Raw genomic sequence first — 56,729 nt, 5'->3', positions numbered from 1 at the left:
CGCGGCGCTGGCGGCGGTGCAGTCCTCCCGCACGCAGTACCAGCTGCTGGCGTCCCAGACGCAGGCCCTCGTCGACCAGGTCAACGCGGGCCTGGGCAACCTCGACACCGCGGTGGCCTCGCTGGGCTCGGCCCAGCGGGTGCAGACGCGCGCGGCCGTCGCCGCCGCGCAGGCCACGGTCGACGCCCTCACCGTCACGGCGCCCATCTCCGGGCGGGTCTCGCTCGGTGCCTCCGGTGGTGGCGGTGGCTCGTCCCTGCCCGCGGGGGCCGAGCAGCTGCTGGCCGGCAGCGGTCTGTCGTTGCCGTCGGGCGCCGGTGGGGGCGGGGACACCTCCGCCGCCGGGGCGCCCGTCCTGACCCAGGGGGCGGCGGTGTCGCAGGGGTCGACCCTCGTGACGGTCATCGACGCCTCCACGCTGAGCCTGACGGCCGACGTCGACGAGACCGACGTCCTGCAGGTGACTCCCGGGGTGAAGGCCGACGTCGCGGTGGACGCCGTCGACGGCGCGCAGTACCGCGGCACCGTCACCAGCGTCGACCCCACGGCCAAGAGCGGGAGCGGCGGGTCGGTGACCTACACGGTGCGGCTCAGCTACGACGGCGGCACCGGCCCGGACGGCGCGCCGGCGGCCACGCCGCTGCCGGGGATGAGCGCGACGGTGTCCCTCGTCGTGCAGAGCGTGACCGGGGTGGTCGAGGTCCCCGCCTCGGCGATCCTGCGCGCGGGGTCCCCGCACGGGTCCAAGGAGTCCGACAGCGTCTGGGTCGTCAGCGGTGGCAAGGCCGAGCGGCGCGACGTGACGGTCGGCGTGCGCGGTGACGCCGACGTGGAGATCACCGAGGGGCTGCAGCAGGGCGAGCGGGTCGTCACCGACGGGGCCGCCGACGTGACCCCCGGGCAGCAGGTCTCGTGACCCACGGCACCACTGACCGCACCGGGCCGTCCGGGGCCGCCACGGCCGCCGCCGCCATCGAGGCCGTCGACGTCACCCGGTCCTACCGGTTCGGCGACACCACCGTCGACGCGCTGCGCGGGGTCAGCTTCACCGTCGCCGAGGGGGAGTACGCCGCCATCATCGGGCCCAGCGGGTCCGGCAAGTCCACGCTCATGCACCTGCTGGGCTGCCTGGACCGCCCCACCTCGGGCGTGCTGCGGGTGGGTGGGCGCACCGTCGCCGACCTGTCCGACGCCGAGCTGGCCGAGCTGCGCAACCGGGAGATCGGGTTCGTGTTCCAGGCGTTCCAGCTGCTGCCGCGGTCCAGCGCCCTCGACAACGTCGGCCTGCCCCTGCTGTACCGCGGGGTCAAGGCGCCCGAGCGCAAGGAGCGCGCGGCCGCGGCGCTGCAGGCGGTGAACCTCGGGCACCGCCTCACCCACCGGCCCACCCAGATGTCCGGCGGGGAGCAGCAGCGCGTCGCCATCGCCCGCGCCCTCGTGGGCGAACCGCGCATCCTCCTGGCCGACGAGCCGACGGGGAACCTGGACTCGCGCAACGGGGCCGAGGTCATGCGGATCCTGGAGGAGCTGAACTCCGAGCGCGGCGTCGCCGTCGTGCTGGTCACCCACGACGACGAGGTCGCCGGCCGCGCGCGCCGGCAGGTGCGGGTGCGCGACGGGCTCGTCGAGCACGACTCGGCGAAGGGCTCGGTGGGGGAGCCGTGAAGGGGTGGGAGGCGTTCCGCGTCGCACTGGACGCGTTGCGCGGCAACCGGGTGCGCAGCCTGCTGACGATGCTCGGCATCATCATCGGGATCGCCGCCGTCATCGTCGTCGTCTCGATCGGGTCCGGGGCGCGCCAGCAGATCGAGTCGCAGGTCGAGGGTCTGGGCTCGAACCTCATCCTCGTCGTGCCCGGGCAGTTCGACACGAACAACCTGGGCAACAACGCCGCCGCGACGTCCACGATGCAGATCAAGGACGGGCAGGTGCTGGCCGACGTCGTCGGCGACCCGCGCGCCGTCACGGCCCGCGTCACGACGGGGGCGGAGGTGCGCGCCGGGACCCGCGAGCAGTTCACGACGGTCCAGGGCGCGGACCAGAACCTGCCGCAGGTCCTGACCCGGCCGGTCGCCGACGGGCAGTACTTCACCTCCCTCGACGTCGACTCCCGCCGCCGCGTCGCAGTCCTGGGGGCCCAGGCCGCCCGCAACCTGTTCCCCGGCACCGACCCCGTCGGGCGGCAGGTCACCGTCTCGGGCACCCGCTTCGAGGTCATCGGGGTGCTCGCCGAGCAGGGCGAGAGCTTCGGGGTGTCCCTGGACAACGAGATCCACATCCCCATCACCACCGCCCAGCGGCTGTTCTCCCTCGACCGCGTCGACGCGTTCGCGGTCAAGGCGCCGTCGGCCGCGCAGGTGCCGCAGCTGTCCGAGGAGCTGTGGCGGGCGATGAAGGCGCAGTACCCCGACCAGACGTTCTCGGCGGTGACCCAGACGCAGATCCTCGGCGTCATCGGCCAGATCCTCGGGCTGCTGACGGCCGTGCTCGCCTCGATCGCCGGCATCTCCCTGCTCGTCGGCGGGGTCGGCGTCTCGAACATCATGCTCGTCTCGGTCCGGGAGCGGACGCGGGAGATCGGGCTGCGCAAGGCCCTCGGCGCCCGCCAGCGCGACGTCCTCGTGCAGTTCCTCGTCGAGGCCGTCCTGCTGACGAGCGTCGGCGGGGTCATCGGCATCGTCATCGGGGTCGCCGTCTCGGTCGGCGTCAACGAGCTGTCCCCGCTGCCGGCCGTCATCGAGTGGTGGAGCCCCGTGGTGGCCTTCGTCGTCTCCGCCGCCGTCGGCATCTTCTTCGGCGTGTTCCCCGCCCGTCGCGCCGGGCGGCTGGACCCGGTGGTGGCGCTGCGGACGGAGTAGGAGCCGGCACGTAGGGTCGCGGCATGACGGTGCGCCGCGTGGTGGGGATCGAGACGGAGTACGGGATCTCGGTCCCCGGCGATCCCGGGGCGAACCCGATGCTGCTGTCGGCCCAGGTCGTCAACGCCTACGCCACCGCGACGGCCGGCGGACGGTCCCGGCCGCGCTGGGACTACGAGGACGAGGCCCCGTTGCGCGACGCCCGCGGCTTCGAGGTCGACCGCGCCCGGGCCCACCCCTCCCAGCTCACCGACGCCCCGCGCCGGGCGACGCCCAACGCCTCCGACGTGGTGAGCGCAGAGACCGAGGACCCCACGATGGCCAACGTCATCCTCACCAACGGGGCGCGCTTCTACGTCGACCACGCCCACCCCGAGTACTCCTCCCCGGAGGTCCTCACCCCGCGCGACGCCGTGCGCTGGGACCGGGCGGGAGAGCTGATCCTGCTGGAGTCGCTGCGCCGCGTCGCCGCCACGCCCGGGCTGACGCCGGTGACGATCTACAAGAACAACACCGACGGCAAGGGCGCCTCCTACGGCACCCACGAGAACTACCTCATGGACCGCGCGACGCCGTTCGGCGACGTCGTGCGCCACCTCACGCCGTTCTTCGTCTCCCGGCAGGTGTTCACCGGCGCCGGCCGCGTCGGGCTGGGCCAGGACTCGCGCGAGGCGGGGTTCCAGATCAGCCAGCGCGCCGACTTCTTCGAGGTCGAGGTGGGCCTGGAGACGACGATGAAGCGGCCCATCATCAACACCCGCGACGAACCGCACGCGACCGTGGAGAAGTACCGCCGCCTGCACGTCATCGTCGGCGACGCCACGATGTGCGAGGTCGCCACGCTGCTGAAGGTCGGCACCACCTCCCTCGTCCTGGCGATGCTCGAGGACGGCTGGCTGGAGCGCAGCCCGGCCGGGGACCTGCCCCTGTCCGAACCGGTCCGGGCCCTGCACGAGGTGTCGCACGACCCCGGCCTGACCCACCTCGTCCGGCTGCGCGACGGCCGCCGGATGAGCGCCGTCCAGCTGCAGTGGGCCTACCTGGAGGCGGCGAAGGCCTACGTCGAGGACCGCTACGGCGCGGACGTCGACGCCGACACCGCCGAGGTCCTCACGCGCTGGGAGCAGGTGCTGGGCCGGCTGGAGACCGACGTGTTCTCCGCGGCCCGCGAGGTCGACTGGATCGCCAAGCTGCGCCTGCTGGAGGGGTACCGCTCCCGCGACGGGCTGGACTGGGACAACGCCCGCCTGCAGGCCGTCGACCTTCAGTGGTCCGACGTGCGCCCCGAGAAGGGCCTGCACCGCAAGCTGGCCGAGCGCGGCCAGGTCGAGACGCTCCTGAGGGAGGAGGACGTCCGCCACGCCGTGGACCACCCCCCGACGGACACCCGCGCCTACTTCCGCGGGGAGTGCCTGGCGCGCTACGGCGCCCGGGTCGCGGCCGCGAGCTGGGACTCGGTGATCTTCGACGTCGCCGGGCGCGGCGCGCTGCAGCGGGTGCCGACCCTGGAACCGCTGCGTGGGACCCGCGAGCACGTCGGGGCCCTGCTGGACCGTTGCGAGACCGCCGAGGACCTCGTCGCGGCGCTCACCGGGTGACCCACCGGGGTGACCCTCCGGGGTGACCTGGCGCGCAGATCGGGCCGCGGGACCGGGTGCGGGGTTAGTGTCGTGGCAGGAACCGGACCGGCTGGTCCGGTGGGGTCCGACACGTCAGGGGGAGCCAGCCATGCCTGGACAGGAGCAGCAGCGCCCGAGCCGGCGCGAGGACGAGTCTGAGGACGTCCCCGCGGTCCCCGCGCAGGGGTCGGGCCAGACGTCCGCCAAGAGCTCCGAGACCGACGCCGACGTCGACGCCCTGCTCGACGAGATCGACGAGGTCCTGGAGTCCAACTCCGAGGAGTTCGTGCGCGGCTTCGTGCAGAAGGGCGGCCAGTAGGCCCCGCGAGACCCCCGCGTGGTGCGCCCCCGCGGGGCGCACGGGGCGCAGGTAGGGTCGCTGGGGTGAACCACTCCAGCGACCAGTCGGGACGGTTGCCGGCCGCGTTCCTGCGGCCCGGGTCGTCGTCCTTCACCGAGTTCGTGCGCGAGTACTCGCCGAACGTCCTCCCCGCGGCCCGCGTGCTGCCGGCCGGTGCGCTGCCCGGCGGCGGCCCGGGAGCGGGGGAGGCCCCGCACGCCACCACGATCGTCGCGCTGGTCTTCGCCGACGGGGTGGTCATGGCCGGGGACCGCCGCGCCACCGCGGGCCCGATGATCGCCCAGCGCGACATCACCAAGGTGTTCCAGACCGACGAGCACTCCTGCGCCGGGATCGCCGGCGTCGCGGGGCTGGCCGTGGAGATGATCCGGCTGTTCCAGGTCGAGCTGGAGCACTTCGAGAAGCTCGAGGGGACGCTGATGTCCTTCGAGGGCAAGGCGAACCGCCTCTCGACCATGATCCGCGGCAACCTCGGCCTGGCCATGCAGGGCCTGGCCGTCGTCCCGCTGTTCGCCGGGTACGACCTCGACGCCGGCCGCGGCCGCATCGTCGGCTACGACGTGACCGGCGGCCGTTCCGAGGAGCGCGACCACCACACCGTGGGGTCCGGCTCGATCTTCGCCCGCGGCGCCCTGAAGAAGCTGTACCGGCCGGGGATGACCGAGGCCGAGACCGTCCGCGTGGCCGTCGAGGCCCTGTGGGACGCCGCCGACGACGACTCCGCCACCGGCGGCCCGGACCTGCTGCGCAAGATCTGGCCCGTCGTGGGTGTCGTCACGGCCGCCGGGTTCCGCAAGGTCCCCGACGCCGAGCTCGAACCCGTCGTCGAGGCCGTCGTGGCCGGCCGGCGGGGCAACCCCGGGGGCAACCCCGGCATCACGGGACAGGAGGCCTGAGCGATGAGCGTGCCCTTCTACGTCTCGCCCGAGCAGTTGATGAAGGACAAGGCGGACTACGCGCGCAAGGGGATCGCGCGCGGCCGGGCCGTCGTCGTCGTCGCCTGCGCCGACGGCATCGTCTTCGCCTCCGAGAACGCCTCCCGGGCGCTGCACAAGATCTCCGAGATCTACGACCGCGTCGCCTTCGCCGCGGTCGGCAAGTACAACGAGTTCGAGAACCTGCGGGTGGCCGGCGTCCGGTACGCCGACGTGCGCGGGTACTCCTACGACCGCTCCGACGTCACCGCGCGGGGGCTGGCCAACGCCTACGCCCAGACGCTCGGCGCCATCTTCACGACGGAGTCCAAGCCCTACGAGGTCGAGATCGTCGTCGCCGAGGTGGGCCGGACCCCCGAGACCGACCAGGTCTACCGCCTCACCTACGACGGGTCCGTCGCCGACGAGCACGGGTTCGTCGCGATGGGTGGCTCGGCCGAGCAGATCACCGCCAAGCTGCGGGAGCGGTGGGAGCCGGGGCTGTCCCTGGCCCAGGCGCTGCAGCTGGCCGTGGAGGCCCTGGGCTCGGACGCGGCCGCCGAGGCCGCCGGCCAGGGGCCGCGGCCCATCGCCGCTGACCAGCTCGAGGTCGCGGTGCTCGACCGCAGCCGCGAGCGCCGCACGTTCCGCCGGCTCACCGGACCGGTCCTGGCGGGGCTGCTGACGCCTGTCGGCTAGAGGGGTCCAGTTCGCGCGTCTCGCTGCGCCGCACGGCGCCCGTGTGCCTAAGGTGGGGAAATGGATCGCCGGATCTTCGGGCTGGAGACGGAGTTCGGCGTCACCTGCGCCTTCGAGGGACAGCGCAAGCTGTCCCCGGACGAGGTGGCGCGGTACCTGTTCCGCAAGGTCGTGTCGTGGGGCCGTTCGAGCAACGTGTTCCTCAAGAACGGGGCACGTCTGTACCTGGACGTGGGCTCGCACCCCGAGTACGCCTCGCCCGAGTGCGACGACGTGCGTCAGCTGGTCGTGCACGACCGGGCCGGTGAGCGGACCCTGGAGGGTCTGCTGATCGACGCCGAGCGGCGGCTGGAGGAGGAGGGGATCGCCGGGGAGGTGTTCCTCTTCAAGAACAACACCGACTCGGCGGGCAACTCCTACGGCTGCCACGAGAACTACCTCGTGTCCCGGCACGGGGAGTTCGGCCGGCTCTCGGACGTCCTCATCCCGTTCCTGGTCTCCCGCCAGCTCATCGTGGGGGCCGGCAAGGTCGTCCAGACCCCGCGGGGGGCGGTGTACTCGCTGTCGCAGCGCGCCGACCACATCTGGGAGGGCGTCTCCAGCGCGACGACCCGCAGCCGCCCGATCATCAACACGCGCGACGAACCGCACGCCGACGCCGAGCGGTACCGGCGCCTGCACGTCATCGTCGGCGACTCGAACATGTCCGAGACCACGACGATGCTCAAGCTCGGTGCGACCGACCTCGTGCTGCGGATGGTCGAGGAGGGCGTGCCGCTGCGCGAGATGACGATGGAGAACCCGATCCGGGCGATCCGGGAGATCTCGCACGACCTGACGGGCCGCAAACCGGTCCGGCTGGCCAACGGCCGTGAGGCGAGCGCGCTGGAGATCCAGGGCGAGTACCTCGAGCGGGCCAAGGAGTTCGTCGAGCACCGCGGGCTGCAGACGCCGACCGTGAAACGGGTCCTGGACCTGTGGGAGCGGGCGCTGCGGGCGGTGGAGACGCAGGACTTCTCCCTGGTCGACCGCGAGGTCGACTGGGTGATCAAGAAGAAGCTGCTCGACCGGTACATGGCCAAGCACGACCTGCCGCTGACGTCTGCGCGCATCGCGCGGCTCGACCTCGCCTACCACGACATCCACCGCGGTCGCGGGCTGCACTACATGCTCGCCAACCGGGGCATGGCCGAGCGGGTCTGCTCGGACATCGAGGTCTTCGAGGCCCTCAGCGTCCCGCCGCAGACGACGCGCGCCAAGCTGCGCGGGGACTTCGTGCGCGCCGCGCAGGAGAAGCGCCGCGACTTCACGGTGGACTGGGTGCACCTCAAGCTCAACGACCAGGCCCAGCGCACCGTCCTGTGCAAGGACCCGTTCAAGGCCGTCGACGACAGAGTGGAACGGCTCATCGACAGCATGTGAGGGACGGTCGGCGGACGCCCAGGGTCCGCGGTTAGGCTGACACGGTTCGACCCGTCGATGAGTGAGGACCTTCGTGCGCCGCCGTACCGCCCTGATGTCCGCGTCCGCCGCCCTGGCGATGTCCCTGCTGGGCGCGTGCGCGTCCGAGGGCGACACCCCGACCCCGAGTGAGCAGACCGCCTCGGCGTCCGCCTCGGCGAACACGATCGAGCCGGCGGTGACCGACGACGCGCTGCCCGTCCAGGTCAGTGGCGAGGTCAACCCCGACGTCAAGCCGACCGTCGCCATCACCGCGCCGCTGTCGGTGACGGAGACCTCCCGCAAGGTGGTCGCCAAGGGCACCGGGCCGGTGGTGGAGGCGACCGACAAGATCGCCTTCGCCTACACCCTGTACGCCGGGTCGACGGGCGAGGAGCTCGACTCCAGCTACGGCAAGACCCCGGCCCGCTTCGACCTGCCGAAGATCACCATGGGCCTGGCCCGCGGCTTCGTCGGCACCAACGTGGGCGACCGCGTCGTCATCGCCATCGCGCCCAGCGACGGTTTCGGCGACGCCGTGAAGAACTTCGGCAAGGAGAACGTCGACGCGAGCACGACGATCGTCGTCGTCGCCGACGTCGTGAAGATCGTCCCGACGATGGCCGAGGGCACCCCGGTGACGCCGCCGGCCGGGCTCCCGACCGTCGTGACGGACGACAAGGGCGTCCCCACCGGCTTCACCATCACCGACGAGACGCCGCCGGCGGACCTCGTGGTGCAGCCCCTCATCGAGGGCACCGGCCCGGCCGTCACCTCGGGCATGAACCTGTCCGTGCAGTACCTCGGCGCCCGCCTCGCGGACGGGCAGGTCTTCGACCAGTCCTGGTCCAAGGGCCAGCCGTTCTCCTTCGTCATCGGGCAGAAGAACGTCATCGAGGGCTGGGACACCGGGCTCATCGGGCAGAAGATCGGCAGCCGCGTCGAGCTCGTGATCCCCGCCGCCCAGGCCTACGGCGACGAACCGCAGAACCCGGGGGCACCGGCCGGTGCCCTGGTCTTCGTCGTGGACGTCCTCGACGGGTTCTGAGCCGACCAATCGTGAGCCGACCAGGCCCACGGGTCCCTGCGCGGGCCCGTGGGTAGGGTCGGGGCATGAGCGAACGCACCAAGCCCGAAGTGGACTTCCCCGAGGGCGAACCGCCCACGGACCTCGTCATCACCGATGAGATCGTCGGCGACGGGACCGAGGCGACCGCCGGCAAGACCGTCAGCGCGCACTACGTGGGCGTGGCGTTCAGCACCGGTGAGGAGTTCGACTCCTCCTGGAACCGCGGCCAGCCGCTCGACTTCCCCGTCGGGGCCGGCATGGTCATCCAGGGCTGGGACCAGGGCCTGCTGGGCATGAAGGTCGGCGGCCGCCGCAAGTTGGTCATCCCGCCGCACCTCGGCTACGGCGACCGCGGCGCCGGCGGCGCCATCAAGGGTGGCGAGACCCTGATCTTCGTCGTCGACCTCGTCGACGTGAAGTGAGCTGAGACTCCTCCGGACCCCCGGTGCCGTGCGGCGCCGGGGGTCTCCTCACGTCCGGGCCAGCAGGGCCGCTGCGTGCCGCCCGGCGGCCGCGGCGACGAGGAAGCTCGCCCGGTCCTGCTCCAGCCCGCGGCCCATCGTCGACAACCGCACGGGGCTGGTGGCCAGCGCCTCGTCCAGCCCGGCGGCGGAGACCTCGACGTAGCGGTGCCGCCCGCACAGGGACCGGGCCTGCTCGCGCACTCCGTCGTGGAACGCGCCGGCGACGTCGGGGACGGGCACGTCGACGGGAGCCAGCGCGACACGCCCGACCGCGGTCAGGGAGTGGTGCGACACGCCCCGGTGCCGCGGACGGGCGTCGGCCTCCGACACGCGCAGCGCCGCGACGGGTCGCCCGCCCAGCACGGCGGCCGCGTTGAGCGCCTCCCCGGCCGCCACCCCCGAGAACCCCCACCGCGAGCCCGTGCCGAGGTTGCCCGGCCCCTGGGCCACCACGACGACGTCGGCGCCGGCGACGAGCCGGGCGGTGAGCAGACCCGTGTGGACGGTGGCGGTCTCCAGGTCCCCTCCGAACGCCTGACCCGTGGTGACGCAGGCCGCGATCCAGCCCGCCTCCCGCAGGCCCGCGACCGCCCGGGAGAACGCGGCGGGCAACGCCCCGCCGTCGGTCATGACGTAGGCGACGCGCGCGTCCGGGGCGTCGAAGCGGATGCCGGCCACCACGGCGGGCAGCGCCGAGTGCAGGTCGGCGACCACGACGGGTGTGCCGTCGAGGTCGTCGGCGTCGGCGAGCAGCTCGTGGTGCCCGGACTCCTGGTCGTCGGCGCCGAGGACCATCGTCTGCAGGGGCGTGTAGCGGGCCTTCACGAGGTGTCCGGGGCCGGGCGGGGGGTCGGCGGGCAGCCGGTCAGGCAGGGCGACGACCAGCGCGTAGCCGCCGGTGCCGAGCCCGCGGGCCAGGGCGGAGACGTTGAGCAGCACCCGGTCACCGGGGACGGGCGTTCCGACGAGGTCGGGGTGGGCCAGCGCCTTGACCTCGGTCCCGGTCTCCGGACCCGACGTGAGGGTGGCGTACAGCTCGAGGGATCCGGCCCACGCCGACCCGAGCCGGTTGACCGTTGCAGAACGCCACCTGATCGTCACGCTCCGAGCGTACGCAGGCTGCGTGCGGGCGTGGTTCCGGTAGCGTCCACGACACCATGACGCAGATCTCCGGTGGCTCTCCGGCAGTCGGTGCGCAGCCCGGTGGAGCGGCGGCCGCCGCCCGCGGTGCCCGGCGCACCGAGCGGCTGCTCAACCTCGTCATCGCCCTGTCGGCCACCCGCCGCTGGCTGACGAAGGAGCAGATCCGCACCGCCGTCCCGCAGTACGCCGACTGCGCCACCACCGTCGCCTTCGAGCGGATGTTCGAGCGCGACAAGGAGGACCTTCGCGAGCTCGGCGTCCCGCTGGAGACCGGTGGGGAGGACGCCTTCTTCGAGGACGAGGCCGGCTACCGGATCGACCGGGAGGCCTACGCGCTGCCCGAGATCCGCTTCACCCCGGGTGAGCTGGCCGTCCTGTCGCTGGCCAGCCGCGTCTGGCAGCAGGCCAGCCTCGCCGGGCCCGCCACCCGGGCCCTCGTGAAGCTGCGCAGCCTCGGCGTCGAACCGGACGAGAGCTCCCTCATCGGCGTCGAACCGCGCGTGCGGACGGCCGAACCGGCCTTCGACCCCCTCTACGCCGCGACGCGCGACCGCACCCCCGTGCAGTTCACCTACCGCCGCGCCGGCGGTGAACCGGCCGTCCGGCACGTCGAACCGTGGGCGATCGTGTCGTGGCACGGGCGCTGGTACCTCGTCGGGCACGACCGCGACCGGCAGGCCACCCGCGTCTTCCGGCTCTCCCGCGTGGCCTCGGCGGTCAAGCGCATCGGCCGCCCCGGCTCCTACGAGGTCCCGGACGGCATCGACCCGCGCGAGGTCGTCGGCCGCAGCGTCGGCCCGGTGCAGACCCGGCAGGCGCAGCTCCTCGTCCGCTCCGGTGCCGGGCTCGCCGTCCGGCGTCGCGCGCGGTCGGTCGAAGCCCGCTCGGAGGCGGAGGACCTCGTGGTGCTCGACGTCAGCGACGTGGAGGTGGCCGCCGACGAGCTCGCCGCCTACGGGGCCGACGTCGTCGTGCTCGAGCCGGACGACCTGCGCGAGGCCGTCCTGCGCCGGCTGCGGGGAGCGGCGGGGGTGCGCGCGTGACCGGCAACGCCTCCACCGAGCGGCTGTCGCGGCTCCTGGCGATGGTCCCGTACCTGCTGACCCACCAGGGCATCCCCGTGGACGAGGCCGCCGAGCACTTCGGGATCACGCCGGACGACCTCGTCCACGACCTCGAGCTGCTCTTCGTCTGCGGCACCCCCGGGCACCTGCCCGACGACCTCATCGACGCGCGCTGGGAGTCCGGGCACGTCTACCTGTCCAACGCCGACCCGATCGCCCGGCCCGCGCGGCTGGCCGTCGACGAGGCCGTCGCCCTGCTCGTGGGGCTGCGGACGCTGGCCGAGGTCCCGGGGCTGCACGACCGGGAGGCGCTCGAAGGTGCGATGGCCAAGCTGTCGGAAGCCACCGGGGAGGCCGGGGGAGCGGCCCGCACCGTCGCCCGCGCAGTCGCCGTCGACGTCAGCGACTCCTCCAGCGCCGTCGTCCTGGAGACGGCTCGGCTGGCCCTGCGCGAGCACCGGCGCCTGCACCTGAGCTACCTCGTGCCCAGCCGTGACGAGCGCACTGAACGCGACGTCGACCCCATGCGGCTCGTCAGCGTCGAGGGCCGCTGGTACCTGGAGGCCTGGTGCCACCGCGCCGAGGGCGTCCGGCTGTTCCGCGTCGACCGCATCGAGGCCGCGGAGGTCCTCGACGTCGACGGGACCCCGCCCGCGCAGGCCGAGTCCCGGGACGTGGCGAGCGACCTGTTCCGGCCCAGCCCCGACGACCTCGTCGTGACGGTCGACCTCGCGCCGCAGGCGGCCTGGGTCGTCGACTACTACCCGGTCGACTCCGTCGAGGACGCGCCCGAGGACGCCTGGGAGGAGGCCGCGCTGCGCGTGCGGATGCGGACCGCGGACACCTCCTGGGTGCACCGGCTCCTGCTGCGGCTCGGGGCCGGGGCTCGCGTCGTCGACCCGCCCGAGCTGGCCGTGGAGGTCCGTGACGCAGCGTTGACGGCCCTGGCGCGTTACGCCTGAAACGTTGGTCTCACCGGGTTGGCCCAACGCACAACACACCAGCGGCCGGACTGTCAAGGTTGGGTCGGATTCGCCGTTCAAGGGATCGTCGGAGCGTGCCGAAGCAGTGGTTGTCGGACGGCGGGGTCGCCGCCGGACCAACACCACGAACGAGAGGTGCACGACATGACCACGATCAAGGCTTCCTGCCCCTGCTGCGGCGACGTCGAGCTCACGCCCAAGCAGGTCCGCCTCGTGGTGTGCTCGGCCAAGGAGCGCTCCTTCTACGCGTTCGGCTGCCCCAAGTGCAAGGACGAGGTCCGCAAGCCGGCCGGCGAGGACGTCGTGGCGCTGCTCGTCTCCGGCGGTGTCGCCGTCGAGCGCTGGACCATCCCGGCCGAGGCCATGGAGACGCACACCGGCTCGACCATCGCCTGGGACGACGTCCTGGACTTCGCCCTCGTCCTCGACTCCTGCGACGACCTCGCCTCGCTGGCCGCCCGCGGCCTGCGCACGGTGCGCTGAGCTCGACCCCCACACCTCTCGAAGAGCCGCCCAGCGGACGCGCCCAGCGTCCGCGGGGCGGCTCTCGTGCGTCCGGGCCCCGGCGTTCCGTCCCTGGGAGTCCTCCGTGAATCCGCCCGGGACGTCACGGAACGGTGCCGATCGGAGGACTCGACGCGCATGCTTGTCCCACGTCCGCCCCCGGGCGACGTACGATGGCCGCGCTACGACCGACACTGGAGGACTGATGTTCCGCAACCTCGTCGACCACCCGTGGGTGCTCGTCATCCTCGTCGTCCTGATCATCGCGCTCTTCGGCAGCAAGCGTCTCCCCGACGCCGCCCGTGGCCTGGGCCGCTCCATGCGCATCTTCAAGTCCGAGGTCAAGGAGATGAAGAACGACGGCAAGGAGGAGACGAAGACGGCTCCCACCACCACCGCCGCCGCTCCCACCTTCACCAAGGACAACGAGCCGACCGCGCTCGAGGCCAAGCTCGCCGCCGAGGACGCGGCGCAGAAGAACGCCGAGCAGCAGTCGCGCGCCTCCTGACCCGCCCCCGCACCAGGAGTCCACGACTGCCATGGCCGTGCCCACCGTCCGACGTCGCCGTCCCAAGGATCCCGAGGGGCGCATGCCCCTCATGGACCACCTGAGGGAACTGCGCAACCGGGTCGCCAAGGCAGCGGTCTTCCTGCTGATCGGCAGCATCGCCGGTTGGTTCCTCTGGGGCGGGTGGAACGAGAGCTGGGGCTCCTTCGAGGGGGTCTTCCAGTACTTGCAGGCCCCGCTGCTCGACTACGCCAGCGACAAGGGCTACAGCAACGTCGCGCTGAACTTCACCCAGGTCGGGCAGGCCTTCGACCTGCGGGTCAAGGGCGCCATCTGGTGCGGTGTCATCGCGTCCAGCCCGTTCTGGCTCTGGCAGTTCTGGGCGTTCATCACTCCCGGGCTGACCCGCAAGGAGAAGCGCTACGCGGTCGGATTCATCGGAGCAGCGGTGCCGCTGTTCCTGGCCGGCGCGGCCATCGCCTACAGCGTCCTCCCGAACGCGATGCGGTTCCTCATCGACTTCACGCCCGTCGACGCCGCCAACCTCATCGGGGCCGACGTCTACCTCTCGTTCGTCATGCGGATCATCCTGGCGTTCGGCCTCGGTTTCCTCATGCCGGTCGTCCTGGTGGGTCTGAACTTCGCCCACCTGCTGTCCGGCAAGGCGATCCTCAAGCAGTGGCGCATCAGCGTCTTCCTCAGCTTCCTCTTCTCCGCCCTCGTGACGCCGACGTCCGACATCACGACGATGCTGCTCCTGGCCTTGCCGCTGCTGGTCCTCTTCGGTGCCGCCATGGTCATCTGTCTCACGAACGACCGCCGGCGTCAGAAGAACTCGCCGGAGCCGGACTACGGCAACCTGTCCGACGACGAAGCCAGCACCATCTGACGCACGTGAGCTCCAGGGGGCGGGTCGGCCTCCTCGTGAACCCGACGGCGGGTCGCGGGGACGGCCGTGCCGCGGGGACTCGGGTCCTGCAGACGCTGCGGTCGCTGGGCCACGAGGTCACGGACCTGTCGGGTCCGGACCTGCAGCACGTCTCCCGCACCGCGCGCGAGCGCACGACCGAGTTCGAGGCCCTCGTCGTCGTGGGCGGTGACGGCCTGGTCCACGCGGGCGTGGAGGCCGTCGCCGGCACGGGCACCCCGCTGGGGATCGTGCCGGCCGGGACGGGCAACGACATCGCCCGCGGCCTGGACCTCACCCTGGGCGACCCGGTCGCCGCCGCGGAGTCCGTCGCCCGGGCCCTGCACGCCGGCACCCACCGCCGCGTCGATGCCGTCCGCGTCGAGCACGCCGGCGGGACGGGCTGGTTCGCCAGCATCCTGGCCGCGGGGGTGGACGCCCTCATCAACGAACGCGCCAACGTCTGGCGCTGGCCCAAGGGCCCGGCCCGGTACACCCTCGCCGCGCTGCGCGAGCTCGCCGTCGTGCGGGGGCTGCCGGTGCGGGTGACCCTCGACGGCGTCGCGCACGAGCTCGACTCCCTGCTCGTCGCGGTCGCCAACACGCGCTGCTACGGCGGCGGGATCCTCATGGCGCCCGACGCCGACCCCACCGACGGCCTGCTGGACGTCGTCGTCGTCGACCGGCTGAGTCCTGTGGCGGCGCTGCAGCTCTTCCCGCGGGCTCGCAAGGGCCGTCACCTCGGCCTGCCCGAGGTGCGGGTGCACCGTGCGCGGCGCGTGGTGCTCGAACCCCTCGACGAGGTCGTCCGGCCGCGGCCCTACGCCGACGGCGAACCCCTCGGCGCAGCGCCCGTGACCTGCGAGGTCGTCCCGGGGGCGCTGACCGTCCTGGCGTGAGCAGGGGCCGGTACCACGATGTACTGTCGCGACCATGGCAAGCCCCGCGGAACGCTACGCGGCAGCGCGCCGTCGCACCGAGGAGTCCCGCACCGAGCTCGCGCAGTTCGCCGGCACCCTCGGGTTCGACCTCGACGGCTTCCAGCTGCAGGCGTGCCAGGCCCTCGAGTCCGGCCGCGGCGTCCTCGTCGCCGCCCCGACCGGCGCCGGCAAGACGGTGGTGGGGGAGTTCGCCGCCCACCTGGCGCTGCGCACCGGTCGCAAGGCGTTCTACACGACGCCCATCAAGGCCCTGTCGAACCAGAAGTACGCCGAACTCGTCGCCCGCCACGGCTCGGGCGCGGTCGGCCTGCTCACCGGCGACAACTCGGTCAACGGCGAGGCGCCCGTCGTCGTCATGACGACCGAGGTGCTGCGCAACATGCTCTACGCCGGGTCCTCGCTGCTCGACGGGCTCGGGTACGTCGTCATGGACGAGGTCCACTACCTCGCCGACCGCTCCCGCGGGGCCGTGTGGGAGGAGGTGATCATCCACCTGCCCTCCGACGTCGTCGTCGCCTCGCTGTCGGCGACCGTCAGCAACGCGGAGGAGTTCGGCGCATGGCTGGACACCGTCCGTGGGGACACCGAGGTGGTGGTCTCCGAGCACCGGCCCGTCCCCCTGTGGCAGCACCTGCTCGTCGGGAACCGGCTGTACGACCTGTTCACCGACCCCGACGGCGACCCGCTCGAGGGGGACGAGGGGTCCCTCGTGCCCGGCGCGATCGTCAACCCCGAGCTCGTGGCCATGTCGCGCCAGCAGATCCGCACCGACCGCCTCGCCTCGCACCCCGGCCGCGGCCGGCGCCGCGGTCAGGCGCGTCCCGCCCCCCGCGGTGGCGGCGGCGGTGGGTTGCGCACCGGCGGTGGCCAGCGCCCCGTGTCCCGGGCGCAGGTCCTCGACACGCTGGACCAGGCGGGGCTGCTGCCGGCGATCACCTTCATCTTCAGCCGGGCCGGCTGCGACGCCGCCGTCGAGCAGTGCGTGGCGTGGGGGCTGCGGCTCACGACACCGGAGGAGGGCAAGGAGATCCGCGCCCTGGCCGAGGAGCGCTGCGCCGAGATCCCCAGCTCCGACCTCGCGGTGCTGGGCTACTGGGGCTGGCTCGAGGGGCTCGAACGCGGGCTGGCCGCGCACCACGCGGGGATGCTGCCGGTGTTCAAGGAGACCGTCGAGCACCTCTTCGCCCGCGGGCTGGTCAAGGCCGTCTTCGCCACCGAGACCCTCGCGCTCGGCGTCAACATGCCGGCACGCTCGGTCGTGCTGGAGAAGCTCGTGAAGTGGAACGGGCAGACCCACGTCGACGTCACGCCGGGGGAGTACACCCAGCTCACCGGCCGTGCGGGGCGGCGCGGGATCGACGTCGAGGGGCACGCCGTCGTCGTCTGGTCCGGCAGCACCGACCCCGAGGCCGTCGCCGGCCTCGCCTCCCGCCGCACGTTCCCGCTGCGCTCCAGCTTCCGCCCGACGTACAACATGGCCGTCAACCTCGTCGAGCAGGTCGGCCGCGAACGCGCCCGCGACATCCTCGAGACGTCCTTCGCGCAGTTCCAGGCCGACCGCGCCGTCGTGGGGCAGGCCCAGCAGATCAAGAACCAGACCGAGGCCCTTGCCGGGTACACCGAGGCCATGACGTGCCACCTCGGGGACTTCCGCGAGTACTTCGCGCTGCGGCAGGCCATCAGCGACCGGGAGAAGGAGCTGTCCCGCGCCGGGGCCGCGGCCCGGCGCGCCGAGGCGCGCACGTCCGTGGAGAACCTCTCCCGGGGGGACGTGGTCCGGCTGCCCGGCGGCCGTCGCTCGTCGTTCGGCGTCGTGCTGGACCTGGTGCCGGGCAAGGGGTTCGACGGCCCGTCGCCCCGGATCCTGTCCCAGGACCGCCAGGTGCGGACCATCGACGCCCACGACTTCACGGGCGCCGTCGACCCGGTCGCACGCGTCCGCATCCCCAAGAACTTCAACTGGCGGTCCCCGCAGGAGCGTCGCGACCTCGCGTCCTCGTTGCGCAACGCGCTCGCCGAGACCGGCGGCGGGGACCCGCCGCCGCGGCGCCGGCAGGGTTCGGGGTCGGGCGAGGACGCCGAACTCGTCCGGCTGCGCGAGGCCGTCCGCGCGCACCCGTGCCACGGCTGCTCCGACCGCGAGGAGCACGCCCGCTGGGCCGTGCGGGAGGAGAAGCTGCGCCGCGACACCCAGGGGCTGCAGCGCAAGATCGAGGGGCGTACCGGCACGATCGCGCGCACCTTCGACCGCGTCTGCGACCTGCTGGCCGAGCTCGGCTACCTCACGGCGGACGGTCTCGCCGTCACCGACGCCGGACGCACCCTGCGGCGGATCAACGCCGAGACCGACCTCCTCGTGGCGCAGTGCCTGCGCGAGGGCGCCTGGGCCGGGCTCCCGCCGGCCGACCTCGCCGCCGCGGTGTCGACGCTCGTGCACGAGTCCCGCCGCGACGAGGGCGGGCGCCCGGACCGGATCCCGCGGCGCACCGAGCAGGCCATCGCGACGACGCACCGGTTGTGGAGCGACCTCACCGACCGCGAGGACCACCACAAGGTGCCGATGACGCGCGAACCGGACCCCGGCCTGGCGTGGGCGGTGCACCGGTGGGCCAGCGGGCACCGCCTCGACGCGGTGCTGCGCGAGGCCGACCTCGCCGCGGGGGACTTCGTGCGGCGCTGCAAGCAGCTGGTCGACCTCCTCGACCAGATCGGCTCGGCCTCGCTCGACCCGGCCGTCCGCTCCGTCGCCCGCGACGCCGTCGACGTCGTCCGCCGCGGGGTCGTCGCCCACACCTCGCTCACCGAGGCCTGAGCGCGGTCGTCCGACCCGGGCCGTCAGCCGCGCGCGTGGACGAGGGCGGTGAGGACGCGCTCGACGCTGGACTGCAACCCCCACCGGTGCACGAGCTCCCCGAGGCGGTCCAGGTCCGCGGGCGCGGCGGGCAGCGCGTCGTCGACGTCGCCCAGCGGCACGTCCCGGGCGGTCTGGACGACGACGGGAGCGGCGGCGAGGTAGTCCTGCGCCGCCAGGAGCTTGCTGCGCTGACCCGGGGAGAGTCCCGAGGCGTCGTCGTGCGCGGCCGCCACGAGCGCCTCGAGGGTGCCGTACCGCGTGACGAGCTCCGCCGCCGTCTTCTCGCCGATCCCGCTGACGCCCGGCAGCCCGTCGGAGGGGTCGCCCCGCAGGACGGCCATGTCGGCGTAGCCCTGACCGGTGCCGACGCCGTACTTGCCCTGCAGCCACGTCTGGGTGACGGCGTCGGCCTTGCGGACGCCCTTGCCGCAGTAGAGGACGCGGACGCCCGCGGCGTCGTCGACCAGCTGGAACAGGTCCCGGTCGCCCGTGACGACGTCGACGGGGTCCCCACTCGTGGCGGTGCACCGGGTGGCCAGGGTGGCCATGACGTCGTCGGCCTCGTAGCCGGGGGCCCCGACGCGGGCGATGCCGAGCGCGGCCAGCACGTCGACGATGACGTCCACCTGGGGCAGCAGCAGGTCCGGGGCGTCCTCCCCGCCGTCGGGCGCCACGCGGTGCGCCTTGTAGCTCGGCAGCGCCTCGACCCGGAACGCCGGGCGCCAGTCGTCGTCCCAGCAGGCCACCAGGCGGCTCGGCCCCCACGTGGTGACGAGGAAGGCGATGGAGTCCAGGAAGCCCCGCACCGCGTTGACGGGAGTGCCGTCCGGGGCGGTCACCGAGTCCGGGACGCCGTGGAAGGCGCGGAAGTACAGGGACGCGGAGTCGAGCAGCATCAGCCGACCGGCGGGGTGGGGCATGCGGGGGAGTCTCGCAGAGGGCGGGGGAGCCGGTGTGGAGGTCATCCGGACGGACCGTGGGGACGCACCGTACGGGTGACCCGGACGGGCGTCCGGCGGCGCAGACTGTGACAGTGGTCCCGGACGACCACAGCTCGTCAGGCAGTTCGAACCAGGGGGGAACACCATGACCGACCACTCGACCACTCGCCCGACCTCGCGGCGCCGTCGCCGCATCGGGACGCTGGCGGCCGGCGGTGCGGTCGTCCTCGCGCTCGGCCTCGGGGCCTGCGGCGGCGGTGACGACTCGGCCTCCGGCACCCCGTCCCAGGGGACCTCGACCTCCTCTCCCGCCACGCAGCTGACGGCGTTCGAGGCCGTGAAGGCGTCGGCCAAGAACTCCAAGGAGGCCGGCAGCGCCAAGTTCTCCCTGACGATGACCGGCAGCGGCCAGGCCGCCGCCGTCGGCAACGTCTCCGCGGACGGGTCCTTCGACTCGACCAAGGGCGCCTTCGAGATGACCATGAACCTGCCGGCCGAGGCCGGCGGGACCAAGCTCACGATGCGCTTCGTCGACGGTGCGGCCTACCTGTCCGGCGCCCCGCTGACGGCCGAGGGCCAGTGGATGAAGGTGCCGCTGGACCAGATGGGCGCGACGGGCCTGGACACGGCGCAGATGGACCCGACCAAGCAGCTCGAGCAGCTCGAGGGCGTGGCCGAGGACGTCAAGGAGCTCCCGGCGCAGGACATCCGCGGCGTCCAGGCCAAGGGCTACTCCGGGACCATCGACGCCACCAAGGCGATCGAGCAGCTCCCGGCCGAGCAGCAGACGGAGGAGGCCAAGAAGGCCGCCGCCGAGCTCGGGTCGATCCCCTTCACGCTGTACGTCGACGAGAAGGACCGCCCGGTCCGCATGACCGAGGACGTCACGGTCGAGGGCTCGACGCTGAAGGTCCAGATGGACTTCTTCGACTGGGGCTCGAAGGTCGACGTGTCCGCTCCGGACCCCTCCACCGTCAAGGAGATGCCGAGCATGGAGGGCATGACCGGCGAGGCGACGGCTCCCGCCGCGGCCTGACGCACCTGACCGACGGTCCACGTCGGGCGGCTCCTACGCTGCCCGACGTGGACCGTTCTGCATCCCCCGCCCGTCGGCTCTACCGGGGCGGGGCGGTGTACTCCCCGGCCGACCCGTTCGCGACGGCCATGCTCGTCGAGGGCTCGACGGTCGCGTGGGTGGGCCCGGACGAGGCCGCCGCGTCCTGGACCCGCGACGGCGACGAGGTCGTCGAGCTCGAGGGCCGGCTCGTCACCCCGGCGTTCGTCGACGCGCACGTCCACCTCACCGAGACCGGTCTGCGGCACACCGGCCTGGACCTGCACGGGGTCGTGGGGCCGCAGGAGCTGCTGGCCGCCGTCGCCGCGCGCGCCGTGCCGGGTGAGCTGCTGGCCGGGTTCGGCTGGGACGAGTCGCGCTGGGGCGCCGCGGCGGTGCCGACGCGGGCCGAGCTGGACCGCGCGGCTCCCAGCACCCCCGTCGTCCTGTCCCGCGTCGACGGCCACAGCGCCCTCGTCAGCTCCGCCCTCGCCCACGCCGCCGGCCTGCGGGACCTGCCCGGTTGGGACGAGGACGGCTGGGTGCGCGGGGACGCCCACCACGCGGCTCTCGACGCCCGCTGGGCGGCTCTGACCCCCGACGCCGCCGACCGGGCCCGCCGCAGCGCCCTGAGGGCCGCGGCGGCCGCGGGCATCGGCACCGTGCACGAGATGTCGGGCCGCTGGCTCGCGCCGCCCGGTGACCTGCCGGCGCTGCAGCGGTTGGCCTCCGAGGAGCCGCTCCCGCACGTCGTGGGGTACCTCGCCGAGCACGTCGACTCCGTCGGGCGGGCCCGCGAGGTCCTGGCGGCGGCGGCCGCCGCAGGGGCGGACCTCGCCGGGCTCGGCGGCGACCTCACCGTCGACGGGGCCCTCGGCTCGCGCACGGCGGCCCTGCGAGCGGACTACGCCGACGCTCCCGGTGCGCGCGGATCCCTGCACCTGGACGCCACGGCCGTGGCCGACCACCTCCACGCGTGCACGCTCGCGGGGGTGCAGGCCGCCTTCCACGCCATCGGCGACGCCGCCCTCGACGTCGTCGTGGCCGCCCTGGAGGCGGTGGCGGCCGACCTCGGCGTCCCCGCGGTCGCGTCGGCCGGGCACCGGGTCGAGCACGCGGTCGTCGCCGACGCGGCCGTCGTGCAGGCCTTCGCCCGCCTCGGCACGGCCGTCAGCGCCCAGCCGGCGTTCGGGGCGACCTGGGGTGGGCCCGGCGGCGTCTACGCGCAGCGGCTCGGCGAGCGGGAGCAGCACGTCCAGGACCTCGCCGCGTTCGCCGCCGCCGGGGTCCCCCTGGCCTTCGGCTCCGACACCCCGGTGACGCCGTTCGCGCCGTGGGCGGCGGTCCGGGCGGCGGGGTTCCCCGCGCGCGAGGAGCACGCCGTCTCCGTGCGCGCCGCGTTCCTGGCCCACACGCGCGGCGGGCACCGGCTCGCGGGTCGCGGTCACCCGGGGGTGCTGCGACCGGGGGCCCCCGCGACGTACGCCGTCTGGGACGTGCAGGACCTCCTCGTGCAGGCGCCCGACCGGAGGCTGTCCGGGTGGAGCACGGACGCGCGGTCGGGCACGCCGGGCCTGCCCGACCTGTCGCCGGGCGCGCCGGAGCCGGTGTGCCGGCGGACCGTCGTCGACGGGGTCGTCGTCCACGACGGGAACGAGTGACCGGACGAACCACCGGTCCCGCGACACGCCGGGCGACACGCCGGGAACGCCGACGATGATCACTCCTCGTGACCCCGCTGTGACCTGCCGCGATGGACGTTTGCGCAGGTCACGGGCAGGTTGACACGAGGGGACGACGGGGTAGCTTCGGGGTGCAGTCCACGACCGACAAGGCCGGCCGGGCCCTCGACCCGCCGCCGTCGCAGCCGCACCACCTGCGACGACGACCGGGGCGATCGACCGGCCGGTGTGGACGTGGTCGGGTCCGCGCGCCCTTAGACAACGGCGCGTCCCTCGTGGCCGACGGGGGGCGCGACGGCCCGAGGGGTGCGTGGGCTCGGCCGTGACCACCGTCCGCCGCTGGGACTCCCCGGGGACGGTCCCGGGAGGGAACCAGCGGCCGACGGTGGCGGTTACCCTCACGTGGTGCCTTCCCGCCCGGTCGATCCCGCCCCGCCGCGGCTGCCGCTGAGCCTGCTGCTCGCCGTCCTCGGAGGGGTCGCCGCCTGGGCCGCGTTCCCCGGGACCGTGTCGCGGGAGGGCTGGTGGTTCACCGCCGTCCTGGCCGTCACCCTGCTGGCGCTGGCCACGCACCGGGTGCGGGCGCGGCGGGGGTTCGCCGCGGGCCTCCTCTTCGGCCTCGCCTTCATGTTCCCCCACCTCGCCTGGAGCGGGACGTACGTCGGTCTGCTGCCGTGGTCGGCCCTCACTGTCGTCTGCGCGCTCTTCTACGCCGTGCTCGGCGCGTTCCTGCCCCGTCTGCAGCGCGCGCGCTGGCGCCTCGCGCCGCTGGCCGTCGCGACGGGCTGGGTCGCCCTGGAGGCCGCCCGGGCCCGCTTCCCCTTCGAGGGCTTCCCGTGGGGCCGGCTCGCCTTCTCCCAGGCCGACGCCCCGACGCTGGGCCTGGCCGCGCTCGGAGGCTCCCCCCTGGTGACGTTCGGCGTGTCGCTGGCGGGTGCCCTCCTCGCCTCGGCCGTGCTCGCGCTGCTGCGGCTGCCCGCGCCGGCCGGTGCGCCCCGGGGGGTGCCCCGGCTGCGACCCGCGGTCCTGTTCGCCGTGGCCGCCGTCGCCGTCGCCGCGTCCGGTGCCCTGGTCCCGCGTCCCACCGCGGCCGAGGACGGCACGAAGTTCGTGGCGGCCGTGCAGGGCAACGTCCCCGAGGCCGGACTGGAGTTCAACGCCGAACGCCGCGCCGTCCTGGACAACCACGCCCGCGCCACGGAGGCGCTGGCCCGCGCCGTCGACGCCGGCACCGTCCGGCAGCCGGACATGGTGCTGTGGCCGGAGAACTCCAGCGACATCGACCCGTACGAGAACCCCGACGCCGCCGCGGTCATCGACCAGGCCGCCCGCGACGTCCGGGCACCCCTGCTCGTCGGCGCCGTCCTCGACGGCCCGGGCCGGTACGTCTCCAACACCGGGCTCGTCGTGACCCCCGACCAGGGGCTCACCGGCGCCCGCGACGACGACAGCCGGCACTACGTCAAGCAGCGGCCCGCCCCCTTCGGCGAGTACATGCCGTACCGCTCGTTCTTCCGGATGTTCAGCGACAAGGTCGACCTCGTCTCGCGCGACTTCGTCCACGGTGACCACGTCGGGCTGCTGCGGATGGACGGCGTGCCGGTCGGCGACGTCATCTGCTTCGAGGTGGCCTTCGACGACACCGTGCGCGACTCCGTCCGCGCCGGGGCGCAGTTCCTCGTCGTGCAGACCAACAACGCGACGTTCGGCTACTCCGACGAGGCCGTCCAGCAGCTCGCCATGTCCCGCCTGCGGGCCGTGGAGTCGGGCCGGGCGGTCGTGCAGATCTCCACCGTCGGCGTCAGCGCGATCATCAGCCCCGACGGCGTCGCCCACGACGAGTCGTCGCTGTTCACGACGGACGTGCTCACCGGTGACGTCGCGCTGCGGACGACGCAGACGCTCGCCACGCGCGTCGGGGACGCTCCGGAGCTGGTCCTGACCGCGCTGGCGCTGCTCCTGCTGCTCACCGCCCGTCGCGGTGACCGTCGCCGCCCCCGGGGTGGCGCCCCCGCCCCGGAGCGGTCGGCCGACCCGGTGCCGGCCGCGTGAGCGCGCAGCCCGCGCGACGTCGCCGCTGGACGGCGGCGGTCCCGATCGCGTTCGTCCTGCTCGTCGTCCTCGAGGTGTGGCTGCTCGTCCAGCTCGGCCACGTCATCGGGGGCGGCTGGGTCCTGGTGCTCCTGCTGGCCGAGACCTTCGGCGGGCTGCTGGTGCTGCGGCGGGCGGGCCGCCGGGCCCTGGACGCGTTCCGGCAGACGGCGTCCGTGCCGTTCGGGGCGCCCGTGCCCGGGCAGGAACCGGGGGTCGTCGGCAACGCCGTGCTCGCCGGGCTCGGCGGGGCCCTCCTCGTCGTCCCGGGGCTGCTGAGCGACGTCCTGGGGTTGCTGTGCATCATCCCGCCGACGCGCCGGTTGCTGCGCCGGCTGTTCGTGCGCGTGGTCCGGCAGCGGGTCGAACGGGCCGTGCGCGAGGCCGGCGGGTCGGTCCCCGGACGCGTCGTCCCCGGCGACGTGGTCGACGGCGAGGTCGTCGAGGACCCCCGCGAACTCGGCCGCTGACCCCGGGACGACCCTGGGGACGCAGAGAGGCCGGCCCACCCGACGGGTGGACCGGCCTCCTGGGTGCTCGGCTCAGGCGCTGCGCTTGATCAGCTCGCGGCTGCGGAGCAGCTCGAGCCTCTCGTCCAGCAGCACCTCGAGCTCGGCGATGGTGCGCCGCTCCAGGAGCATGTCCCAGTGCGTGCGCGCCGGCTTGCCGGCCTTCTTCTCCGGAGCGTCGGTGTCGGCCCGCAGTGCCTCGGCCCCGCAGCGGCACTCCCACAGCGGAGGCACGTCGGCCTCCAGCGACATGGGCACCGTGACGGAGTGACCGTTCGGGCAGTGGTACGTGACCTGCTGGCGCTCGGCCGGCTCCACGCCCGCTTCGCTCTCGAGGCTGGCGCCTCCGAGGCGGGACCCTCGTAGGTTGCGCTCGCTCATGTGACCTCCCCACCGTCTCCTCCGCACGGCGACCCCCGGGGATCCGGGGGCGTGGAGGAGACTCGTTGGTTGAACGCGGTGCCCACCCCGGCTGTTCCCGCGACCACCACGACCGGAGTGTGGAGGTCGTGTGCGCGCCGGGGCTGTGTCCCTGGGGAGGGCGTCGCTCAACGTACTGGATCGGTACCGTTCTGTGCCTGTTGAACCCCGGCCGCCACGTCCACCCGGGTGAGCAGCACTGCGCCGACGACGAAGAACGCCAGCAGGGCCACGAGCGCCGGGCGGTAGGAGCCGGTCAGCTGCGCGACGAGGCCGAAGACCAGCGTCCCCAGCCAGCTCGTGCCGCGTTCCCCCGCCTGGTAGAGGCTGAAGTACTCGGCCTCGGCGCCCCGCGGGACGAGCCGGCTGAAGAGCGAGCGGGACAGCGCCTGCGTCCCGCCGAGGACGAGGCCGATGAGGACGGCGAGCGCCAGCCAGGTGCCGAACGCCCCGCGGGGGACGGCGAAGGCGCTCAGCACGACGACGATCCAGAGCGCGAGTCCGCCGAGGACGGTCCGCTGGGCGCCGTACCGGCCGGCGATCCTCCCGAACGCGAGTGCCCCCACGAAGGCGACGGCCTGCACCAGCAGGACGGTGGTCAGCAGTTGCGCGGAGGTGAAGCCGAGCTCCTCCTGCCCGTAGACGCTGGAGGCGGCGATGACGGTCTGGATGCCGTCGTTGAAGATCAGGTAGGCCAGCAGGAAGCGCAGCACCTGCGGGTGGTGGCGCAGTCCGCGCAGGGTGGTGAGGAGCTGGCGGAACGGACCCTGGGTGGTCGCCACCGCCGGGACGGGGCGCGGGGGCAGCCGGCGCAGGCCGAGGACCGGGACGATCGTGAACAGGCCCCACCACAGCCCGGCGGAGGCGAGGGAGACGCGCACGGCCCACTCGTCGGTGAGGCCGAAGGTGCCGGGACTGGAGACGACGAGGAGGTTGACCGCGAGGAGGGTGAACCCGCCGAGGTAGCCCGCCGCCCACCCGCGGGAGGACACGGCGTCCCGCTCGTCGGGGTCGGAGACGTCGCACAGCAGCGCGTCGTTGACGACGAGGGAGCAGGTCAGGCTCACGACGGCGACGAGGGCGAGCAGGACACCGAGCCACCAGCGGTCCCCGCCCATCGTGACCATGGCGGTGGCCGCGGCGGCACCGACCCAGGCGAACCCGCCCAGCAGCCGGTGCCGGTGCCGGGTGCGGTCGGCGAGGGCCCCGACGAAGGGCAGCAGGACGGCGGACAGCAGTGTGGCGAGGGTGATCGTGTAGAGGGCGACGGAGCCGGGGGAGACGGGCAGGCCCAGGACGGACAGGTCGCGCGTGCAGCCGGTGGGCTGTTCGGGGCAGGCGGCCCGGCGGGCGAGGACGGTGAGGTAGGGCGAGAACAGGACCGTCTGGGTCGTGGTGACGAACGCGGAGTTCGCCCAGTCGTAGACGTACCAGGACCGGCGGGCCCGCAGCAGGGTCGGGTCGACGGTGCTCACCGGGCGCTCACCGGAGGATCATGCCCGCCACTCACCGCGGGCGACCAGCACGTCCTTGAGGACGTCGGCGCGGTCGGTGATGATCCCGTCCACGCCGAGGTCGAGCAGGGCGCCGATCTGGGCGGCGTCGTCGACGGTCCACACGTGGACCTGGGCACCGGCGCGGTGGACGGTGTCGACGAAGCGGGCCGAGACGACGTCGATCCCGCCCTGCCGGACGGGCACCTGGACGGCGTCGACGCGGCCGAGGGCGCAGCGGGTCAGGACGGGCAGGCGCAGGGCGCTGCCGGCCAGGGCCAGGGCGGTGCCGAGGGAGCTGGCGGAGGTGGCCTCCCGTCCCCCGGCGGCGGCGAGGGCGGCGCGGCGGCGGCCTTCGGCGAAGGCGGTGACGAGCACCCGCCCGTGGGCGCGGGTGCGGCGCAGCACGTCGCCGAGACCGGCGACGGCGGCCTCGGTCTTGACGTCGAGGTTGAAGCGGGCGTCGGGGAAGGCCGCCAGGACGTCCTCGAGACGGGGGACGCCCTCGCGTCCGGCGACGCGCAGGCGGCTGACCTGCTCCCAGGTGAGGTCGGACAGGTCGCCGCGGCCGTCGGTGACGCGGTCGAGGTGCTCGTCGTGGAAGGCGACGAGGACGCCGTCGGCCGTGGCCCGCACGTCGGTCTCGAGGTAGGTGAAGCCGAGGTCGACGGCGGCTGCGAAGGCGGGGAGCGTGTTCTCCAGCCCCCGCGCCGGCCCGTCCGCGGAGAAGCCCCGGTGGGCCATCGCGATCGGGCCGTCCCAGGCGCAGAAGGCGTGCCGGGCCGGCGGCCGGGGGACCATCAGCCCGTGAACTCCCAGTGCCACGGCTCGAACTGCCCGCCGCGGTTCTGGGCCCAGGCCGGGTTGATCCAGCCGTAGAGGGCGGCGTTGCGGTCCATCCACAGGTGCTGGGCGGAGGTGGCGTTCTGGATGCCGCCGCCGAGGTCGACGGCGATGCCCAGGCCGTGCCGGCTGGTGCCGGGCTTGGCGGCGAGCCCGGGCTTGCGGGCCTTGACCTCGATCTGCTCGGCCAGGGTGCGGTAGGAGTCGGTGATCGCGATGTTGGACCCGAACTCGGAGGCGTAGGCCTGGTTGAGGGCCGCGAACGCGTTGGCCGCGTCCGAGCGCAGCACGTGGTTGGGCGAGCTGGCCAGCGGGCACAGGGCGTTGCGGGGGATGAGCCCGTTGGCGAACCCGGAGAGGTTGATGCCCGTCTCGCAGTCGCCGACGGCGGCGAACCCACCGGCGGTGGCGGCGGCCGCGGCGGCCTGGGCCTGCGCCTGGGCGGCGGCGAGGTTGGAGGCGAGGGTGGCGGCGCGGGCCGAGTCGGACGTCGCGGTGCCCGAGGCCGCGGCCTGCAGGACGGTGAGGGCGTCGACCTGGCTGCGCTGCTGGGCGACGAGGGTGTCGGCCTGCTGCTTGGCGGCGACGGCGATCTCGGCCTGGCGGGTGGCCTCGGCGGCCGCGTCGGCGGCGCGGGTGGTCGCGTCGGCCTGCTCGCGCTGGGCCCGGTCGAAGGCCTCGACGGCGTTGGTGCGGCCGTCGCCGATGCGCTTGGCGGAGGCGATCGCGCTGGCGGTGTCGTCGGTGGGGCCGCCCTTGAGGACGGTGACGAACCCGGAGTACTCCTGCAGGGACGCGCCGCCGCGGTAGGTCTGCGAGGCCCACTGCCCGAGGTCCTTGCGGCCCTGCTCCAGTGCGGCCTCGGCCTCGGCGAGGCGCTGGCGCTGCAGCTGCTCCTCGTTCTCGGCCGCGTACTTGGCCTCCATGGCCTGCTGGTACGTCTCCAGCGCCTCGCCGGCCTGCTGGGCCAGCGCGTCGAGGCGGCCCTGCGCGGCGGCGAGGTCGGCCTGCGCCTGGGCGAGCTTGGCGGCGGACTCGGCCGCCTGCCGGCGGGCCTCGTCGAGCTGGGCCTGCGTCGGCGGCTCGTCGGCCCGCACGGCCGCGGGGGCGACGACGGGGGTGGCGACGGGGGCGGCCGTCGCGGCCGGGACCACGACGCCGGTGGTCAGGGCCCCGGCAGCGGTCGCCGCGATGAGCAGCGCCGCGCGCAGGCGGGCGGGTCGAGCGGTGGTGCGGGCCGTGGGGGAGAGCACGTCGTGCACATCCAGAGCGGTCGGGGGCCTTCGCCCGGATCGGCTGTCGGTGACGCGTGGGGCACGCGGAAGTCGTGGTGCGGTCGGGTCTGGTGGAGGTCCTGTGGTGACGTCCTCGCCGGACCCTACCCTCCGGAACCTCGGCACCGGGAGGCTCGACACGTAGGTGTGGACGCTCGATGTGACCAGCATCACGTATCGCACGGTCCACCGCCCGTCACGTTCCGTCTCGCGTTCCGGGGCCTCCTGGCATCATCCGGCGGTGCCCGAACCACGCCCCGCACAGCCCGACGCCACGCGGCTCGAGGCCGTCCTGCAGGTCGTCGCGCAGGATGCCGCACGCGACGCCGGCGGCATCGACCCGGCCCTGCTCGGCGACTTCCTCGACGCCGTCTGGCGGGCGGTCGTCTCCGGACGCCGGCTGTCGACGGCCCGCACGGCCCGCTACCGGGCGGTGGGCGAGGAGGCCGCCGCCTCGGGGGTCGCGCTGCGCGCCCTGCTGGACCTCTACCTGTCCGCGGCCTGGCGGTTGTGGCGCTCCCTGCCCCCCGTCCAGGACGCCGCCGCCGACCCCGAGGGCGTGGTGACGGCCGGCGAGGTCGTCCTGCGCGCCACCGACGACGCCGTCGCGGCCCTCACCGAGGGGTACCAGATCGCCCGCCGGCAGCTCGTTCGCCGCGAGGAGTCCCGTCGCCGCGAGTTCGTCGACGACCTGCTCGCCGGCACCTCCGACCTGCCGGGCCTGCTGCGCCGCGCACCCCGCTACGGCCTGGACCTCACCGGCCCCCACGCCGTCTGCGTCGTGCGCGCCGACGCCCCCTTCACCGACGGCACCCCCAAGGTCGCGGCGATCGAACGCCGGCTGCAGGGAGCGCAGGCCGACGCCGACGCGCTGGTCGCGACCAAGGACGGAGCCCTGGTGCTCGTCTTCGCCGCCCCCGACCGCGCCGCCGTGGCCGAGGTCCTCGACCGGTTGCGCGACGTCCTCGGCAGTCCGCAGCGCACGGGCTGGCGCGCCGGCGTCGGACGGCCGGGTCCGGGGGCCGGGGGCGTGGTGGGGTCCTACGAGCAGGCGCGCCGCGCCCTCGAGCTCGGTGACCGCGTGGGCGTCACCGATCCCGTGGCCGACGCCTCCGACCTGCTCGTCTACGAGGTCCTGCTGCGCGACCGCGACGTCGCCACCGACCTCGTCGAGTCGACCCTCGGCGGGCTGCGCGGTGTCCGCGGAGGGATCGAGCCGTTCCTGGAGACGCTCGAGGCCTACCTCGCCGCCGGGGGCAACGCGACCGAGGCGGCGCGGCGCCTGCACCTGTCGGTCCGGGCCGTCACGTACCGCCTGGCCCGGGTGCGCGACCTCACCGGCACCGACCCCACCCGCCCCGCCCAGCGCTTCGGGGTGCAGGCCGCCGTGCTCGCCGCGCGGGCCCTGGGGTGGCCCGGCCAGGCGTCCTGAGCGCCCCCGGAGGCCAGGATTGCCGGATCCCGGCAAGCAACGGCGCCGAACTCGTCGCGTTCTCGACAGGACACTGCCAGGACCCGGCAGCCACCATGGAGGAGGGCGGCGACCGCCGCCCGCAACCTCCACCTCCGGGAGCACACGATGGGTCTGGACCTCAACGTCCCCCTCTGGGCCTGGGTGGCGCTCGGCGTCGTCATCGTCGTCATGCTGGCGATCGACCTGCTCGGTCACCGCGGGGCCCACGTCATCCAGTTCAAGGAAGCCGCCATCTGGAGCGGTGTCTGGGTCGCGATGGCGCTGGTCTTCGGCGGCATCATCTTCTGGGCCTACGGGGCCGAGGCCGGGACGGCGTACACGACGGCCTGGTTGCTCGAGAAGAGCCTGTCCGTCGACAACCTCTTCGTCTTCGCGCTGATCTTCGGGTACTTCAAGGTGCCCCGTGAGTACCAGCACCGCGTGCTGTTCCTCGGTGTCCTCGGCGCCCTGCTCTTCCGCGGCATCTTCCTCGGCGTCGGCGTGGCCGTCGTCGAGCGGTTCACCGCCATCCTCTTCGTCTTCGGCGCGATCCTGCTGTGGTCGGCCTGGAAGATGCTGAAGGACGACGACACCGACATGGACCCGAGCACCAACATCGGCGTCCGCATGCTCAAGAAGGTCATCCCGCTGAAGGACGAGTACCACGGCACGAAGTTCTTCATCAAGGAGGCCGGCAAGCGCTACGGCACCCCGCTGCTCGCGGTGGTCGCCGCCATCGAGGCCGCCGACCTGATCTTCGCCGTCGACAGTGTCCCCGCCGTCCTCGCGGTCTCGGACGAGGCGTTCATCGTCTACTCGTCCAACGCCTTCGCGATCCTGGGTCTGCGCGCCCTGTACTTCATGCTCTCGGGCCTGCTCGAGCGCTTCCACCTGCTGAGCAAGGCGCTGGCCTTCATCCTCGCCTTCATCGGCGTGAAGCTGTTCTTCCAGGCCGGGCACGAGGTCATCAGCCCCTCGATCCCGCACATCCCGACCTACGTGAGCCTCGGCGTCATCGTCGTCTCCCTCACCCTGGCGATCGTCCTCAGCCTCAAGCGGCCGGCCCCGGACTCCGGGTCCGACGAGGTGGACGGTGACGAACCGCAGCGCGCGGTGGAGGACACCCCCACCAAGCACTGACCCGCCACCACTCGGACCCGCTCCCGGACCCGGCGCCCGTCCCCGCACCCGCGGGGGCGGGCGCCTCGTCGTCCCCGCCACCGGATCGCGACCGACGCCGTGGTCCACTGGCCCCCGTGCGCACCTCCCGCCCCCCGCTGCTGGTGGCCGCGGCGACGGCCTACGCGGCCAACTGCGCGCTCGGCGCGGCCGTCGCCGCCCGCGTCGTGGACACCTCCGGGGCCCGCTGGGTGCACCACGCCGTCTTCGTCACCACGGCCGCCCTCACGGCGGCCGCCGGCACCGACCTCGCCCGCCGCCGCTCCGGCGCGTTCTGGCGCCTGCTCCCGGTCGCGGCCCCGCTGCTGGCCATCCCCGCGGTCTCCGCCCGCTCCCGCTGGCACCCCGCGATCGCCCTGACCGCGGCACCGGCGTACGCCGCCGCCCTGCGGGGCGCCTGATGGAACTGCGCGACGCCATCGCCGCCCGGCGGACCACCAACGGCGCGTTCCTGCCGGACCCGGTCAGCGCGCAGGACCAGCGCCGCCTCGTCGAGGCCGCCTCCCGCGCACCGTCGCAGCTCAACAGCCAGCCCTGGCGGTTCGTCTTGGTCGAGTCCCGGGCCACCATCGAGGAGGTGGCCCGCATCAGCGGGGCCTCGATGACGACGGCCATGGGCAACGGCACGTTCTTCGAGCGGTACAAGCGGTACTTCCGCTTCAGTGCGCAGGAGATGCGCGAACGCCGCACCGGCATGCTGTTCGACAGGATGCCCGCGCCGCTGCGCCCGTTCACCCGCAGCGTGTTCACCCGGCGGGGGCAGTGGGCCATGAACGTCCTGCGCGTCCCGCGGCGCCTGGGGGAGCAGAACCGCGAACTCGTGGCCGGTTCCCCGCTGCTGATGGGCGTCATGCTCGACCGCGCCGAGTACCGGCCGGGGGAACTGTCGGCGTTCTACTCGCTGTTCTCGATGGGCGCCGCGATGGAGAACGTCTGGCTGACGACGACCGAACTCGGCCTGGGGCTGCAGTTCATCAGCTTCCCCATGGAGGTCCCCGGGGCGTGGGAACGCATCGTCGAACTCCTCGCCGTGCCCGACGACCTCGAGCTCATGGCCGTCTACCGGATCGGCCACGTGCCGCCCACGGCGCAGCGACCGGTCATCGACTGGACGAGTTCGGAACGCCTGCCGGTGTCGCGGTACGTGTTCCGCGAGACGTGCGGGCAGCCCCAGACGGGGTGGGACGGTCCGCCGCCGCCCGGCGGCCCGCTCTAGACTGCCGCGGTGAGCACCCCCTTCTTCCTCGACTGCGACACCGGCATCGACGACGCCATGGCGATCGGCTGGCTCGTGGCCTCGCCCGGTGTCGACCTCGTGGGGGTCTCGACCGTCAGCGGCAACCTCGACGCGGCCGGGGGAGCGCGCAACACCCTGGACCTGCTGGCCCTCCTGGGCCGCCCCGACGTCCCCGTCAGCGTCGGCGCCCACGACTTCCTCGACCACCCGTACTCCGGCGGGGCGCCGGAGGTGCACGGCGGCAACGGGATCGGCGACGTGGACCTGCCCCGCGCCGCGGGCGGACCGACCGGCCGCAGCGGTGCCGAGGCGATCGTCGAGGCCGCGCGCGCCCACCCGGGGCGGCTCCACCTCCTGGCCATCGGTCCGTTCACCAACCTGTCCCTGGCCCTCGACCTGGAACCGCGGCTGCCGGAACTCCTCGGGCACGTGACCGTCATGGGGGGCGCCGCGATGGCGCCGGGGAACGTCTCGGCCCTGGCCGAGGCGAACGTCGCGAACGACCCGCTCGCGGCGCACCGCGTGTTCACCGCCGGTTTCGACCTCACGATGGTCGGGCTCGACGTGACGATGCGGCACGTGTTCGAGGAGTCGCACCGGCAGGAGCTGCTGGCCGTCGGCACGCCCGGCGCCGTGGCGATCGCGCAGATGCTCGAGTTCTACTTCGCGTTCTACGCCCAGCGGTTCGGCCGCCCGTGCGCGGTCCTGCACGACCCGCTCGCGGCCGCCGTCGCGACGGGTGACGTGACGGCGACGTCGGCCCCGCGGGTCCCAGTCGTCGTCGACCACACCGACGGTCCGGGCCGGGGGCAGACGATCGCGGACCTGCGCGACCTCTACCAGGGTTTCCCGCACAGCTACCCCGGCGGTACGCGCGTGCTGCTGGAGGTCCCGGGCGACTTCGCCGGTGACCTGCTGAGGCGGTTGCGGACCCTCTGAACCGGCCGGTCCGACCCGGTCGCTGAACCGGGGGGCCCGACGTACCGTGTGCCCACCATGCGCACTGGACCAGCCGCGGTCGGCGGCCCGCACACCGGGCCCGGGACGGGGCTCCGCGACGCCTCGGCGACGCTGGTCCTGTCGGCCCTCCTGTGCACGACCCTCGTGGCGGGTCCGGCGGTCACGGGGTCCTTCGGCGTGGCGCTGGAGCACGGGACGGCCGTGGCGGTCGGGGTGGCGCTCGTGGCGGGCGCCGCGCTGGCCGTGGCCCGCCGCCGCGACCGCTGGTGCGGCCCGGCCGACCGCGTCACCCTGGCCCGCACGGTCCTCGTGGGCGGCTGCGCGACCGTCGCCGTGCTGGCCCTCAGCGGGGTGCTCGGGCCCCGGCCCTGGCTCCTGGTCGCCCTGGCGGTCCCGGCGCTCGTCCTCGACGGCGTCGACGGGCACGTGGCCCGGCGGACGGGGACGGCCACCGCGGCCGGGGCCCGCCTCGACATGGAGGTCGACGCCGCGCTCCTGCTCGTGCTCTCCGCCGTCGCGGCGCTCACCCACGGCCCGTGGGTGCTGGTCATCGGCCTCCTGCGCTACGCCTACCTCGCCGCGGGCTGGTGCTGGGCGCCCCTGCGCCGCACACCCGCCCCGCGGTACTCGCGCAAGGTCGTGGCCGTGGCGCAGGCCGTGGCCCTCCTCACCGCGCTGCTCCCGCCCGTCCCGCCACGCGCCGGTGGAGCGCTCCTGGCGGCCGCCCTCGCCGCCCTGGTGTTCTCCTTCGGGCGCGACGTCCGGTCACTGCACCGCCGCACCCCGGAGGTGGTCCTCGATCCGGTCGACGGTCGTGGTCCAGCCCTCGCGGATGCCCAGGCCGAACCAGTGCGCGACCTGCGCCTCGTCGAGGTCGGGCCCGAGCTCGAGGGTGGCCGTCATCCTCGTCCCCGCGGGCACGGCTGAGAACCGCAGCCGCACCGTGGGCACCGTCCCCGGCGCCGCCGGGTCGAGGTCGGGCCACCCTCCGGGGGCGCCCCAGTGGAACTCGAGCCGGTGCGGCGGGTCGACGAGGGTGTAGAGGCCACCGGTCCGGTACGTGCGACCGCCGGGCCCCTCCTGCAGGAGGACCGACCAGAACCCGCCGACCCGCAGGTCGACGTGTGGATCGGACTGCGCCGCAGGCAGTCCCGAGAACCACGCCAGCTGGTCGGGGTCCGTCCAGGCGGCGACGACTCGCTCGGGTGGGACGGGGTGCTCGCGGACGAGGACGACCGAGCGGGCGGTGCTGAGGTCCGCGGACTGGTCGGTGGGGGAGTCGGTCACGGGGGCGTCTCCTTCGGGTGGTCGGTCGAGTGGTCCGCGAGGTGCTCGGCGAGCCGGTCGAACCGGTCGGCGAAGAACCGGCGGTAGCCCTCCATCCAGTCGTCGACCTCCTGGAGGGGACCGGCGACGAGCCGGCAGGACCGCCACTGGGCCCGCCGGGTCTTGGCCACCAGCCCGGCGGTCTCGAGGACCGTCAGGTGCCGGGAGACGGCGGCCAGCGTGAGGTGGTGCGGTGCGGCGAGTTCGTTGACGGTGGCCTCGCCGCGCGCCAGTTGCGCGAGCAGCGCGCGGCGGGTGGGGTCGGCGAGTGCCGCGAACGTGGTGTCGAGCCGGTCCGTCACCCTCCACCTCCGTGTTCAACGAACCACTCAAGTACAGCCCTGTGGGGAACCTCTCGTCAAGGGGCCGATCGCCGCGGCGAGCCGCGCGCTACCGTCCGTCCCAGACGACGCCGTCCCCGACGGGGCGGCCCGACAGCGAAGGGGACGACGCGTGAGCGAGCATCAGGCCGGCCGGCCGACCGGGGGCCAGGCGGAGTACCGGATCACCAACCCCGCGACCGGCGAGGTCGTGGCCACCTACCCCAGCACCACCGACGCCGAACTGGAGCAGGCCCTCGTCGCGGCCACGTCCGCCCACCGCGACTGGTCGCGCACGACGAGCGCCGCCGGCCGCGGGGCCCTGGTGCGTCGCGTCGCGGAACTGCACCGCGAACGGCGCGAGGAACTGGCCGACGCCATCGTCACCGAGATGGGCAAACCCCGGGCGGCCGCCCTCGGCGAGGTCGACTTCGCGGCGGACATCTACGAGTACTACGCCGACCGCGCCGAGGACCTCACCCGCGACCAGCCCGTGGACCTGCTGGGCGGGGAGGGGACGGCGGTCGTGCGCCGCGCCTCCCTGGGCCCGCTGCTGGGGATCATGCCGTGGAATTTCCCCTACTACCAGGTCGCCCGGTTCGTGGGCCCGAACGTCGTGGTGGGCAACACGATCCTGCTCAAGCACGCCCCCCAGTGCCCCCGTTCGGCCGAGCTCATCCAGCAGGTCTTCACCGACGCCGCGCGGGAACTCGCCGCTCCCGAGGGCGTGTACGTCGACGTGCGCATCAGCAACGACCAGGCGGCCGCCGTCATCGGTGACCCCCGCGTCCACGGGGTCTCCCTCACCGGGTCCGAGCGCGCGGGTGCCGCGGTCGCCGAGGTCGCGGGCCGGCACCTGAAGAAGGTCGCCCTCGAACTCGGCGGTTCCGACCCGTTCGTGCTGCTGTCCACCGACGACCTCGACGCGGTCGTGGAGGCCGCCGCGGCGGCCCGCCTGGACAACACCGGCCAGTCCTGCAACGCCGCGAAGCGGTTCATCGTCGTGGACGACCTGTACGACGCGTTCGTGGAGAAGCTGGCGGCCGCGTTCGGCGCGCAGACGTCCGGCGACCCGACGGCGGAGGACACCGACCTCGGCCCGCTGTCGTCGCTGGCCGCGGCCGAGCGTCTCGCCGAGCAGGTCGACCGGGCCGTGGCCCAGGGCGCGACGGTCGTCACGGGCGCCACGCGCGACGGCGCCTACTACGCCCCGACGGTGCTGACCGGGGTCTCGCCGGACAACGACGCGTACCACGAGGAACTGTTCGGCCCCGTCGCGGTCGTGCACCGCGTCAGCGGCGAGGACGCCGCCGTGGAGCTGGCCAACGACACCCCCTACGGCCTGGGGTCCTACGTGTGGACGACCGACGCCGAGCAGGCGCAGCGCGTCGCCGACCGCATCGAGGCGGGCATGGTGTTCGTCAACTGCGTCCTGGCCGACTCCCCGGAACTGCCCTTCGGCGGGATCAAGCGCTCGGGCACGTCCCGTGAGCTCGGCACGCTGGCGGCGGAGGAGTTCGTCAACAAGAAGCTCATCCGCACGGCGGGCTGAGCAGGAGCGGGACGTCGCCGTCCCGCGTCCCGGTCAGGCCGGGACGCGGGACAGCGACCGCACGCGGGTGCGGGCGGCGAGCGTCGCCGTGAGGTAGATCTCGGACGTCAGGTCCGGACCCACCGGACCGGGGGCCGGGCTGGGTGCCGGGCTGCGGGCCGGGCCGGGGTCGGGCGAGGGTTCCCCGCCGGCCGGGGCCTCGTCGACCCGGGTGGTGTCCTCGTGGGCGACGACGGCCTCGATGGCCGCGCCGAGCCGGCCGCGCCGGTGGACCAACGCCTCCTGCACCTCGGGGGCGAGGGCGCACCCGCGCGTGAGGTCGGCCGGGGCGACGCCCAGGACGGCGGCGGCCGCGGACAGCAGCCCGACGGTGAACCCGGCGTCGGGGTCCTCGGGGGCCAGCGCCCGGCAGGCCTCGGCCCGGGTGAAGATCCACCCCAGCGTGTCCGGCCGGGCCGGCGCCGTGGACGTGCCGCCGACCAGGACCAGCGTCACCCAGGACGCCAGCTCCCGGCGGCCGAGCAGGACGACCGCCTGGTGCAGGGAGGTGACGCCCTGGCGGGGTGCGTGGGCGGCCGAGCCGACGGTCTTGAGGATGCGCAGGCTCAGGCCGGGGTCGTGGGCGAGCAGGTCGAGGACGGCCTCGGTGCTCGTCCGCAGGTCGTGCAGGGCGGCGATGAGCTGCACGCAGGTCAGGTGCGAGGCGTCGAGGGTCTGCTTCTGCACCACGTCGGGCCGGTGCAGGTGGTAGCCCTGGAAGAGCTCGACCCCCAGGTCGACGCAGCGGGCGAACTGCTCCTCGGTCTCGATGCGTTCGACGACGAGCTGGGCGCGGGGGTTCGCGCGGCGCACGAGGTCCACGAGGGCGGGCAGCCGGTCGCCGCTGGCCTCCAGGTCGAGCTTGACGTAGTCGGCGTGCTGCAGGGCCGGGACGCGGTGCAGCTCGCCGTCGAAGTCGTCGACGGCCAGCGCGAACCCCCGGTCCTTGAGCCGGCGGACGCCCTCCATGACGTGGTGGTCGACCTCGACCGTCTCGAGCAGTTCCAGCACGACGCCCTCGGGGCTGAAGGGCAGCGGCAGCTCGCCCGTGAAGAAGCTGCGGGTCGTGTTGAGGAACAGGGGTTTGCCGTCGCCGAGCTCGGCCACGCCGAACTCCCCGAAGGTCGCGGTGATGACCTGGGCGGTCGCGTGGTCGTGCTCGGCCCGGCCCCGCAGGGAGGCGGCGTGGCGTCCGGGGGCCCGGAACAGCAGCTCGTGGGCCACGACGGTGCGGTCCGCCGTGTGGATGCCCTGGAGCCCGACGCGCACCCGCGTCTCGGGGGCGGGCTGGCCGCTGGTCGTGTCGGACACGGTTCCGGAACCTCACGGGGGTCGAGGGTGCTGAGGGGTGCCCCTGAGGCATCGGCAGGAGCGTGCCGGGCTTGAGCCGTCGCGGGGCCGGCCGCCGCAGCCGGACCGCGTCTCACCCGATCGGCTCCCGTTGCGCGGCAACAGATCCGGGACCGGTGCCGGAATGTCGGGGGCCCGATCCGGTGACGGTGGGTGGGGTGCAGACCCACCCGGAGCAACCCCGACCGCGCGGTCGGGGGACGTCGGTTGACCCTCCGTTCCGGGCGTTCCTACGGTGGCCGAGACCGCCCCCCGGGTGCCTCCCGGCGAGGTCGCGAGCTCCACCTCCCCCTCACCTCCGTCCCGCCCGAGGAGTCCTGCGTGACCGCCCTGATCCCTGCCTCTCCGACGTCCCGCCGCACCGTCCTGCGGGCCGGAGCGGCCGCCGTCCTCGTCGGCGGCCTGGGCACCACCGTCGCGCTGCGCGGTGCCGGTTCCGCGAGCGCGGCGGCCGCCGGGACGTACACGGTGGGTTCCACGCCGGTCGCCCTCAACACCCCCTCCGACCCGGCGGTGGGACGGATCACGCCCGCCGCGGACGCCGCGACGCGCGGCATGTTCGGGGCGCAGGTGCCGTGGCCGGTGATCCCGATCCACGTCGCGGTGGGCCGCAACGGCCACCTCACCTCGTGGGGGACGCCGGTCGACACGGCGGCGCAGGGGGGCACGGCGTACGACGACTGGGACGTCGCCGGGGGTTTCGCCCGCGCCGCGCACACGCAGACGGCGTCGATGCACGACTACAACAGCTTCTGCAACGGCCCGGCCGTCCTGCCGGACGGGCGCTTCCTCGTGGTCGGGGGGAACTCCTCGAGCATGACCATGCTGTACGACCCCGTGACCCACGAGCAGACGATGGGGCAGAACGTCCGGTACCAGCGCTGGTACGCGACGTCGCTGCGGTTGCCGGACGGCCGCGTCCTCGTCCTGGGCGGGGGGAACTACTACAACACGGGCGCCTACCGGAACCCGCAGGACGACAGCGGTGTCGCGACCGTGCCCGAGATCGGCACCGGCACCGGGGCGTGGACGTCCCTCACGGGCGCGGCCAGCACGATGGCCTTCGGCGCCGAGGACAACCGCTGGTGGTACCCGCGGGCGTTCAACGGACCCCGTGGGACGGTCGTGGGGACCTCGGGGGACCAGGTGTGGAACCTGTCGGTCGGCGGCACCGGCACCATCCGCAAGATCGGGACGCTCCCGTTCAACCCCCGCGTCTCCGGTTCCCAGGTGATGTACGCCCCGGGCAAGATCCTCGTCTCCGGCGGTGGCCAGCCCTTCAACGAGGACGGGACCACGGCGACGGCGGCCGCCGCGGTCGTCGACGTCAACGGGACGACGGCGCAGATCACCTCCACGTCGCCCATGGCCGACAACCGCAACTGGCACAACCTCACGGTCCTGCCGAACGGCGACGTCCTGGCCTCGGGCGGGACGCGCGTGGGGACCGCCGGCGGCGACGCGAACTCCGTCAAGCGGGCCGAGATCTGGAACCCCGCCTCGGGGACCTGGCGGCCCGCGGCGGCGGCCGCCCGGACCCGGACCTACCACTCGACGGCCCTGCTCATGCCGAGCGGCGCGGTGTTCACCGGGGGCGGCGGGGTGCCCGGCCCGGAGGACAACCTCAACGCCGAGCTGTTCTACCCGCCGTACCTGTTCACCCGGGCCGCGGACGGGTCGACCACGTGGGCCTCGCGCCCGGTGCTGACGTCCATCGCCGGGTCGGCGACGCACGGCGGCACGATCACCCTCAGCCTGGCCGACACCCGCACGGTGGGCGCCGCCTCGCTCATCAGCGCGGGGTGCGTGACGCACTCGGAGAACACCGACCAGCGGCGCGTCCCGCTGACCGTCCGCCAGAACGGTTCGACCGTCTCGGCGACCCTGCCGTCCTCGGTGGACGTCCTGCCCCCGGGGGACTACCTGCTGACCGTCGTCGACGCGGCGGGTGTGCCGTCCGCGGCCCAGGTCCTCACGATCCGCCGCGGTGCGCCCGGCCTCGTCACGGTCGGCAGCGCGACGCAGGTCGTCGGCAACGGCGACCCCGTCACCGACCCCACGGGCACGGTCCCCCTCACCGTGGACACCGCCGTCGGGCTCGAGGCGGTGAACTTCGCCGGGTACCGGGTCATGCACGAGAACTTCGCGGTGTTCCTGCGGCAGGCGGGGACCGGAAGCCCCTACGGGACCCGGACCGACACGTCCTGGGCCGTGCGACCCGGTCTGGCCGACACCGCCGGGGTGTCGTTCGAGGCGGTCACGTGGCCGGGGTACTACCTGGCCGCGCCCGCCGGCGGGGGAGCGGCGGGCCTCGTCGAGAACGACGGGACGAAGGGTTTCGCCGCGCGGGCGACGTTCGTCGCGGTCACCGGAGCGACGGGACAGGGCACGACGCTGCAGGTCTGGGGCGACCGGACCCTGCAGCTGCGGCACCAGAACTTCCAGGTGTTCGCGCAGAAGGCCGACACCTCCGACCTCGGCCGGGCCGACAGCACGTTCACCGTGCGCGGGGGGCTCGTCCCGGCGCCTGCGCTGCCGCCCACCCCGGGCCGCTCCCTCGGGTTCGAGGCCCTGAACTTCCCGGGGTACCGCGTCATGCACGAGAACTTCGCGGTGTACCTGCGGCAGGCGGGCACGGGCAGTGCAGCAGTGGTCAAGACCGACACGTCGTGGATCGCCCGGCCCGGGCTGGCCGACCGTGCGGGCGTCTCGTTCGAGGCGTCCACCTGGCCGGGGTACTACCTCACGGCCCCGGCCGGTGGCGGCGCGCTCGGTCTCGTCCGCAACGACGGGTCGGCCGGTCTCGCCGGCCGCGCCACGTTCGCGGTCGTGGCCGGCGCCGCGGGCCAGGGGTCGTCGTTCCAGGTGTGGTCCGACCGCACGCTGCAGGTGCGTCACCAGAACTTCCAGGTGGTCGCGCAGAAGGCCGACGGTTCGGACCTGGGCCGCGCCGACAGCTCCTTCGTCCTGCGGTCCGGGCTCTACCCCACCCCCACCGTGTGACCTCCGGGCCCGGAACCCCGAGGGGTTCCGGGCCCGACGGGCTCAGACCCGGGAACCGCCACGAGGTCGTGGCGACCGGTCGGCCGTCGCGCCGGTGCGGGTGGCGTCGTCGGTCCCTCGCCCTCCTGACGTGGCCGCGCGACGGCGTGCTCGGGATCAGCCCCTGGCCAGCGGGTCCGTCAGGTGGGCGTCCAGGAAGTCGGCGATGTCGCCGGCCATGTCCACCTCGAACCCCTGCAGCCACAGCAGTTCCAACCCCTCGGTCATGGCGAGGGTGCGCAGGGCGGCGGTCCGCGGGTCGAGGCCCGGGCGCAGACCCCCGGCGTCGGCCACCTCGCGGTAGGCCTGGGTGACGGCGTCGGCGATGCGACGGAAGCGCGTCGAGAAGTACTCGTGCGCGGGGTGGGCCGGGTCGGTGGCCTCCGCCGCCAGCAGCCGGTAGAGCTGCACGAGTCCCCGCTGGTCGGCCTGGGCCCGGGAGATGGCGACGAGGCCGGCGAGGAACTCCCGGCCGTGCCGGCCGCTGAGGCGGTCCTCGGCGCGGGCGTCGCGCTGTTCCAGGACGGCCTGCAGCAGCGCCGGCTTGCCGCCCGCGAAGTGGTGCAGGACCCCGGTCTGACTGATCCCCACCACCCGGGCGATCTCGTTGACGGAGCTCGCCGAGTAGCCCGTGCGCGCGAAGACGGTCGAGGCCGCCTCCAGGATCTGGGCCCGGCGTTCAGCGCTCTTGCGGTACTCGCCGCGGGGTCCAGCCATGGGCGCACGGTAGCGAAGCCGAAAACATGGACACCTTCATGTTTTGGGGGTACGGTCGGGCCACCCCGACGACGGGGTGGACGTTCGACGACGAACACGGCCGCTGCGGCGGCCCCCGACCCCGGCGAGGAAGCCATGACCCTTCCCTCCCAGCTCTCCGTGCCCCTCTCCGCCCCGCGACCGGTCGCCCCGCGCGGGTTCTCGCTCCTGCTCCTGCTGGCCTGCGTCGGCGCGGGGGCCGCCCAGATGACGGCGGCGCTGCTGACGCTGGCGCTCAAGGCCGACCAGCTCGACGCGAGCACCGCGACGACGACGATCTCCCTCTCCAGCGGCATCGCCGGGGTCTTCACGCTCGTCGCCCTCCCGCTCGTCGGCACCCTCAGCGACCGGTCCCGGTCCCGCGCGGGCCGTCGCCGGCCGTTCCTGCTCGGCTCCGCACTCGCTTTCGTGGCGGGCGGCGCGCTGCTCGTCGTGGCCCCCGACGTCCCGACCTACGTGGTGGCCCAGCTGCTGACCACGCTGGGCTTCGTGGGGGCGACCATCACGTGCACGGCGCTGCTCACCGACCAACTGCCCGCCGATCGCCGCGGACCGGCCGCCGCGCTCGTCAGCCTCGGCACGCCGCTCGGCGCGCTCGCCGGTCTGGGGATGACCTCGCCGTTCGGGTCGGACCTCGTGCCGCTCGTCGCGCTCCCGACGGGCCTGGCGGTGGTGTGCCTCGTGCTGCTGGCCGTTGCCGTGCCGGACCGCTGCCACCCGCACCCCCGACCGCGCGTGGACCTGCGCCAGGTCCTCGGGATGTTCTGGGTGAACCCGCTGCGCCACCGCGACTTCGCCTGGGTGTTCACGAGCCGGGTGCTCGTGTTCTCGGGCGTAGCCGCCCTGAACATCTACCAGCCGCTGTTCCTCATGGCCCGGCTGCACGTCGCGCCCCCGGACCTCGGCCGTTCGATCCTGCTGACCGTCGTCGTCAACGCCGGGGTGACGCTGCTCGTGGCGCCGGCCGTGGGCCGCCTCAGCGACCGTGTCGGAGCGCGCAAGCCCTTCATCGTCGTCGCGGCCCTCGTCTTCACGGCCGGGCTGGTCCTCGCGGCCGTCGTCACGACCTTCCCCGGGTACCTGCTCGCCTGCGCCGTCGTCGGTCTGGGCCAGGGCGTCTACTTCGCCGTGGAACTCGCGCTCGCCACGACGGTGCTGCCCGACCCGGAGAACCCGGCCAAGGACCTCGGTCTCGTCAAGGTGGCCGACAACCTGCCCCAGACCCTCGTCGCCGCGGTGGCGCCCGCCCTCATCGCCCTCGGTGTCCACGGTGCGGACCGGAACTGGTCCGCGCTCTTCCTCGCCGGGGCGGCGGCGGCCCTGCTGGGCGGTCTCGCGATCACCTTCGTCCGCGGCGCCCGCTGAGGACCACGAACCCCGAACCTGAGAGGTGCCTCCCGTGCAACCCTTCCCCGACGACTTCCTCTGGGGCGTCGCGACGTCCGGCCACCAGACCGAGGGCGACAACGTGCACAGCGACACGTGGTTCCTCGAGCACGCCGAACCGACGCTGTTCCGCGAACCCTCCGGACCCGCCTGCGGCAGCTGGGACCGCGTCGAGGCGGACCTCGACCTCGCCGCGGGTCTCGGGCTCGACGCCTTCCGGTTCTCCGTCGAGTGGGCCCGGGTGGAACCCGCCCGCGGCGAGGTCTCGGTGGCGGCGCTCGACCACTACGACCACCTCGTCGACGCGGCGCTCGTCCGGGGGTTGCGACCCCTCGTGACGTACAACCACTTCACCTCCCCGCACTGGTTCGCCGCCGCGGGTTCCTGGCTCGCCCCCGACGCCGCCGACCGGTTCGCCGACCAGGTGGACCGGGTGACCGCCCGGATCGGGGACCGGCTCCAGGCGGCCGTCACGCTCAACGAACCCAACCTCGAGCAGCTGCTGCAAGCGAGCGGGAAGCTGCCGCCGGAGGCCGAGACGCTCAAGCGGGCCATGCTCGACAGCGCGGCCCGGGCGGCCGGGACGGAGCGCTACTACTCCTCCAACGTGGTGCCCGCCGACGTGCAGGACGCGTTCTGCCACGCGATGACCCGGGCGCACCGGGCCGCGCGGTCCGCCGCGAAGGCCCTGCGCTCCGACCTGCCCGTCGGGGTCTCGATCGCTCTGGCCGACGAACGCGCCCTGCCCGGGGGTGAGACCCACCGGGACGCCCGCCGCGCCGCCGTCTACGACCACTGGTTGCACGTCGCCCGCGAGGACGACTTCGTCGGCGTGCAGAACTACGAGGTGTTCTGGCACGGACCCGACGGTGAGGTGGTTCCCGAGGGGCCGCGCAACGGCATGGGCTCCTCGGCCGACCCGTCCTCCCTGGCCGGCGCCGTCCGGTACGCGCACGAGGTGTCCCGCGTCCCCGTGCTCGTCACCGAGCACGGGATGCAGACCGAGGACGACACCGAGCGGGCCGCGTTCCTGCCGGCCTCGCTGGAACTCCTGGCCGACGAGGTCGCGGCGGGGACGCCCGTCCTCGGGTACTGCCACTGGACGCTGCTCGACAACTTCGAGTGGATCTTCGGGTACGGCCCGAAGCTCGGGTTGTTCGCCGTCGACCGGGCCACGCTCGAGCGCACCGCCAAACCGTCCGCCGCCGTCTACCGCGACCTCGTCGCGACGGCCCGCAACCACAGCCGGGGGAGTGCCCGTGTCGTTCCAGCACCTGCGTGACGCCGACGGCCGCCCGGCCTGGTCCGGTGTGCTGCCGGGCCGGCCGGAACCGTACGTCCTGCGGCGCGGGGAGGGGGAGCACGCGAACCTCTTCGGGGACCTGTTCACCCTCCTCGTGAGCGCCGACGAGACCGACGGGCAGTTCGGCGTCTTCACGAGCACCTGCCCGTCGGGCGAACTCATCCCCACGCACTCCCACGCCGGGACGCACGAGGTGTTCCACGTGCTCGACGGTGCCGTCCGTCTGTTCCTCGCCGACCGGGACGGCCGGCACCGCACCCACCTGCTGCGGGCCGGGGACTTCGGGTTCGTCCCCGCCGGTCTGCCGCACGCCTACCGCGTCGAGGAGGCCGCGCAGCTGCTCGGGGTCGTCACCGGGGGGTTCGAGCGGTTCCCGCAGACCATGGGGACACCCACCGACGACCTGGCCGAGCAACCCCCGTTCGTCCCCGAGGTCCCGCGGCTGCTCGCCGCGGCCCGCGCGCTGGACGTCGAGCTCATGCTCGGGTTCCGTTGGGACGTGCCCGGGGACGAGGAGGGCCGGTGACCGGGCGACCGGAACTGCCCCGGCCGCCCGACGTCCTCGACTGGGCGCTGCCCGCTCCGGTCCTGGACGACGGTGGCGGTCGGTTCCTGGGTGGAGTTCCCTTCGCCGCCCCGCCGGGGTGCCGGCCACTCGAACTCGACCTGCACCTGCCCGCTCCCGGCGCGGTCCCCCCGCCGGTCGTGGTGTTCGTGCACGGCGGGGGCTGGGCCACCGGCGACCGCCGCTGGCTGGGGCCCACCCCGCTCGCGCACCTCGTCGGCGACCTGGCGCGGGCGGGACTGGCGGTCGCCGCCGTGGACCACCGGTTGTCGTCCGAGGCGACGTGGCCCGCCCCGCGCGACGACGTGCGCGCGGCGGTCCGGTTCCTGCGGGCCAGGGCGGACGAGCTGGGTGTCGACGCGTCGCGCCTGGGTCTGTGGGGGGAGTCCGCCGGCGGCCACCTCGCGCTGGCCGTCGCCGTGGAGGTCGACCCCCTCGACACCGGCCCTCGCCCGACCGCCGTGGTCGCCTGGTACGCGCCCACCGACCTCGCGACGGTCGCCTCCGACGGGGGCGGTGACCCCGAGGGTCCGGACGCCGCGGGTTCGCGCGAGGCGCGACTGCTGGGCCGTCCCGTCAGCGCCGACCCCGACCTCACGGCGGACGCGAGCCCGGCCCGGCACGTCGACCCGGCCGCCGGTCCGACGCGGTTCCTGCTGCTGCACGGCGAGGCCGACCGCTTCGTCTCCGTCCGTCAGGTCGCCCGGATGGAACAGGCTCTCGTGACGGCCGGGGCCCCGGTGCGGGTCCGCACCTGGCCGGGGGCGGACCACCTCTGGGTGGGCTCGCCCGCGGCGGCGGCCGAGGCGCTGACCGAGACGGTGCAGTTCCTGCGCGAGCACCTCACCTGACAGCGCACCGGGTGCCACCCGGGAGTCCCACGGGAGTTCCGCGGGCACCGGCCCGCCGCCGTGCGCACCCGCCGCGCCGCGGGCAGGGTGGCCCCGTGAACGGGCGCGGGGACGGACAGGCGGACGACCAGTCGCAGGCAGGGCCGACGGGGGACCACCCGGCCACGGGTGGGACCGAGGCGGGCGGGCACGGGGCATCGGGTGCCCGGCAGGACGGGCACCACGGGGGTGACCCGGTGGCGACCCTGCTCGTCCTGGGCGCCAGCGGCGACCTGGCGGCACGCCTCCTCCTGCCGGGACTGGCCCGGCTGCTCGTCTCGGACCGCCGCGAGGACCCCGGCCACGGGCACGGGTCGTCCCTGCAGCTCGTCGGTGCCGGGTCGGAGGACTGGGACGACGACCGGTGGCGCGAGGTCGTGGCCGGCGCCTTCTCCGGGCTCGACGAGCACGGCGACACCGCGGCGGCCGACGCCGTGCGCGACGGGAGCCGCTACGCGCAGGTCGACGTCACCGACCCCGACGCGCTCCTGGACCTGCTGCAGTCCTGCACGGCGCCCGTCGCCGTCTACTTCGCCCTCCCGCCGGCCGTGACGGCCCGCGCCTGCCGCGGCCTCGTCGGGAAGGACCTGCCCGAGAGCACCCGCCTGGTCATGGAGAAGCCCTTCGGGTCGGACGAGGCGTCGGCGCACGAGCTGAACGAGGTCGTGGCCCAGCTCGTCCCCGAGGAGCACGTCCACCGGGTGGACCACTTCCTGGGGACGTCCACCGTGCTGGGGACCCTGGGCGTGCGGTTCGCGAACCGCCTGTTCGAGCCGACGTGGAACGCCGGCCACGTGGAACGCGTCGACGTCTTCTACGACGAGGACCTCGCCCTGGAGGGCCGGGCGCGCTACTACGACAAGGCCGGCGCCCTCGTCGACATGGTGCAGAGCCACCTGCTGCAGGTCCTCGCGGTGCTCGCCATGGACGCACCCGCGGCGCTCGACGAACGGGAGTTCCGCGACCGCAAGGCCCAGGTGCTGCGGGCGACCCGGCTCGCGGGGCCGCCCGCCGAGGCGAGCCGGCGCGCCCGGTACACGGCCGGCCGGATCGGAGAGCGCGACCTGCCCGACTACGCCGCCGAGGACGGGGTCGACCCCGACCGCGGGACGGAGACGCTGGCCGAGGTCGTGCTGCACGTCGACACCTGGCGGTGGGCGGGGGTTCCCTTCCGGTTGCGGTCGGGCAAGGCGCTGGGGCGGGCCCGCAAGGAGGCCGTCATCACGTTCAAACCCGTCCCGCACCTGCTGACCGGTCTGCACGGGAACCCGGGTCCCACCCGCCTGCGGCTGGGGTTCAAGCCGAACTCCGTCAGCGTCGACCTCGCCGTGAACGCCGAGGGGAGCCCGTTCGACCTCGAGGAGACCACGCTCACGACGCACCTGGCCGACTCGCAGCTGCCCGCCTACGGGGAGGTCCTGGCCGGTGTCCTCGACGGTGACCCCCTGCTGTCCGTCCGCGGGGACACCGCGGAGGACTGCTGGCGCATCCTGGCCCCCGTCATCGATGCGTGGCGGGCGGACGAGGTGCCGTTGGAGACGTACGCCGCCGGCAGCGACGGACCCGAGCCGACGGACACCTTCCCCGCGGCCTGACGACCGTCCCGTCGTCAGGCTGAACGGCGACGGCCCAGCAGGACGAGCGACCGGGCCGCCCGCAGGTCGAGGGTGGTGCCTGCGGACTCCAGGACGGCGACGACGCGACGGTCGGCGAGCAGCCCCAGCAGGACGTGGTCGTCCCCGACGTGGCGGTCACCGAGGTCGAGGGCGGCTCGCAGGGAGTTCTCCAGGGCCTTCTTGGCGTCCCGGCCGAACCGCAGGTGCTGGGACGGGAGCACCCGGTCGAGGAGGCCGCGCCGCCGCACCGCCGGGACGTCCAGGGCGCCGGACCCGAAGGTCTCCTCGACGCGCCGGCGGACCTCGGTGAGGTCGATCCCCAGCTCCTGCAGGTGGTCGGCGTCGTCGTGGGCACCGTCGGCGTGCGAGGCGTTCCGGACGGCCTCGGTCAGCCGGTCGCGGTCGACCTCCACCGCCTCCAGGACGCCGCGCGCCGCTCCGGTCGTGTCGAGCAGGGCGAGCAGCAGGTGTTCGGCCCCGATGTGGTCGGCGCGCAGTCGTCGTGCGCACTCCTGCGCGGCGACGACGGCGTCGCGGGCCTCGGACGTGAAGCGTTGGAACACGGGGACCTCCGGGTCCTGGGTGGGTGTCAGTCGCGCCGGGCGTGCTTCTTGTGGACCGCCTGCTTCGACACGCCCAGTTCGGCGGCGATCTCGGCCCACGACCAGCCGAGCGAACGCGCACGGTCGACCTGCAACTGCTCGAGGCGGACCTGGAGCCGTGCGAGGGCGGCGACGGCGCGCAGGCCGACCCGGGGGTCGGCGTCCGCGCCCTGCACGAGGAGGGTGTCGGTGCTCTCGGTCATGCGTCAACGATGCTTGACGGCGGGGCCGAGTGTCAACAGTTGTTGACGATGCGGCTGCGCGACGTCGTGGGGCTCCTACTCCAACACCCTGCACACCGCGGGCACGTTCCGCGCCTGGCGGCGGATGGCCTCGCAGGACAAGTGGCTGCGGATCCACAACACCCAGGAGTGGCCGGACTACTACGACGAGGCGAACGTCGAGGACCTGCGCCGCTTCTTCGACCACCACCTCAAGGGCGTCGACAACGGCTGGGAGCAGACCCCGCGGGTGCGCTACTCGGTCCTGGACCTGGCCGGTGGGGACCGGGTCGACGTTCCCGCGGGGTCGTTCCCCCCGGACGAGGCGGTGTCCACGAGGTACTACCTCGACGGCGCCCGCCGCGCCCTGAGCACCCAGGTGCCCGCCGCGGCGGTGGAGGCGGCGTACGTGGTGGGGGTCAACCCCGACCGGGTCTCCTTCACCGCCCGTTTCGAGGCCGAGACCGTCCTCGTCGGCTACCCCGAGGCCCACCTGTGGGTCGAAGCCCGCGGGGCGGACGACATGGACCTGTTCGTGCTGGTGCAGAAGCTGGACGTGCACGGGACCCCGCTGGCCGCCTTCACGACCCCGAACACCGGCGCGCGGGTGCACGACCTGACCGACCACGGCGCGACGATCCTGAAGTACATAGGGGAGCGACGGTCGGCTGCGAGTCTCCGCACGTCACCTGGACGCGGAGCTGTCCACCCCGGACGTGCCCGCGCACAGCTTCGACCGGGTCGAGGAGCTGAGCGAGGGGGAGGTCGTCGACGTGGAGATCGACCTGCTGCCCCTGGGGCTGGTGTTCCGGCCCAGCGAGCAGCTGCGGTTCGTCGTCAGTTCCGCGAACCTGCTGGGCACCCTCATGCCCGGGATCGAGGAGTACACCGGCGCGAACGCCGGCACCCACGTCGTCCACACCGGCGGGGAGCACGCCTCCTACCTGCAGCTGCCGGTGCTGCGCGGCTGAGGGCGGGCAGGGACCTCGGGGGACTACGCGCCGGCGGCGTCGAGGACCGCGAGGGCCGTGTCCCGCGCTCGACGCAGTCCCTCCTCGAGCCCCGCACGCCGGTGCTCCTCCGACAGGACCTCCACCCCCCACGGCACGTCCACCCCGAGGTCGCGCAGCACGCGCACGAACCCCTCGACGTCGAGGTCCCCCTCGCCGCAGTAGCGGCGCCGGTCGCGCGTGTCCTCGAACAGGTCGCCCACAGGCTGGGCGTCGGCGTCGTCGAGTTCGACCTGGAACACCCGGTCGGCGTCGAGGCACGTCGCCAGTTCGTCCAGCGTGGTCCCGGCGCGCACCACGTGCCAGAGGTCGACGGTCAGGCCGGCGGCGGAGTGGTCGACGCGGCGCACGAGGTCCGCCGCCGCGGGCACCGACCCGACCACCGCGAACGGCAGCGGTTCCAGGGCCACCCGCGTGCCGCGGTCGGCGGCTTCGACGGCCAAGCGCCGCAACGGCTCCACGAGGGACGACAGGTCGGACCACGGAGCGCCGAACGCGCTCCCGGCCTTGACGACGGGGGAGCCGAACGCCTCAGCGGCGTCCAGCAGGAGGTTCCAACGGGGACGCCACTGCGACGGGTCGAGCCACCAGTCGGTGACGAGTTCCACCTCCACGTGGTCCAGTCCGCGGTCGCGTGCGTGCCGGGCGACCGCGGCGAAACCCGTCGTCCGGTTCATGAGGTCCAGGTCGTCGTGGGCGAACCCCAGTCCGGCCCACCCGCCGTCCGCGACGGCGTCGATCCGCTCGAACGGTGTGTGCGAGGCGAGTTCGGGGACGTCGAGCGGTCGGGCGGTGCCTGCGGTGGTCCAGCAGGTCGCGACCAGACGCGGCCCGGCCGGGCGTCGGGGGGTGCTCACAGGGAGATGCTCCCACCCGTCGCACCAGCGCTCACCGGTCCGGAATCCGAGATTCTGTAGAAAGTGTCCACATCGCAACGAAACCGGTGCGGCGTGGGGGCTGGCGCTGGAGAGCCTCGTCGCCTATCTTCCACTGAACCGGTTCGGCTGACCGAGCCGGACGGAGGGGTGTCGAGGACGACGCCCTTGCACGCCGCTCACCGACGAGAGGACGCGCTCCACCCATGACTGCCCCCACTCCACCCGGAACCGCGCTCGACGCGTCGCGGATCTCGGTGCAGCTGTACACCGTGCGGGAGGCGTTGGCCGCCGACCTGGACGGCACGCTGGCCCGGCTGGCCGCGATCGGGTTCACCCAGGTCGAACCGTTCGGGCTGACCTCCTCGGCGACCACGTTGGCGCCGGCGCTGGCCGCGCACGGGTTGTCGGCGCCCTCGGCGCACACCTCGGTGATCGGCGCGGACCTGGACGCGGTCCTGGCCGCGGCGGCGGCCACCGGCACCACGCTGGTCATCGACCCCCACGTGGACCGCGCCCGCTGGACCACGGCCGAGGACGTCGCGGCGATCGCGGCGGAGTTGAACACCGCCGCGCAGCGGGCCGCCGACGCCGGCGTCACCATCGGCTACCACAACCACGAGTTCGAGCTGGAAACCCGCATCGGCGGCCGGCCGGCGTTGGAGGTGCTGGCCGACCACCTGCACCCTGCCGTCGCGTTGGAGGTGGACACGTACTGGGCCGTGGTCGGTGGGGTGGACGTGCCGGACCTGCTGGACCGGTTGGGGTCGCGGGTCAAGGCCGTGCACCTGAAGGACGGCGACGGCTCGCGCGACAACACCAAGCAGGTGGCGTTCGGGACCGGCGCGATCGACACCGGCGCGATCCTGGCCGCGTGCGGGAACGTCGAGCTGGGGGTCCTCGAACTGGACGACACGACCGGGGACATGTTCACCGCCGTGCAGGACAGCTACACCAACCTCACCAAGGCGCTGAGCAGTGGAGTGCCGGCGTGAGCGCCCCGGAACAGCGCTCGGGGCCCGTGGGGATCGGGATCGTCGGGGCGGGGGTGATCTCCGGGACGTACCTGGAGAACCTGACCTCCTTCCCCGACGTGCAGGTGCACGCGATCGGTGACCTGTTCCCCGAGGCGGCCAAGGCCCGCGCCGGGGAGCACGCGGTGCCGGTGCACGGGGGGATCGAGGCGGTCCTGGAGCACCCGGAGGTGGAGATCGTCATCAACCTGACGATCCCCGCCGCCCACGTGGAGGTGTCGCTGGCCGCGATCGGCGCGGGCAAGCACGTGTGGTCGGAGAAGCCGGTCGCCCTGGACCGCGACGGTGGTCGCCAGCTCATCGAGGCTGCGGACGCGGCGGGGGTGCGGTTGGGTTGCGCGCCGGACACGTTCTTGGGGGTGGGGTTGCAGACGGCGTTGGCGGTGCTGCGGCGCGGGGACATCGGCACCCCGTTGAGCGCGTTGACGTTGATGCAGTCCCCGGGGCCGGAGTCCTGGCACCCCAACCCGGCGTTCTTGTTCCAGCACGGGGCCGGGCCGTTGTTCGACATCGGCCCGTACTACCTGACGACGCTGGTGCAGGCGTTCGGGCCGATCACGCAGGTCGCCGCGGTGGCCGGGACGTCCCGGGCGCAGCGGACCATCGGGTCCGGGCCCAAGGCCGGGGAGGTGTTCGAGGTGACGGTGCCCACCCACGTCAGCGCGTTGACGCGGTTCGCCGGTGGCGCCTCGGCCAGCAGCATCTTCTCCTTCGACTCCCCGTTGCCGCGGCACGGGTTCGTGGAGATCACCGGGACCGAGGCGACGTTGGCGTTGCCGGACCCGAACAACTTCGACGGGGACCTGCGGATCCGGCGCCGCGACGGTGAGGACTGGGAGACGGTCGCCTCGACCAAGGCGCTGTCGACGCGGGGGACGGGGGTGCTGGAGATGGCCCGCGCGGTGCGCGAGGGTCGTCCGCACCGGGTGCAGGGGGCGTTGGCCCACCACGTGGTCGATGCGATGGTCTCCATCGCCGAGTCCGCCCAGACGGGTGCGTTCGTGCCGGTCACCAGCACCGTGGCCCCGGCCGAGCTGCTGCCGGCCGACTGGGACCCCACCACCCGCACCGTCTGAACCACCGCACACCGCAGGAACGCACCGCCCGTCCGCAGTCCCACCGCGGAGACGTCGTCACCGTCGACGACCGTCCCCGTCCACCAGGACCCACCAGACCGCTCGGAAGGAACCCACCATGTCCACCACCCCGTCCAGCGCACCCGAACCCACGGGCAGCGCCACGCGCCGCCGCTTCCTCGCCGTCTCCAGCGTCGCGGCCGGTGGGGTCGCCCTCGCCGCCTGCGGCGGTGGCAGCGGTGGCGGTGGCGGCACGAAGGACAGCACGCTGCCCGGCATCGGCAACAACGGCAAGATCGGCGGCGGGCGCAGGGGCGACGCGGCCGACCAGCTGTTCCTGGCGGGGTTCCAGTTCAGCCCGCCCACGAACTTCAACACCTTCGCGGGGGCCCCGGCGTGGCCGGCCGCGAACAACGTCGCGCAGTACGTCTACGAGACCCTCCTCCGGTTCGACATCGTCTCCGGCGAGCTCAAGCCGGGCCTGGCCGCGGACTACAAGGTCGACGGCACGTCGTCGGTCTCCTTGACGCTGCAGGACGGCGTCACGTGGTCGGACGGGACGGCGCTGACCGCGGACGACGTCCTCTACACCTTCCAGCTGGGGAAGATCGACCCGACGCTCACGGTGGCGTCCTTCTGGGTCGAGGCCGACGACATCACCGCGAGCGGCGACACCATCACGGTCGCGATCAACCAGGACCGCAAGAACGTGGACATGATCCTGCAGCAGCTCGCCGTCCAGTTCATCCTCCCGAAGGCCGTCTTCGAGAAGGTCGCGTCCGAGACCGGCAACAAGCTGGCCAGCTGGGAGACCACCGAGCTCCTCGGCTCGGGCCCCTACACCCTGGAGAAGGCCGACCAGACCCAGATCATCCTGGCCCGCAACGAGAAGTACTGGGGACAGAAGTTCTACGGCGGCCTGCCGGCCCCCACGAAGATCATCCACCCGATCTTCAAGTCCAACGAGGACGGCAACTTGAAGTTCCAGAACGGCGAGCTGGACGTCATGCAGCAGTTCGTCCCGCAGATCTGGAAGATGTGGGAGTCGGGCAAGCCCGTCGGGACCTACGTCAAGGACAAGCCCTACTACGTGCCGGGCTCCATGCCGATGTTCATCTTCAACACGACCCGCGGCGCGCTGGCCGATCCGGCGGTCCGCCGTGCCGTCGCCTTCGCCATCGACTACGCCTCGATCGCCGAGACGGCGATGTCGGGGTACTCCGCCGACGTGCAGGCTTCGCTCATCATCCCCGGCGGCGCCGAGGACAAGTGGTTCGACGGAGACCGCGCCAAGGCCGACGGCTGGTCCTTCGACGCGACCAAGGCGGAGAAGACCCTCACCGACGCCGGGTACGCCAAGGGCTCGGACGGGATCTACGCCAAGGACGGTCAGCGCCTCGGGCCGTGGAAGCTCATCACCCCCCAGGGGTGGACGGACTGGAACGCCGCGCTGGAGATCGTCGCCAAGAACCTGAAGGCGATCGGCATCGACGCCGCCACGAACTTCCCCCAGCAGGCGCAGGTCACGACGTCGGTGGCGAACGGCGACTTCGACATGTGCTGCTGGTACGTGTCGGGCACCAACCCGGCGACGCCGTGGCAGCGCTTCAGCGACGTCATGAGCAACGTCGAGCTCGCCCCGCTGGGGCAGACGGCCTTCCGCAACTACGGTCGGTGGACCAACGACCAGGTGAACGACCTCCTGGAGGCGGCCGCGGCGGCGCCGGACGACGGGTCGAAGAAGCAGGCGCTCACGGCCCTGGACGACATGTACCGCCAGCAGGCGCCGGCCATCCCCCTCATGTACCGGCCGGACGAGTTCTTCGAGTTCAACGCGAGCAACTGGACGAACTTCCCGACCCAGGCCAACGACTACGCGCCGCCGATGTTCCGCGGGGCCGGGAACGACTGGCTCTTCAAGATCAAGAAGATCGAAGCCTGAGGTCGGGCCGTGAAGCTCGGACAGTACATCGCGCGCAAGACCGTGTGGTACGTCGTCGCGCTCGTCGCGGCGGTGTCCCTGAACTTCCTGCTCCCGCGGCTCGTTCCCGGCAACCCGGTGGACGTCATCGTGTCCAACCTGGCCCGGGGCGGGGCCGTCAACGGTGAGCAGCAGAAGCAGATCTACGAGGGGTTCGTCCAGCAGTTCGGGTTGAACGCCCCGCTGTGGCAGCAGTTCCTCACCTACCTCGGCAAGGTCTTCAGCGGCGACCTCGGGACGTCGTTCGCGTCCTACCCGACGTCGGTGAACTCGCTGCTCGGGCAGGCCCTGCCGTGGTCGATCGCGGTCCAGCTGCCGGCGATCGTGATCGGCTGGGTGCTCGGGAACGTCGTCGGCGCCGTCGCGGCCTTCCGCGGCGGCAACTGGGACCGCAGCGTCTTCACGTCCTCGCTGTTCCTGTCGGCCATGCCGTACTACTGCCTGTCCATCCTCCTGCTGTACGGGCTGGCCGTCGTCGCCGGGATCTTCCCCGTCGGCGGGGCCTACTCCCTCGGCAACAGCCCGGCGTTCTCGCTGGACTTCGTCACCGACGCCCTGCAGTACTACTGGCTGCCGTTCCTGTCACTGGTCATCGTCTTCATCGGCGGCCAGGCCGTCGGGATGCGCTCCATGGCGATCTACGAGCTCGGCGGGGACTACGTCAACTACGGCCGCGCCATGGGCATCGGGGACAACCGCATCACCCGGTACATCTTCCGGAACGCGATGCTCCCGCAGATCACGGGGCTGGCCCTGTCGATCGGGACGCTGGTCAGCGGCGCGCTCATCACCGAACTGGTGTTCAACTACCCGGGGGTCGGCACGCTGCTCTTCAACGCCATCTCGCAGAACGACTACCCGGTGATCCAGGCGATCACGCTCATCATCACGCTGGCGGTGCTCGCGGCCAACTTCCTGGTCGAGATCGTCTACGGCATCGTCGATCCGCGCATCCGTGCGGCCGCTTCCGGGGAGAGGTGACATGTCCACACCGAACGTCTCCAGCGTGGCGACCGCGGACGAGGCGACCGCTCCACGGTCCAACCCGTTCCGCAGCCTCAACTTCTCCGCCCGGTTCTGGGTCGCCCTCGGCTTCGTCGTGCTCGTCCTGCTGCTCGGGGTCGCGGGGTACTTCTACCCGACGTCGTCGAGCGAGAAGGTCGGGTCGCTGTACGACCCGCCGGGGAACGGCCTGCTGTTCGGCACCGACAACTTCGGGCACGACGTCCTCGCCGTCCTCATGGCCGGTACCCGCACCTCGCTCGTCATCGGGCTGGTCGCCGGCATCATCGCGACGACCATCGGTGTCGCGATCGGGCTCCTCGCGGGCTACGTCGGCGGCTGGCTCGAGGAACTGCTCATGGGCATCACGAACGTGGTCCTGGCCATCCCCTCGATCATCGTCCTGATCCTCATCTCGATCTCCCTGCCCAAGAGCACCATGTGGTCCCTCGCGGTGGTCATCGGCATCACGTCCTGGCCCTGGACGGCTCGCGCCGTCCGCGCCCAGGCCAGTTCGGTCGCCACCCGCGAGCACATCGACGTGGCCCGGCTGTCCGGGGCGCGCCTCGGCGGCATCCTCGTCCGCGACGTGCTGCCGTACATCCTGTCCTACGCGGTCATGGCGTTCGTGCTGCAGGTCTCCGGGGCGATCCTCGCCGAAGCGGCGCTGTCGATGCTGGGGCTCGGGCCGGCGGGTGCGGACTCCCTCGGGACCCAGCTGCACTGGGCGCTGGCCTTCCAAGCCGTCGCCAGCGGCGCCTGGTGGGCGTTCCTGCCGCCGACCATCGTCCTGACCCTCGTCTCCTTCGGGTTCCTGCTGCTGCAGGCCAGCCTCGACGAGGTGTTCAACCCGCGGCTGCGCCGCGGCAAGCGCAAGCAGATGAAGCAGACGCAGGCCCGCCGCCTCGCCGAGGCGCAGGCGGCCGCGGCCACGCGACCCGTGGGCGGCGAACGTGCCGGGGTGGGCGCCGGCCGGGCCAGGACGGCGCACGAAGGGGGACGGTCGTGAGCACCACCGGAGCGTCCGGGGCACCGACGTCAGGCACGGGGACGGGGACGGGCACGTCGACGCTGCTCGCCCGCGCGGTCGGCGTGCGGGCCGTCTACGGCGGCGGGGACCGGGACTTCACCGCGGTGGACGGGGTGACCCTGGAACTCGGCGAGGGGGAGATCCTCGGCCTCGCGGGGGAGTCGGGGTGCGGCAAGACCACCCTGGGCAACTCCTTGGCCATGATCGCCAACCCCCCGCTGTACGTCGTGGAGGGCACGCTCGAGATCGACGGCGAGCAGATCGACCTGACGACGCTGCGCGGCGACCA

53 protein-coding genes and 2 pseudogenes (2 of these 55 running past the window's edge) are annotated in these 56,729 nt (G+C 73.6%); 42 read left to right on the top strand and 13 right to left on the bottom strand.

Annotated features, from left to right (window positions below):
• The 10 genes from AB1207_RS13275 to AB1207_RS13230 form a co-directional block, all read left to right on the top strand.
• Window positions 1-916 carry the 3' portion of an efflux RND transporter periplasmic adaptor subunit gene (locus AB1207_RS13275; RefSeq protein ID WP_367638850.1) on the top strand. It extends 512 nt beyond the left edge of the window, so the window shows 916 of its 1,428 coding nt (coding positions 513-1,428); the start codon falls outside the window, past its left edge; its stop codon occupies window positions 914-916.
• Window positions 913-1,665, top strand: a complete 753-nt coding sequence (locus tag AB1207_RS13270) for an ABC transporter ATP-binding protein (protein WP_367638849.1) — start codon at window positions 913-915, stop codon at window positions 1,663-1,665. The genes AB1207_RS13275 and AB1207_RS13270 overlap by 4 nt, the downstream gene beginning before the upstream one ends.
• Window positions 1,662-2,858: an ABC transporter permease gene (locus tag AB1207_RS13265; protein ID WP_367638848.1), complete on the top strand. Its 1,197-nt coding sequence runs from the start codon at window positions 1,662-1,664 to the stop codon at window positions 2,856-2,858. Before AB1207_RS13270 ends, AB1207_RS13265 begins: the two co-directional genes overlap by 4 nt.
• A gap of 23 nt (window positions 2,859-2,881) precedes the next feature.
• Window positions 2,882-4,456 carry a depupylase/deamidase Dop gene (gene dop / locus AB1207_RS13260; RefSeq protein ID WP_367638847.1) on the top strand — a complete coding sequence of 525 codons (1,575 nt, stop codon included), beginning with the start codon at window positions 2,882-2,884 and terminating at the stop codon, window positions 4,454-4,456.
• A gap of 130 nt (window positions 4,457-4,586) precedes the next feature.
• Window positions 4,587-4,796, top strand: coding sequence for a ubiquitin-like protein Pup (locus tag AB1207_RS13255; RefSeq protein WP_367638846.1), 210 nt, complete (start codon window positions 4,587-4,589; stop codon window positions 4,794-4,796).
• Between the two features lie 65 nt (window positions 4,797-4,861).
• Window positions 4,862-5,734, top strand: coding sequence for a proteasome subunit beta (prcB, locus tag AB1207_RS13250; protein ID WP_367638845.1), 873 nt, complete (start codon window positions 4,862-4,864; stop codon window positions 5,732-5,734).
• Window positions 5,735-5,737: 3 nt separating this feature from the next.
• Window positions 5,738-6,451, top strand: coding sequence for a proteasome subunit alpha (gene prcA / locus AB1207_RS13245; RefSeq protein ID WP_367638844.1), 714 nt, complete (start codon window positions 5,738-5,740; stop codon window positions 6,449-6,451).
• A 60-nt stretch (window positions 6,452-6,511) separates the two neighbouring features.
• Window positions 6,512-7,873, top strand: a complete 1,362-nt coding sequence (gene pafA, locus AB1207_RS13240) for a Pup--protein ligase (RefSeq protein ID WP_367638843.1) — start codon at window positions 6,512-6,514, stop codon at window positions 7,871-7,873.
• A gap of 73 nt (window positions 7,874-7,946) precedes the next feature.
• Complete coding sequence (locus AB1207_RS13235; protein ID WP_367638842.1) at window positions 7,947-8,939, top strand: FKBP-type peptidyl-prolyl cis-trans isomerase; 993 nt, start codon at window positions 7,947-7,949, stop codon at window positions 8,937-8,939.
• A 65-nt stretch (window positions 8,940-9,004) separates the two neighbouring features.
• Complete coding sequence (locus tag AB1207_RS13230) at window positions 9,005-9,382, top strand: FKBP-type peptidyl-prolyl cis-trans isomerase (RefSeq protein WP_367638841.1); 378 nt, start codon at window positions 9,005-9,007, stop codon at window positions 9,380-9,382.
• A 48-nt stretch (window positions 9,383-9,430) separates the two neighbouring features.
• On the opposite strand, the gene AB1207_RS13225 is transcribed toward AB1207_RS13230, so the two are convergent.
• On the bottom strand, window positions 9,431-10,525 hold the full coding sequence (locus tag AB1207_RS13225; RefSeq protein WP_367638840.1) for a DUF3866 family protein: 1,095 nt from the start codon (window positions 10,523-10,525) through the stop codon (window positions 9,431-9,433).
• Between the two features lie 56 nt (window positions 10,526-10,581).
• Between AB1207_RS13225 and AB1207_RS13220 the strand changes: the two genes are divergently transcribed.
• From AB1207_RS13220 to AB1207_RS13190, 7 genes are all read left to right on the top strand, one after another.
• Complete coding sequence (locus AB1207_RS13220; protein WP_367638839.1) at window positions 10,582-11,610, top strand: helix-turn-helix transcriptional regulator; 1,029 nt, start codon at window positions 10,582-10,584, stop codon at window positions 11,608-11,610.
• Window positions 11,607-12,593: a helix-turn-helix transcriptional regulator gene (locus AB1207_RS13215; protein WP_367638838.1), complete on the top strand. Its 987-nt coding sequence runs from the start codon at window positions 11,607-11,609 to the stop codon at window positions 12,591-12,593. Before AB1207_RS13220 ends, AB1207_RS13215 begins: the two co-directional genes overlap by 4 nt.
• A 165-nt stretch (window positions 12,594-12,758) precedes the next feature.
• A complete protein-coding gene (locus AB1207_RS13210; protein ID WP_367638837.1) occupies window positions 12,759-13,097 on the top strand; it encodes a hypothetical protein in 339 nt (112 codons plus the stop codon).
• Between the two features lie 226 nt (window positions 13,098-13,323).
• A complete protein-coding gene (tatA, locus tag AB1207_RS13205; protein ID WP_367638836.1) occupies window positions 13,324-13,626 on the top strand; it encodes a Sec-independent protein translocase subunit TatA in 303 nt (100 codons plus the stop codon).
• 82 nt (window positions 13,627-13,708) lie between these two features.
• The gene (tatC, locus tag AB1207_RS13200) at window positions 13,709-14,515 is read left to right on the top strand and encodes a twin-arginine translocase subunit TatC (protein WP_367638835.1); all 807 of its coding nucleotides are present in this window, start codon (window positions 13,709-13,711) and stop codon (window positions 14,513-14,515) included.
• Between the two features lie 5 nt (window positions 14,516-14,520).
• Window positions 14,521-15,432 (top strand): diacylglycerol/lipid kinase family protein, encoded by a 912-nt coding sequence (locus AB1207_RS13195; protein ID WP_367638834.1) that lies wholly within the window; start codon window positions 14,521-14,523, stop codon window positions 15,430-15,432.
• A gap of 34 nt (window positions 15,433-15,466) precedes the next feature.
• Entirely contained in the window at window positions 15,467-18,286 is a 2,820-nt protein-coding gene (locus AB1207_RS13190; RefSeq protein WP_367638833.1) for a DEAD/DEAH box helicase, read from the top strand.
• A gap of 23 nt (window positions 18,287-18,309) precedes the next feature.
• Here AB1207_RS13190 and AB1207_RS13185 read toward each other — a convergent pair whose 3' ends face one another.
• Window positions 18,310-19,248: a 5'-3' exonuclease gene (locus tag AB1207_RS13185; RefSeq protein WP_367638832.1), complete on the bottom strand. Its 939-nt coding sequence runs from the start codon at window positions 19,246-19,248 to the stop codon at window positions 18,310-18,312.
• A 166-nt stretch (window positions 19,249-19,414) separates the two neighbouring features.
• Here AB1207_RS13185 and AB1207_RS13180 point away from each other — a divergent pair, with 166 nt between their 5' ends.
• The 4 genes from AB1207_RS13180 to AB1207_RS13165 all read left to right on the top strand — a co-directional run bounded on the left by AB1207_RS13180 (window position 19,415) and on the right by AB1207_RS13165 (window position 24,566).
• Window positions 19,415-20,305: an SCO4651 family lipoprotein gene (locus tag AB1207_RS13180; RefSeq protein WP_367638831.1), complete on the top strand. Its 891-nt coding sequence runs from the start codon at window positions 19,415-19,417 to the stop codon at window positions 20,303-20,305.
• A 128-nt stretch (window positions 20,306-20,433) separates the two neighbouring features.
• Window positions 20,434-21,984, top strand: coding sequence for an amidohydrolase (locus tag AB1207_RS13175; RefSeq protein WP_367638913.1), 1,551 nt, complete (start codon window positions 20,434-20,436; stop codon window positions 21,982-21,984).
• Window positions 21,985-22,410: 426 nt separating this feature from the next.
• Window positions 22,411-24,057 carry an apolipoprotein N-acyltransferase gene (lnt, locus tag AB1207_RS13170; protein ID WP_367638830.1) on the top strand — a complete coding sequence of 549 codons (1,647 nt, stop codon included), beginning with the start codon at window positions 22,411-22,413 and terminating at the stop codon, window positions 24,055-24,057.
• Window positions 24,054-24,566: an FxsA family protein gene (locus AB1207_RS13165; protein WP_367638829.1), complete on the top strand. Its 513-nt coding sequence runs from the start codon at window positions 24,054-24,056 to the stop codon at window positions 24,564-24,566. Before lnt ends, AB1207_RS13165 begins: the two co-directional genes overlap by 4 nt.
• 72 nt (window positions 24,567-24,638) lie before the next feature.
• Here AB1207_RS13165 and AB1207_RS13160 read toward each other — a convergent pair whose 3' ends face one another.
• The 4 genes from AB1207_RS13160 to AB1207_RS13145 all read right to left on the bottom strand — a co-directional run bounded on the left by AB1207_RS13160 (window position 24,639) and on the right by AB1207_RS13145 (window position 28,614).
• The gene (locus tag AB1207_RS13160) at window positions 24,639-24,986 is read right to left on the bottom strand and encodes an RNA polymerase-binding protein RbpA (RefSeq protein ID WP_367638828.1); all 348 of its coding nucleotides are present in this window, start codon (window positions 24,984-24,986) and stop codon (window positions 24,639-24,641) included.
• Window positions 24,987-25,153: 167 nt separating this feature from the next.
• Window positions 25,154-26,500 carry an MFS transporter gene (locus tag AB1207_RS13155; RefSeq protein WP_367638827.1) on the bottom strand — a complete coding sequence of 449 codons (1,347 nt, stop codon included), beginning with the start codon at window positions 26,498-26,500 and terminating at the stop codon, window positions 25,154-25,156.
• A gap of 18 nt (window positions 26,501-26,518) precedes the next feature.
• On the bottom strand, window positions 26,519-27,319 hold the full coding sequence (locus AB1207_RS13150; RefSeq protein ID WP_367638826.1) for a glycerophosphodiester phosphodiesterase family protein: 801 nt from the start codon (window positions 27,317-27,319) through the stop codon (window positions 26,519-26,521).
• Window positions 27,319-28,614 (bottom strand): D-alanyl-D-alanine carboxypeptidase family protein, encoded by a 1,296-nt coding sequence (locus AB1207_RS13145; protein ID WP_367638825.1) that lies wholly within the window; start codon window positions 28,612-28,614, stop codon window positions 27,319-27,321. Before AB1207_RS13145 ends, AB1207_RS13150 begins: the two co-directional genes overlap by 1 nt.
• 262 nt (window positions 28,615-28,876) lie before the next feature.
• Here AB1207_RS13145 and AB1207_RS13140 point away from each other — a divergent pair, with 262 nt between their 5' ends.
• The 6 genes from AB1207_RS13140 to AB1207_RS13115 all read left to right on the top strand — a co-directional run bounded on the left by AB1207_RS13140 (window position 28,877) and on the right by AB1207_RS13115 (window position 34,391).
• A complete protein-coding gene (locus AB1207_RS13140; RefSeq protein WP_367638824.1) occupies window positions 28,877-30,067 on the top strand; it encodes a PucR family transcriptional regulator in 1,191 nt (396 codons plus the stop codon).
• A 147-nt stretch (window positions 30,068-30,214) separates the two neighbouring features.
• Window positions 30,215-31,228: a TerC family protein gene (locus AB1207_RS13135; RefSeq protein ID WP_367638823.1), complete on the top strand. Its 1,014-nt coding sequence runs from the start codon at window positions 30,215-30,217 to the stop codon at window positions 31,226-31,228.
• A gap of 116 nt (window positions 31,229-31,344) precedes the next feature.
• The gene (locus tag AB1207_RS13130; RefSeq protein WP_367638822.1) at window positions 31,345-31,668 is read left to right on the top strand and encodes a hypothetical protein; all 324 of its coding nucleotides are present in this window, start codon (window positions 31,345-31,347) and stop codon (window positions 31,666-31,668) included.
• On the top strand, window positions 31,668-32,483 hold the full coding sequence (locus AB1207_RS13125; protein ID WP_367638821.1) for a nitroreductase family protein: 816 nt from the start codon (window positions 31,668-31,670) through the stop codon (window positions 32,481-32,483). The genes AB1207_RS13130 and AB1207_RS13125 overlap by 1 nt, the downstream gene beginning before the upstream one ends.
• A 9-nt stretch (window positions 32,484-32,492) precedes the next feature.
• Complete coding sequence (locus AB1207_RS13120) at window positions 32,493-33,443, top strand: nucleoside hydrolase (protein ID WP_367638820.1); 951 nt, start codon at window positions 32,493-32,495, stop codon at window positions 33,441-33,443.
• Between the two features lie 57 nt (window positions 33,444-33,500).
• Complete coding sequence (locus AB1207_RS13115; RefSeq protein WP_437178930.1) at window positions 33,501-34,391, top strand: CDP-alcohol phosphatidyltransferase family protein; 891 nt, start codon at window positions 33,501-33,503, stop codon at window positions 34,389-34,391.
• Here the strand turns inward: AB1207_RS13115 and AB1207_RS13110 are convergent.
• Both AB1207_RS13110 and AB1207_RS13105 read right to left on the bottom strand, forming a co-directional pair.
• Window positions 34,311-34,751 (bottom strand): annotated as a pseudogene (locus AB1207_RS13110) (SRPBCC family protein); the annotation flags it as partial. The gene AB1207_RS13115 and the pseudogene AB1207_RS13110 sit on opposite strands and share 81 nt — an antisense overlap.
• Entirely contained in the window at window positions 34,748-35,092 is a 345-nt protein-coding gene (locus AB1207_RS13105; RefSeq protein WP_367638818.1) for an ArsR/SmtB family transcription factor, read from the bottom strand. The pseudogene AB1207_RS13110 and the gene AB1207_RS13105, both read right to left, overlap by 4 nt.
• A 151-nt stretch (window positions 35,093-35,243) precedes the next feature.
• On the opposite strand from AB1207_RS13105, the gene AB1207_RS13100 reads away from it, so the two are divergent.
• Window positions 35,244-36,662 carry an NAD-dependent succinate-semialdehyde dehydrogenase gene (locus tag AB1207_RS13100; protein ID WP_367638817.1) on the top strand — a complete coding sequence of 473 codons (1,419 nt, stop codon included), beginning with the start codon at window positions 35,244-35,246 and terminating at the stop codon, window positions 36,660-36,662.
• A gap of 33 nt (window positions 36,663-36,695) precedes the next feature.
• On the opposite strand, the gene AB1207_RS13095 is transcribed toward AB1207_RS13100, so the two are convergent.
• The gene (locus AB1207_RS13095; protein ID WP_367638816.1) at window positions 36,696-38,012 is read right to left on the bottom strand and encodes an EAL and HDOD domain-containing protein; all 1,317 of its coding nucleotides are present in this window, start codon (window positions 38,010-38,012) and stop codon (window positions 36,696-36,698) included.
• 360 nt (window positions 38,013-38,372) lie between these two features.
• Between AB1207_RS13095 and AB1207_RS13090 the strand changes: the two genes are divergently transcribed.
• Window positions 38,373-41,054 carry an AbfB domain-containing protein gene (locus AB1207_RS13090; RefSeq protein WP_367638815.1) on the top strand — a complete coding sequence of 894 codons (2,682 nt, stop codon included), beginning with the start codon at window positions 38,373-38,375 and terminating at the stop codon, window positions 41,052-41,054.
• 156 nt (window positions 41,055-41,210) lie between these two features.
• Here AB1207_RS13090 and AB1207_RS13085 read toward each other — a convergent pair whose 3' ends face one another.
• A complete protein-coding gene (locus AB1207_RS13085; protein ID WP_367638814.1) occupies window positions 41,211-41,810 on the bottom strand; it encodes a TetR/AcrR family transcriptional regulator in 600 nt (199 codons plus the stop codon).
• Window positions 41,811-41,945: 135 nt separating this feature from the next.
• Between AB1207_RS13085 and AB1207_RS13080 the strand changes: the two genes are divergently transcribed.
• The 5 genes from AB1207_RS13080 (at window position 41,946) to AB1207_RS13060 (ending at window position 47,588) form a co-directional block, all read left to right on the top strand.
• Window positions 41,946-43,214, top strand: a complete 1,269-nt coding sequence (locus AB1207_RS13080; RefSeq protein ID WP_367638813.1) for an MFS transporter — start codon at window positions 41,946-41,948, stop codon at window positions 43,212-43,214.
• Window positions 43,215-43,248: 34 nt separating this feature from the next.
• Entirely contained in the window at window positions 43,249-44,517 is a 1,269-nt protein-coding gene (locus AB1207_RS13075; RefSeq protein WP_367638812.1) for a family 1 glycosylhydrolase, read from the top strand.
• The gene (locus tag AB1207_RS13070; protein ID WP_367638811.1) at window positions 44,495-45,064 is read left to right on the top strand and encodes a quercetin 2,3-dioxygenase; all 570 of its coding nucleotides are present in this window, start codon (window positions 44,495-44,497) and stop codon (window positions 45,062-45,064) included. Before AB1207_RS13075 ends, AB1207_RS13070 begins: the two co-directional genes overlap by 23 nt.
• Complete coding sequence (locus AB1207_RS13065; protein WP_367638810.1) at window positions 45,061-45,954, top strand: alpha/beta hydrolase fold domain-containing protein; 894 nt, start codon at window positions 45,061-45,063, stop codon at window positions 45,952-45,954. Before AB1207_RS13070 ends, AB1207_RS13065 begins: the two co-directional genes overlap by 4 nt.
• A gap of 236 nt (window positions 45,955-46,190) precedes the next feature.
• On the top strand, window positions 46,191-47,588 hold the full coding sequence (locus AB1207_RS13060; protein WP_367638809.1) for a glucose-6-phosphate dehydrogenase: 1,398 nt from the start codon (window positions 46,191-46,193) through the stop codon (window positions 47,586-47,588).
• A 14-nt stretch (window positions 47,589-47,602) separates the two neighbouring features.
• Here AB1207_RS13060 and AB1207_RS13055 read toward each other — a convergent pair whose 3' ends face one another.
• Together AB1207_RS13055 and AB1207_RS13050 are read right to left on the bottom strand one after the other, a co-directional pair.
• A complete protein-coding gene (locus AB1207_RS13055) occupies window positions 47,603-48,172 on the bottom strand; it encodes a Clp protease N-terminal domain-containing protein (protein ID WP_367638808.1) in 570 nt (189 codons plus the stop codon).
• Between the two features lie 26 nt (window positions 48,173-48,198).
• Entirely contained in the window at window positions 48,199-48,414 is a 216-nt protein-coding gene (locus AB1207_RS13050; RefSeq protein ID WP_367638807.1) for a helix-turn-helix domain-containing protein, read from the bottom strand.
• A gap of 124 nt (window positions 48,415-48,538) precedes the next feature.
• On the opposite strand from AB1207_RS13050, the pseudogene AB1207_RS13045 reads away from it, so the two are divergent.
• Window positions 48,539-48,988 (top strand): annotated as a pseudogene (locus AB1207_RS13045) (CocE/NonD family hydrolase C-terminal non-catalytic domain-containing protein); the annotation flags it as partial.
• A gap of 160 nt (window positions 48,989-49,148) precedes the next feature.
• The gene (locus AB1207_RS13040) at window positions 49,149-49,403 is read left to right on the top strand and encodes a CocE/NonD family hydrolase C-terminal non-catalytic domain-containing protein (RefSeq protein ID WP_367638806.1); all 255 of its coding nucleotides are present in this window, start codon (window positions 49,149-49,151) and stop codon (window positions 49,401-49,403) included.
• A gap of 23 nt (window positions 49,404-49,426) precedes the next feature.
• On the opposite strand, the gene AB1207_RS13035 is transcribed toward AB1207_RS13040, so the two are convergent.
• Window positions 49,427-50,299, bottom strand: a complete 873-nt coding sequence (locus tag AB1207_RS13035) for a sugar phosphate isomerase/epimerase family protein (RefSeq protein ID WP_367638805.1) — start codon at window positions 50,297-50,299, stop codon at window positions 49,427-49,429.
• 224 nt (window positions 50,300-50,523) lie between these two features.
• Here AB1207_RS13035 and AB1207_RS13030 point away from each other — a divergent pair, with 224 nt between their 5' ends.
• From AB1207_RS13030 to AB1207_RS13005, 6 genes are all read left to right on the top strand, one after another.
• Window positions 50,524-51,312 (top strand): sugar phosphate isomerase/epimerase family protein, encoded by a 789-nt coding sequence (locus tag AB1207_RS13030; protein WP_367638804.1) that lies wholly within the window; start codon window positions 50,524-50,526, stop codon window positions 51,310-51,312.
• Window positions 51,309-52,427 carry a Gfo/Idh/MocA family protein gene (locus tag AB1207_RS13025; RefSeq protein WP_367638803.1) on the top strand — a complete coding sequence of 373 codons (1,119 nt, stop codon included), beginning with the start codon at window positions 51,309-51,311 and terminating at the stop codon, window positions 52,425-52,427. Before AB1207_RS13030 ends, AB1207_RS13025 begins: the two co-directional genes overlap by 4 nt.
• 118 nt (window positions 52,428-52,545) lie before the next feature.
• A complete protein-coding gene (locus AB1207_RS13020) occupies window positions 52,546-54,369 on the top strand; it encodes an ABC transporter substrate-binding protein (RefSeq protein WP_367638802.1) in 1,824 nt (607 codons plus the stop codon).
• 9 nt (window positions 54,370-54,378) lie between these two features.
• Window positions 54,379-55,389, top strand: coding sequence for an ABC transporter permease (locus AB1207_RS13015; RefSeq protein WP_367638801.1), 1,011 nt, complete (start codon window positions 54,379-54,381; stop codon window positions 55,387-55,389).
• 1 nt (window position 55,390) lies between these two features.
• The gene (locus AB1207_RS13010; protein ID WP_367638800.1) at window positions 55,391-56,419 is read left to right on the top strand and encodes an ABC transporter permease; all 1,029 of its coding nucleotides are present in this window, start codon (window positions 55,391-55,393) and stop codon (window positions 56,417-56,419) included.
• Window positions 56,416-56,729: the 5' end (the start) of an ABC transporter ATP-binding protein gene (locus tag AB1207_RS13005; RefSeq protein WP_367638799.1), read on the top strand. Its footprint extends 619 nt past the window's final position; 314 of the gene's 933 nt are visible here — the first part of the coding sequence; the start codon lies at window positions 56,416-56,418; its stop codon lies beyond the right edge, outside the window. The genes AB1207_RS13010 and AB1207_RS13005 overlap by 4 nt, the downstream gene beginning before the upstream one ends.

This window comes from Kineococcus endophyticus (assembly GCF_040796495.1).
Taxonomy (GTDB): Bacteria; Actinomycetota; Actinomycetes; order Actinomycetales; family Kineococcaceae; genus Kineococcus; species Kineococcus endophyticus.
This window is presented reverse-complemented; position numbering and strand designations above follow the sequence as displayed.

Excerpts from the sequence above, each read along its gene's own strand:
- AB1207_RS13010 (WP_367638800.1), top strand. The coding sequence starts at position 55,391 with ATGTCCACACCGAACGTCTCCAGCGTGGCGACCGCGGACGAGGCGACC.
- AB1207_RS13050 (WP_367638807.1), bottom strand. The coding sequence starts at position 48,414 with ATGACCGAGAGCACCGACACCCTCCTCGTGCAGGGCGCGGACGCCGAC.
- AB1207_RS13085 (WP_367638814.1), bottom strand. The coding sequence starts at position 41,810 with ATGGCTGGACCCCGCGGCGAGTACCGCAAGAGCGCTGAACGCCGGGCC.
- prcA (WP_367638844.1), top strand. The coding sequence starts at position 5,738 with ATGAGCGTGCCCTTCTACGTCTCGCCCGAGCAGTTGATGAAGGACAAG.
- AB1207_RS13080 (WP_367638813.1), top strand. The coding sequence starts at position 41,946 with ATGACCCTTCCCTCCCAGCTCTCCGTGCCCCTCTCCGCCCCGCGACCG.
- AB1207_RS13125 (WP_367638821.1), top strand. The coding sequence starts at position 31,668 with ATGGAACTGCGCGACGCCATCGCCGCCCGGCGGACCACCAACGGCGCG.
- AB1207_RS13020 (WP_367638802.1), top strand. The coding sequence starts at position 52,546 with ATGTCCACCACCCCGTCCAGCGCACCCGAACCCACGGGCAGCGCCACG.
- dop (WP_367638847.1), top strand. The coding sequence starts at position 2,882 with ATGACGGTGCGCCGCGTGGTGGGGATCGAGACGGAGTACGGGATCTCG.
- AB1207_RS13150 (WP_367638826.1), bottom strand. The coding sequence starts at position 27,319 with ATGGTCCCCCGGCCGCCGGCCCGGCACGCCTTCTGCGCCTGGGACGGC.
- AB1207_RS13135 (WP_367638823.1), top strand. The coding sequence starts at position 30,215 with ATGGGTCTGGACCTCAACGTCCCCCTCTGGGCCTGGGTGGCGCTCGGC.
- AB1207_RS13210 (WP_367638837.1), top strand. The coding sequence starts at position 12,759 with ATGACCACGATCAAGGCTTCCTGCCCCTGCTGCGGCGACGTCGAGCTC.
- tatA (WP_367638836.1), top strand. The coding sequence starts at position 13,324 with ATGTTCCGCAACCTCGTCGACCACCCGTGGGTGCTCGTCATCCTCGTC.
- AB1207_RS13180 (WP_367638831.1), top strand. The coding sequence starts at position 19,415 with ATGACCGACCACTCGACCACTCGCCCGACCTCGCGGCGCCGTCGCCGC.
- AB1207_RS13030 (WP_367638804.1), top strand. The coding sequence starts at position 50,524 with ATGACTGCCCCCACTCCACCCGGAACCGCGCTCGACGCGTCGCGGATC.
- pafA (WP_367638843.1), top strand. The coding sequence starts at position 6,512 with ATGGATCGCCGGATCTTCGGGCTGGAGACGGAGTTCGGCGTCACCTGC.
- tatC (WP_367638835.1), top strand. The coding sequence starts at position 13,709 with ATGCCCCTCATGGACCACCTGAGGGAACTGCGCAACCGGGTCGCCAAG.
- AB1207_RS13115 (WP_437178930.1), top strand. The coding sequence starts at position 33,501 with ATGCGCACTGGACCAGCCGCGGTCGGCGGCCCGCACACCGGGCCCGGG.
- AB1207_RS13220 (WP_367638839.1), top strand. The coding sequence starts at position 10,582 with ATGACGCAGATCTCCGGTGGCTCTCCGGCAGTCGGTGCGCAGCCCGGT.
- AB1207_RS13230 (WP_367638841.1), top strand. The coding sequence starts at position 9,005 with ATGAGCGAACGCACCAAGCCCGAAGTGGACTTCCCCGAGGGCGAACCG.
- AB1207_RS13175 (WP_367638913.1), top strand. The coding sequence starts at position 20,434 with ATGCTCGTCGAGGGCTCGACGGTCGCGTGGGTGGGCCCGGACGAGGCC.
- AB1207_RS13185 (WP_367638832.1), bottom strand. The coding sequence starts at position 19,248 with ATGCCCCACCCCGCCGGTCGGCTGATGCTGCTCGACTCCGCGTCCCTG.
- AB1207_RS13160 (WP_367638828.1), bottom strand. The coding sequence starts at position 24,986 with ATGAGCGAGCGCAACCTACGAGGGTCCCGCCTCGGAGGCGCCAGCCTC.
- AB1207_RS13190 (WP_367638833.1), top strand. The coding sequence starts at position 15,467 with ATGGCAAGCCCCGCGGAACGCTACGCGGCAGCGCGCCGTCGCACCGAG.
- AB1207_RS13255 (WP_367638846.1), top strand. The coding sequence starts at position 4,587 with ATGCCTGGACAGGAGCAGCAGCGCCCGAGCCGGCGCGAGGACGAGTCT.